Here is a 56951-nt window from a genome sequence, read left to right as displayed (position 1 = left end):
GAACAGGCCGACGTGCTGGTGGTGGCCACGCCGGTGTATCGCGGCTCCTACACAGGTCTGTTCAAGCACTTCTTCGACCTCATCCACCAGGACGCATTGATCGACACGCCCGTGTTGCTGGCGGCAACCGGCGGCAGCGAACGGCATGCGCTGGTAATCGATCACCAGTTGAGACCCCTGTTCAGCTTTTTCCAGGCGCGCACCTTACCGCTGGGTGTCTACGCGACCGACAAGGATTTTGTGGACCAGCGATTGCGGGATGAGGCGCTGCTGGACCGAGCCCGGCTGGCAGTGCGGCGGGCACTGCCGCTGATCACAGAGGCACGTCACGCCAGTCCGGTTCTGGCCGACGAACTGCTGCTCGCCTGACACAAGCCCCACTCCACTTGAACATTTGAATCGCCCCATCGCCATGCACGAAGAATTTGCCTTTCACATCAACAGCACCCGCTTTGATGAAAACTACCAACCCTCAAGCAGCACGCGCCTGACCACGAACTTTGCCAACCTCGCCAGGGGTACCAGCCGGCAACAGAACCTGCGCGACACGCTCAGGATGATTGACAACCGGTGCAACGAACTGGCGCATTGGGACAATCCGGCAGGAGACCGCTACACCGTCGAGTTGGAGATCATCTCCGTCGAAATGTGCTTGGACGCGCAGGCAAGTGCCAGCGGCTTCCCCTTGATCGAGATGCTCAAACCCTGCATTTGGGACGGGAAAGAGAACAAGCGAATCGATGGCATTGCGGGGAACAACTTCTCCTCGTACGTGCGCGATTACGACTTCAGCGTGTTGCTCCCGGAGTACAACGCGGATCGCGCGGAGTTCGGGCTGCCGGTCAACTTTGGCGATCTGCATGGCAAGCTTTTCAAACAGTTTGCCAACTCCAGCGAGTACAAGGCCCGCTTTGGCAAGCCGCCTGTAATCTGCATCAGCGTGTCCACCAGCAAGACCTACCTGCGGACCGACAACCAGCACCCCGTACTGGGTGTCGAATACGAACAAAGCGAACTGTCTTCCACAGACCACTATTTCGCAAAGATGGGGATGCAGGTTCGCTTCTTCATGCCCCCCAATGGCATTGCACCACTGGCTTTCTATTTCCAGGGCGACCTCTTGGCCGACTACACCAACCTGGAGCTCATCGCCAGCATCAGCACCATGGAAACCTTTCAAAAGATTTATCGCCCCGAGATTTACAACGCCAACTGCGCAGCGGGGAAGCTCTACCAACCGAGCTTGAAGAACCAGGACTATTCATCGACGCAAATCGTCTACGACCGGGAGGAGCGCAGCCAGTTGGCTGTGCAGCAAGGCAAGTACACCGAAGAGCACTTCATCAAACCCTACAAAAACGTGCTCGAACAATGGACCCGCCATTGCGCGCTATGACCCGTACCCTCTTTCTTGAAAGGACCCCCTGATGTTTGAATCCTCCATCGCCGGCAGCCTGCCCAAACCCGCCTGGCTTGCTGAAACCCACAAGCTTTGGCCCCAGTGGAAGGCAGAGGGCGACGCGCTTCGCCAGGCCAAGGCTGACGCGACCCTGCTCTGGATCAAGGCGCAGGAGGACGCCGGCCTGGACATCGTGTGCGACGGCGAGCAGTCCCGGCAGCACTTTGTGCATGGGTTCCTGGAACAAGTCGAGGGCATCGACTTCGAGAACAAGGTGAAGATGGGCATTCGCGACAACCGGTATGACGCGATGGTCCCGCAGGTCGTGTCGAGCCTGCGCCTGAAAGGCCGGGTACATGCCTTTGAAGCCCAGCTAGCGCGTGCGCACACGAAGAAGAAGCTGAAGTTCACGCTACCCGGCCCGATGACCATCGTCGACACCGTTGCAGACCGTTTCTACGGCGACAAGGTCCAGATGGCCTTCGCGTTTGCTGAGCTGCTGAATCAGGAGGCGCTGGCACTTCAAGCCGACGGCGTGGACATCATCCAGTTTGACGAACCCGCCTTCAATGTCTACATGAATGACGCCGCAGACTGGGGGGTGAAGGCGCTCGAGCGCGCGGCGCAGAGGCTGACGTGTACGACGGCCGTGCACATCTGCTACGGCTATGGCATCAAGGCCAATACCGACTGGAAGAGCACCCTGGGCGATGAGTGGCGCCAATATGAGTCTGTGTTACCCGCACTTGCCCGCAGTAGCATCGATCAGGTGAGCCTGGAGTGCATCCACTCCCATGTTCCGCCAGAGCTGATGAAACTGCTGGTCGGCAAGGACGTTTTGGTCGGTGTGATCGATGTGGCCAGCGATGTGGTCGAGACACCCGAGGAGGTCGCAGACACCATCGGTCGGGCGCTAGAGTTCGTGCCAAAAGAGCGATTATTCCCGTGCACGAATTGCGGCATGGCTCCGATGGCACGGCACGTGGCTTGGCGTAAATTGGAAGCACTTGCAGCGGGCACGAGACTCGCAAAGGAGCGACTCACCACGAAGTGAGTCGACCAACCGTTTTCAGGTATCTCTGATAACTGTCAATTGTTGGATTTCTCATCGCTGCTCAGAAGCCAATGTCTGTCGTCTCCATGAGCAGTCATTGATTGAGATAGCCCCCTGAAACTCCGGACCCGTCCTATCGCTTATCTTTGAAGATAGGAGTAGGACTGTGAGTACGACTAGGCATACGGACACTGTTGAAGTCATCTTGAAAGACCAGCGCCGCAGGCGCTGGTCCCCCGCGGAGAAAGCAGCGCTGGTGCGGCGCACCTACGAACCGGGCATGAGCGTGTCGCTGGTGGCACGCCAGGAAGGTGTTGCAGCCAGCTTGCTGTTCCAGTGGAGAAAGCTCGATCGCCAAGGCGCCCTGACGGCCGTCAGTGCCGGCGAGGCCGTGGTGCCGGCATCGGAGCTGGCCGCAGCCCGGGCCGAGATCGCCAAGCTGCAGCGGGTGCTGGGCAAGAAGACCCTGGAGAACGAGATCCTCAAGGAAGCCGTGGAGTACGCCGCTGAAAAAAAGTGGATTGCGCGCTCGCCCTTGTTGCCCGGGGACGACCAATGAAGACGGTCTGCCGGGTGCTGGGCGTGGCGCGCTCGCATGTGTACGAGCTGCATGACCGCAGCGAGGACTGGCGCGATGGCCGCAAGGGGCGCGCGCCAGCGGGTGATGCACAGTTGCTGGCCGAGATCAGGCAGCAGATCAGCGATCTGCCGAGCTACGGCTATCGACGTGCCTGCGCCCTGGTCAACCGCCAGCGCAGTACACAGGGCAGCACACGGGTCAATCCCAAGCGCGCCTACCGCGTGATGGAGCAGGCCGGACTGCTCTTGCCCAAGGCACCTCGACGGCGCCAGTCCAGCAGAACGCACGAGGGCAAGGTAGCGGTTGGACACAGCGATCTGCGCTGGTGTTCCGATGGGCTGGAGATCAAGTGCGACTCGGGGCAGACGGTGACGACCACGTTCGCCAAGGATTGCTGTGACCGCGAAGTGATCGCCTGGCGTGCCTGGGAGGGCAAGGGGCTGCCGGGGGAACCGGTGCGCGAGATGCTGATCGAGGCAGTAGAGAAGCGCTTTGGATCGGTGGAGGCGGTGCCCGTGGATCACCGACTGGAATTCCTCAGCGACAACGGCAGTGCGTACATCGCCGCAGACACACGTGCGGTGGCGCGTTCACTGGGACTCAAGCCGATCAACACCCCGGTGTGCAGCCCGCAGAGCAACGGCATGGCCGAGAGCTTCGTCAACACGTTCAAGCGCGACTACGTGGCCCGCATGGACCTGAGCGACGCGGCCACGGTGCTGGCGCAGTTGCCGGACGCCTTCGAACACTTCAACGAGGTACATCCGCATTCGTCGTTGAAAATGCGTTCACCCCGAGAGTTCCGGCGGCATCAGGCCGCCCAGGCACGCCGCTCACCCGTCAAGGACGCGGCGTTACGTTGCGAATAGGACGGGTCCGGGAATACGGGGGCAAGATCAAGTTAAACGACCGCTATCAGCCTCAAACTGCCGCTCGGGTTCTCACATCAGTTGGTCGCTCTTGGCCGAGTGCAGTCTCCCATCTCATAGGTCAAGACCAACTAACGTAAAAATTATTGCCACCAACCAGAGCGAACATGACTAAATGCCTGTGCCTTTGGGTTGAAGAATCGAGACCACCTTCCCCGTGGCCATGCCCTTGAGCAAGGCCACTTCATGGACAAGCACTTGATTGATCGACGCAAGCTTTGACAAGTCCGCACGCGTCTCAGCGAGTTCCTGCCTTAGAGCGCGGTTTACCTCGCGCTCATGAACCAGTGCGTCATGCTTGGCGTCGCGCTGGGCGCGCGTCGCCTTGCCCACCAGGCCTCGAATTTTCTCGGCGAGGTCAGGGTATGTGTTGTGAATCAGTCCAGGGGTGACTTCAGCCAACTTGGCAACCGCAGAGATGGACAGCTTGCCTTGGTCAGCCTGCAATTGCACAATGGCCCGTTGAATTTCATCAACAGTTTTCTTTCGACTACGAGCCTTGGGATCATTCATTTGAAGCTCCGCTCAAATTTGACGCACACGACGCTTGTGGGAGCACCCCGAGATCCACCATAACCTGGCGCGCCCATTGAACGTCACGCTCAGCGCGTTGCTTGACCGCTGGTCCCGCATCGTCAATGGCCAGCAATTCGTTTTGTTGGTCATAGATACCTCTCCAGACGTCCGCAAACGACTGATCAATCACACCGTTCTTACATCCCACACATCGGGTTGTTTCATACAATCCCGCGCCTCCACATCCTTTTTCCTGGGCCAAGCACCACCCGTGGCCGGTAGCACGGATGTGAACTTGAGGCGCCGTCTCCGCCAACAATGCCGTGCGACTTTTCAAGGCAATCGCGCGCACCTTTTTGATTTCGTGCCCGGCTCCGCCGCTCAAAGGCTGATCCCCAAGCCAAGACTCAATCAAGTCCACCTTGAAGTTGGTCATCTCCTCCAGAACTTCATCGAACAGCGATGCATCCTGCATTGGGTTGGACGCATACAACTGGGTCATGCTCATGCTGGAATGTTTGAACTGCCATTTGAGGAATACAAGCGAGGAGCGCCCCATGCGCGACTCCACAATATTGCGCGCGTAAGTTTTACGGCATTGGTGCGGTGCCAACTGCCAGTCCGTTCCGGCAGCCATGGCCAATCGTCGGAATGAGACCTTTGATCCACCATTGGATAGCGCATCAACGTGGTATCCAGCCGATTCACTCTGACCAGACATGCTGGTGCATAGAAAAAGCTTTCTGACGTCTCGCTTTGCCTTTGCCAATCGCAGCATCCGATTCGTCAAATCCTGAGGTGTTGGATTGCACTCCAGTTCCGCAACTTCAAGAGCCATCTTTTCTTGAAGCGGCTTTGCATAGCGGTTCATCAGATCCAAGACTTTGACTGTGAGTTCGGGGATCAAGAATTCGACCTTGCCTTTTCCTGTCTTATGCTCGGTGGTAGCGACCCAGTGGAATTGAACGCCGTCTCGCACTTCGCTTCGCCATGACCCAGACTCGACCCCAATCGCCTCCTCATTGCGCATGCCACTGGTTATCGACAGGACGTAAAGTGCAGCATCCCGAATGCGGATCAACGCAGGATTTCTAAACTGAGGTTGCCCCTGAATTTCGGAGTGCTTAGCCCGGGTTTCATGCGGCGTTCTTGCGCTGAGCCGCCAGCCAGCGTTGCTCGTATTGCATGGGGCTGAGATAGCCCAGCGCCGAATGCAGACGAGAGTGATTGTAGAAGGCCATCCAGTTCAGAATGGCTGTCCTGGCCTGCTCTCGGGTGGCAAACCTTTGCCCCAGCACGCAAGCCACCTTCAGATGGCCCCAGAAGCTCTCCGTGGGCGCGTTGTCCCAGCAGTTGCCCTTGCGGCTCATGGATGAACTGATACCCCAGGCCTTCATCGTGGTCTGGAACTCATGGCTGCAGTACTGGCTGCCGCGGTCGCTGTGGAAGATCAGCCCCTTGGCTGGCCTGCGGCGCCAGCAGGCCATCAGCAGCGCGTCTTTGACCAGGCTGGTCTGCATGTGCGGCTGCATGCTCCAGCCCACCACCTGGCGGCTGTGCAGGTCAAGCACCGCAGCCAGGTACAGCCACCCCTCATCGGTGGGGATGTAAGTGATGTCGCCGCTCCACAGCAGATTGGGCGCCTCGGGGTTGAAGCGCCGCTGCACGAGATCCGGCGCCACCGGCAGGTGGTGCTTGCTGTCGGTGGTAACGACGAACTTCTTCTTGGTGCGCGCCTTGATCCCGTGGCGCTGCATCAGCACGCGCACACGCTCTTTGCCCACGCGGATGCCCCTGGCCAACAGCTCCTTGTGCATGCGGGGCCAACCGTACTCGCCTTTGATCTCCGCGTGAATGGCACGTATGTGCGCCAGCAAGGCTTCGTCGCTCTGAAACCGGCTGGGGCAATGATCAGGTTCACCCTGACCTCGCTTCCAGTTGAAGTACCCGCTGGTGCTGATCTCCAGCACCTCGCACATCAGGCTCACAGGCCATGCCTTGCCGCTCATTTGCCGGACCCAAGCGTACTTTGCAGCACATCCTGCGCAAAGTACGCTGCGGCTTTTTTTGCGATGTCGCGCTCCATCTTCAGGCGAGCCACCTCGGCCCTCAAACGCGCAAGCTCCATCTGTTCGGCTGTGACCACCGGGGCCTTCTGGCTCGGCACAACACCGCCCAATTGCCCCTTGGCATCCAGGCGAACCCAGTTGGACACATTTGATGACGGGATGCCCAGCACCTTGGCCACCACCGCCCCAGACTGCCCGGCCTTGACCTGCCTGACAGCCTCCAGTTTGTACTCCAGGGTGTACTTGCCACGTACCTGCTTGTCGACCATTTCTTCGCTCCTTTCCAGCATTGTGGTCATGAGCTAAGAACTCCACTTTTCGGGGGCAACCTCAGGCCAAGTAAATCTGTGGTGTTACGCTGACTTCCAGAGATTCCATTTGCGCATCAATATGCGTACTCATGATGTAGAAATGGACGGAGGGGCAATGTCACTTTGGACGCTTAGCAGCTCTTCATGGCAACGCAGCAGCTTCTCCCCAAGCTCCCGCTGAACTTCCCCGTCTGACAACCCCGTCGTCCCCTCGCAGGCGATGAGGTTCTCCCGGCAAGCCTCAGGCCAGCCCTCCAGGTCATCATCCAGCGCAAGCCACTGCCGAGGCTTTCTGCGCATGGCATCTTCGAGCACCTGCTCGCCCCGTGGCATGCCCCGGAACATCGCCAGATTCCAGGGGTCTGCGCCGTGCACCCGCTTGTGATACGTCCCGCGAATGAAGCGTGAGCGCAAGGAAAGAGGGAGTCGTTTGAGGGTTGAGCTGTAACCCGGCCGGATGCACCAGGTGCTGCTGAGCACCAGCGCTACGCTGGGGTAAGGATCCAAGGCAGCTTCCAGGATTGGCACCCACTCGAACAAGCTGCGCCCTGGAGCTTCGTACGGGCTCATATAGATCCCTTTGTGGGGATGCCACAGCACCTGCTCGTGGTGCACCACTCCGTCAAGATCCAGGTACAGCACCACGTCCGCGCTGCGCGGAGTGGACATGGGCAAGAAGGGAGAGGAACCGGTACGCACAGCGTTCACCGCCCCTGAGGAGCTTCCATGCTCTGCAAGTAAGCCAGAACAGTGTTCAATCCACCTTCGCTTTGCATGAGCAATGCAGGCGTTCCCACAAAGCCTGTGTTGTGTGAGCAAACCCACTGCTTGCAGGCTTGTTCATCCCCGCCCACATTGGCAGTCAACGCCTGGTAGATATTGATCAGGGTGAGAGCACGCTGCCCGCTGGGGGTGTCGCCTTGAAGCTCTGCCAACCCCTGCTCCATCGCTGGGACCGTGCTTTGGTCCAGGCCCAAGGTTTGGGCCAGTCCTGTATGGGAGAGCCGGAGAAGTGCTCCGGTGCGCAGTGCACTGTGGGCCAAGACTTGGTTACCGGTCATGCGCATCGACTCTCATCTTTTCCCCCATGCGGGCCAGTGTATCAAGGGGTTTCTACATCCAGGTGGTGTTCAAATCACCGGCCTTTTTGATGCACCAGATTCTGTGACTATTTCTGTCCGTCGCCCCGCCCTTGTTCTTGCGTTGGCGCTCTTTGTTTCCCTGCCCGCCCTGGCCCGTGGTTACTTCAATGACCCGGCGCCGCTGATCGTTCCCCACCCTACGAGCTTTGCCGAGTGCCGGCAGTTTTTTGCGGAGGGAAGACCTCCTGTGGTGGCACCTCGCCCTGCTCTGCGTGAGCTTTGCTATGAAGCGTTTGCCGTGCTGCACAGTGGGGAGACCAAGACGCCGGTCTATGTGGCGCAGCGGCTCAACCGCAAGAGCATTGAAGATGCGGATGAACGACGAGCGGACAAGTTCTTCGCAGATGCACGCCTTCCAGCAGCGGAGCGTGCAGAGTTGGAGGATTACAAGCGTTCGGGGTATTCACGCGGACACATGGCCCCTGCAGGAGACATGCCCACCCCCACTGCCATGGCGCAGAGTTTTTCTTTGGCGAACATGGTTCCCCAGAACGCGCAGCAAAACGGAGGTTCCTGGGCCAAGATTGAGCAGGACACGCGCAAGTACGTGCTGCGTTCCAAGGGGGATGTGTATGTGATCACCGGGCCGGTGTTTGAGTCCAACGCACCAACGATTGGGGAAGGCCGGGTGTGGGTACCGCGTTATCTCTTCAAGCTGGTGTACGACGCAACCACGGGCCGCAGCTGGGCGCATTGGCAAGAGAACCGGGAGGGGGAGCGGGTCTCGGCTCCCATCAGCTACCGGGAGTTGGTGCGACGCACGGGAGTGGAGTTTTTGCCGGGGCTGGGCAGGTAGCAGTACCGAGCCTCTGCCACGGGCGTTGTCAGGGGCGGCGGCGGTCAGTTTTTTTCATCCGCTGCAAATCTCTTTCGAGTTTTTGGTGCCAACGACTGGCCATTGGACCAATGAACGCCACAAAGAGGACAAGTCCGGCCGAAATCAGCGAGAGCGTGAGGTAGGTGTGGCCGTTCATGATTCATTCCTGCGTCGCACCAGTCTAGCTGTTTGGGCGGTGAAGGTCACGCCATCCTACGCTAGTGCATGTGGATTACCCCGGGGTCGCTGATCGCACTATGTGCCTTGGGGAATATGAAGGAGGAGACAATCCTCCTGCCAGCCTTTTAGAGGCCATCCCCTGGGGAGTCTGCATGCCCATCCTGTTCCTGGACTTTGACGGAGTTTTGCATCCAGAGCACTGCCATGAGTCCAAGCATTTCTGTTGTCTGCCCGTGCTGGAAGACGCACTGCGACAGGCACCGGAGTGGCAGGTGGTGATTAGCAGCACCTGGCGGCTGCAAAAGTCGCTAGCAGGCCGTTGAAAAATCCTTCGCCGCCGCCCGTGTGGGCCGCTACGATCTGAAGCCATCCAAGAACGACCCAGACAAGAAAGATGAGAGGCAACCAAGACTTCCAGGGGGCGATGTTCAGCTACATCAGCCTTGAAGAGCGCGTGCCAGCGGCACACCCGCTGCGCAAGTTGCGCGCCGTGGTCGATGCGCTGCTGGCGACGATGCACAGCGAGTTCGAAGCGGTGTATGCCCGCCGCGGGCGCCCCTCGGTGCCGCCCGAGATGCTGCTCAAGGCCTTGCTGCTGCAGATCCTGTTCTCCATCCGCAGCGAGCGCCAACTGGTCGAGGCGGTCAACTACAACCTGCTGTACCGCTGGTTCGTGGGCCTGAACATCGAAGACAAGGTCTGGGACCACTCCACCTTCAGCGCCAACCGCGAACGCTTGTTCAACGAAGACCTCGCCCGTGCCTTCTTCGAGCGCGTCAAGCTCAGCGCCCAGTGGGGGCGGCTTGCCAGCGACGAGCACTTCAGCGTGGACGGCACGCTCATTGAAGCCTGGGCCTCGCACAAGAGCTTCAAGCGCAAAGACGATGACAGCGACACGCCGCCCGGACGCAATCCCGAGGTGGACTTCAAAGGACAGGAGCGCTGCAACGACACCCACCAAAGGACCACGGACGCTGATGCACGGTTGTTCAAGAAGAGCGCGGGTGACAAGTCCCGCCTGTGCCACATGGGGCACATCCTCATGGAAAACCGCAACGGGCTGATCGTGGATGTTGAGATCACCCACGCCAGTGGCACCGCCGAGCGCGAAGCGGCGCTGGCCATGCTGGGGCGCCGGGGCAACAGGAACAAGCGGGCCACGGTCGGGGCCGACAAGGGCTACGACAGCAAGGCCTTCATCAAGGGCTGCCGCCGGCTTTTGGTCACGCCACACGTGGCGGCCAAGGACAAGCACTCGGCGGTCGACGCCAGAGTCACGCGGCACGAGAGCTACAAGACCAGCCTGAAGGTGCGCAAGCGCATCGAGGAGGCCTTTGGCTGGATCAAGACCGTGGGTGGTCTGGCCAAGACCAAGCTGATCGGTCAGGCCAAGCTCGCGGGCCAGGCGCTGCTGTGCTTTGCCACCTACAACCTGGTGCGCATGGGCAGTCTGGGTGGCTGGTGGGACGCGCATCATGCGTGAGCCATGGGATACGTGCGCCCGAAACGGGCAAAACGGCCTGCAAACAGGCCGAAATGGCCCTCGAATTTGATTCGTGGGCGCGTCTGGGCGACTTGCTTCTTCGAAATCCACGACCTTGATGCGTTCGAAGAGCACTTTTTCAACGGCCTGCTAGACCAACTGCGCAGCCGGTTTTCTGCAGACATCGCTGAGCGAGTGGTGGGTGAAACGCCCCGATTCAACACCTTGGTCGATCTGCCTTCCAGCCTTGTCGCCTACGAGCGGGAGGCCGAGTGCCAGGCATGGCTGAGAAGTAACGACGTGCCGTACCTGCCGTGGCTGGCATTGGATGACCGTTCTTGGCTGTTTCGGCCGTTTTGCAAATCGCTGTTCTTGTCGGATCGGAAGACGGGGCTGACCGCTGCAGCAGGTGAGCAGCTCAAGGTGAGAATGCACCAACTGCGCTGAAGCGCGGAGCGGCTCCTCACTTTAGGGGGCGTTCCGCGGTAGCGCTATAAACACTGCCTTCTCCTCTATCTACTGAAAACACATGAACCGCGCAGAACTCGTTGAAATCCTGGCATCCAAGAACGACCTGACCAAAGCCGCAGCTGCAGCGGTGCTGGAGTCTTTCATTGAAACGGTCCAAACCGCCGTCAAGAAGGGAGATGCCGTCCAACTCGTGGGCTTTGGTACCTTCAAGTCTGCCAAGCGTGCAGCTCGCACTGGCAAGAATCCGTCAACTGGAGCAGCCCTGAAGATTCCGGCATCCACCGTGCCCAAGTTTGTGCCCGGTGCCAAATTCAAGGCGGTGGTGGATCCCAAGGCAGCCAAACGCAAGGCGGAGAAAGCTGGCAAATAAGCTACGGGTTTCAAGCCCCTCGACATTGTTCGCAGCCGCCTGTGGCTATTGGCCTTAGGCGGCTTTGTTTTGCGCGCTTGGTGGGTAAAGCTCAAATTTCTGAGGCGCCCCGGTCCCGCAAAAACCAGCGCTGGATCTGGACGCAAGAGGAGCTAGCCATTACCCGAGTGCCATGAAATTCATCACTTGACTTCCTGACTGTTCAGCATCCGTGACTCTCCCAATCGACAGGCGCCGATTTCGGGGGGGGCAGTTTATGCAACCGGCTTATGGTGAAGTCGGCTCTGCAGCGATTGCTGCCGTTCACCTGATACATCCCAAAGACAGTACTCAGCCAAGGGCGGACGCCTGCGAAAGACCACAGCAAGGAAGTCTGCCAAAACGTCTCACACTCGAGGAGTGTCACCGCCGGAATCCTCGAACAACTCGGGTGTTCAAGACGACTTGCGTACGTATGATTCCCACTAGCCGTTGGCTGTCCGGGCCTGGCTGTACCCGTTTTGACAAACCCAGGGAGGAAGATGCACAACGTGCAGTTCGAGATTTCCAAACCCACCGACGATGGGGCCTTCGAAGACATGTGTGCCCGTATCTACGGGACTGTCTTCAATGACCCATTGCCGCAGACGAATGGGCGCCGGGGTCAAAAACAAGGCGGCATCGATGTGTTCGTCGATGCACCAGAAGGTCGGTTAGGAGTTCAATGCAAGAGGTACGCAGACGGAGCCCTAAAGCTCAAGCACATAGAGCATGAGGTCTCAGAAGCCGACAAGGCGAACGCCCCAATCGTCCGCCTCATCGTCGCTACCACTGCCACGAGTGATGCGGTGCTCCTGCGGGAAGTGCAGGACCTGTCCGATACCAGGGCGGCCAAGGGGCAGTATCCGGTCAAGGTTGAGTTCTGGCAGGACCTCTGCCGGCACATTCGCGGCAGTTCGAAGCTCCAGAACGACTACGCTCCAAATGCACCTGGCGCCATCTTTCACCGCTTGGATGAACAGAGCTCAGGGATTGAGGCGAACCTGCTCAGCATCAACTCCAAGCTGGAAGTTCTGACGGGCCTGCCCAGCGGCCGTGCCGACTCGGTCAACAAGTTCCTTACTTCGCAACTTGACGCCGTCAATGACGTGCTTCGAGCAGCAAGGTTCAAGGATGCCTTTGAAGACTTGCAGCGTATCGGCGCCGACATGTCACTTTTCGATGCTCACCAGCAGGCACGCTGGTACGTGCAGAGGGGTATCTGCACGTGGCATCTGGAGAGCGGTGCTGCTGCCGCCCCCGACTTCCTTCGTGCCTCCGAGCTGTATCCCGACGACGAGAAAATCGCAGCGGCGAAGGTCAGGGGCCTCCTCTTCACTAACAAGGTCGACGAGGCACTGGCCGCAGGGGATGAGGCACTCGCAAGGTATCCCGTATCAGTCCACGTCTGGATTGCCCATGCCAATGCCAGGATGGTCAAGGGGCACACCCTGGCGCTCGTTGATGCACCGGCCGCGATGCGTGACGACTGCGATGTGCTGCAGCTCCTTGCGTGGGCGCGGAAGAAGGCAGGAGACCTAGCTGGCGCCGTCGAGCTGAGCGCCAAAGCATTGGCTAAGCCGAACGCTGCGTTCTTTGTCAGGAACACGGCGCTGGTGCTGGCACTCGAGGCCGCTGCCTGCGACCCCGTAAAGGTCGCACATGGTCTGGTGGGCGAAGCGGCAATCGCCGCGCTCAGGCAGGCAGTCGAGGCGCTCACCCCGCGAAAAGACCACGTTTGGGCGGTGCAATCGCCGGGCTCAGTCGAAGACACGTTGGTGCACCTTGGCTACAGCTACCTTGTGCTGGGTGCGCCTAGTGAGGCTCTGGCCCTTGTCGAGGAGGCCCGACACGCCGGCGTGCTGACACCTCGGCTGAAACGCGTCGCACTAGAAGCCTATCGTCGACTGGACCGCTCAGACGAGTTGAGCAAATTTGGTCGTGAGTGGCTGGGAGACCTCGGGGAAGAGGCGTTGATTCTGGTCGCGGAGTATGCCTCTGATGTGGGCGATGTTCAGTTGGTCGAGGCCGTACAGGCGTTGGTGAATCAAAAGGGCTGCCAGCAGGCAGAGGTGCCGCACTTGCTGCGCGCTATGCGGTGGGTCGCTCTTTGGCGCTCGGGCACTGGCAAGCTGCAAGCGCTGACGGAGGTCAAAGCCGCGGATGTTGCGAACTCAAACAGCCTCGCCGTCATATGTGGCGGCGCCCGGATACTGCATGCGAGTAAAGATGAAGTGGCAGCCGATGCCGCGATTGAGAAGGCCTTCGCCCTGGTTTCAAAGGACACTGCTTCGGCAGAGCGACTCTTGCTCGCGGACCTGCTCTTCGCCACGGACAAGCTGGAGCTTGCCGCCAGTCAGTACGAGCTACTCGCCCCACGCGGCAAGCACTCCGAGCTCCACAACCGGTTGCTTCGCTGCTATGTGCGCACGGGTGCACTCCGCAAGGCGAAGGAACTAGTCTTGTCGTTTCCAGACACCTGGACAGGCGACGAACGAACTTTGAGTCTCGCAATTGACCTAGGACAACAGGCATCGGACTGGGAGTTTCTGGTTCCCCTTGCTGAGTTGCATTGCGAGCGGCTGCCACAGGAGGCCGGTGGCTGGCTGCTACGTCTCGCGCTCGACCTCAAGATGCGCAAGATGGCCCGATTCCACCATGCGCTTGAGTCGGTTCCGGCCAACTTATCAGGGCCACCAAGACTCCTTGCTCAGGTTGCGTCTCTTGAACTCCGCTTCGGCCGCAAAGAGACCGGCATGCTACGGCTGTATGGCATGTTTCGTCGCAACCTCGACGATGTAGATGCAGCCTCTGCCTACTTCATCGCCATCGTTGCCGGACCTGAAGAACTTCCATTCATGGAAGAGGAACTGATGGAAGTTCAGCCTGGGGCAGCCGTGATGCTCAAGAACGAATTGGGCGAGAGGGTGACACTGTCGCTGGACCCGGCGGGTTTGCCGGACCTCCCAGCCCGCGAAGGCATGGTCGCTCCGTCAGATGACATAGCCCGCAGCCTACTGGGCGTGGCCGTGGGCCAGAAAGTCTCTCTACCCGGACCCTTCGGAACCGAACTGCGCTTCGTTGTCGAAGGGGTGACAAGTACCTTCCGGCGGCTGCTTCACATCGCTCAAGCACGGGTCAACTCGCCTTTTGCTTCGGACCTGCCGGTGATGTCCGTGCCTGTCCCGAAGACAGACAAAGGCGTCGACTTCAGCCACGTTCACGCCATGCTGAAGCGGCAGTCCGAGCACTCACGACGAGCGCTTCAAGGCTACGCGGAAAGCCCCATCACGCTGGGAATTCTGGGCAAGCTGCTCGGGCGAAGCGTCGTCGACATAGTCTCTGGGTGGCCGTCTGACGCGCCTCCCTTGTTCGTGTGCGCTGGCACCAAGGAGCAAAGGGAGGCTGCTGTCGAACTGCTCCAACGGCATGACGCCGAGTATGTTGTTGACGCTGCGACAGTTGCCGAGCTGGCATCATTCGACTGTCTTGCCGCCCTGGCGGCGCTACCTCGTGTCTACATCTCTACGAAGGCCGTTGAGACTCTCGAAGCTCGACTCGAAGAGGCGAAGCTCGAACGCTCCGGCGGGCAGATGTTTGATGACAACGGCACAATGCGGTTTGTCGAGTATACGAACCAGGACAGGGAGCGGCAGACCGCATTCATTCAAAGCATGGTTGACGCGGTCCGACAGCACTGTGTGATGGCTCCTGCTTATGGCCCGGAAGAGTTTCCGGCAGACCTGGAGCGAGCGCAAGACGTTCTTGAAGACGAGGAACTTGCTGCACTGCTACTGACTGCGGAGAAGAACGCGACCCTGTTCACCGTTGACGGGCGACTCGCCCAGTTCGGCCTTGCATCGGCGAAGCTCAAGTCGGTGTGGCCGCAGGAGGTTCTCCGGTACGCCGGAGAACGAGGGAAGCTGACGCCCCAACAATGCACCTACGCTGTCGTTCGGATGTTTCTGCGGAATCGCAGCTTCGTCTCGCTAGGCCCGCACGACTTGGTATTCATGTGCTTGCAAGGAGGCTACGCGCTAACCGAGGGGCTTCAGCGGTTCAAGGACTACTTGTCCTCCAGTTCCACTGAGCTTGTGTCAGCGGTTTCTGTTGCGTTCGAGTTCCTCGAACTGCAAGCGCAGTACCCTACTCAGTTCAAGGCGTTTGCGGAGCTCATGGGTCACATCGTCGAAGCGATCCTTCGTCACCCGCACTGCAATCGTGAGGAAGTCTTGAAGGCTGCGCTTGATTTTGCAAGCGACATGGCACTCGAGAGTAACGGTACCTTCATCCCGTACTCTCTTGCCGAGGATTACAGGCAGGCGCGCATGCGTGTCTACGCCAAGGTCCTCCGGGAGGCGGTTGATGTCGCCGAACGGCTCGTCAGTTCACCACCGCGTCGACGGGCAATCAAGCTGCGTGCTTTGAAGTGTATGCAGTCTCCGTATCTCATGTTCGATGGTGAAGCAAGGGATCCTGTCGAGCCACCTATCCAGCGCGCGGACGCGGCGCGAGGAGAAGACTTCCAAGCCGGAGGTGGAACAACTACGTTAGGCAGCAGTCAGGCAGTGATGTTGCCCCTCGCCAACCAAGGGGATGACCGCGCTGAAGATTCGACAACTAAACAGGAGCAGCCGCGAAGCCAGCGGCCTGACGGTCCGCTTCCAGAATGAGTTATCTGGAAGTTGGTTGTCGTTTCAGGGATGGGAGTTGCCGCTCACGCCCACCTGGTCGAACGACTGCAACCAGCCTCAAGCTGACCACCCTGTACAAGTCCAAATGCTGATTTCCACCCTAGAACAGTGCAGGTTTGCGGAGAAATCTGTTCATTGCGCTCCAACGGCTTGATTGGGGTGGATTGGGGTCTGGTTCTGCGGATTTCCCAATCAAAATCGTTGATGCGTCGGCTGTTGAGCCCAATCCATTGGGGAATTTGCCGATTCATTGGGGGGTAGTTCGTCTGGTGCGAGAGCACTGATGTCGCTGAGAGGAGCAGCACCTCGCCCTGGACGACGTCTCCTAACGGCGATGACTGACCGCCCACTTGCCCGTGATTCGGTGATGCGGACTCACTAGAGTTGAATCTATGCCCGTAGTCGCACAGCCGTTTGCGCTGTCCATGCCATTCCCTGCAGTTGGCCCTCAGCCGCTGTTTCTCTGATTCGGCAATGCAATTGCGCTTCGGGCGCTTCCTTCTCCTAACCGTAGATTGATTAATGCCAACCGCACTTGAAGCGGGGACCGCTTACTATAGTGTCGCTTCTCGCGGCACTCGTTCATGAAGCAACTACGTTCTTTACCTCCCGAGGCTCGCCTCGCGGTTTCGGATCCGGAAATTCCGACGGTTCTGGAGTCCTCAACGCTCAAGGAACTGGCGGCTGCGGAAGTTATTGGTGCTGATGTTGATCGCCTGATGCGTTTGCGCATGGCTGTGGCCACGAGCAATCAGGAAGATCGGGCTATATACCTGTGTCCTGAGTGCTTCGTCCCTCTGTCCATTGTGTGCAGAAAAGACTGTCGCTCATTCTGGTTCAAGCACACTCTGGAAGATGGCCGGTGTAGTGCTGTGACACGTGGTGAATTGACTCGCGAAGAAATCAACGCCAGAAAATACAACGGCGCCAAAGAAAGCGTGCTTCACCGACAGATGAAGCAGTGGTTGGTCGAATCGCTGCACGCATCGGGCATGTTCACGGAGATCGCTCAAGAGAGACGCTGGAATGGTCCCGTTTCAGGTGCTTGGCGTCGCCCTGACGTGAGTGCCAAGTTGGGTAGTGTGGTCGTCGCTTTCGAGGTGCAACTGTCCACCACTTTTCTGGGCGTGATTGCAGAACGGCGCAGTTTCTATCTCCGTGAAGGCGGTCTGCTGTTCTGGGTATTCGCGAACTTCAATGAGGACGGACGCCGCCTCACGATGGACGACGTGTTTTACAACAACAATCAGAACGCCTTCATCGTCTCCAAGGCCACGTGCGAAGAATCTCGTGCCACGGGGAGGTTCGTCCTGGACTGTGCATGGGTAGAGCCAGGCTATTGGAACGCTGCCCCTCAGTTTCGTCGGGAGCGAGTGGCTTTTGACGAACTCACACTGGATTTGGAAAAGCAGCAGGCATACTTTTTCAACTACGCGGGCTCTGTGGCGCAGAGAGATGCCGACGAGACCAAGGAAAGAGCCAGTTGGCCCAGCCGATTCGAGAACTGGTGGCTTGACGTGGCAAACCGCCAGTCATCACTTGCGGACCAGGAGGACGAACTGCGCGGCTTCCCGAGCTGCGCTCCACGAGATTGGAACGATTGGGGCATGCTCTCGTTGTCCCCACTCCGCTTTTATGGCTCAGAACTGCGCCTGCCGATTGCTATGTTGGACTGCTTCTATTCGGCCAAGCACGGCAGGCCCATAGGCATCAAGCGCAAGCATTTGATTGAGATCGCTCACTATCTTGCTGAGTCCTACCCCCGGTATCTGCTGTGGTTCCGCAAGGCGCTTCAGGTCTATGAGCGCGGCGACCTGCTCGTAAAACAGGACAAGTCTGGGAGTTGGTTGAAAAGAGTGAAGGCCTACAAAAAAGATATGCGCATGAACCCAGAGAGGTATGGGTCCGACCAACGACATCAGATGCTTTTTGAGTTCTTGTTCCCCGAGTTGAAACCGTTGCCGGAGTGGCCGTCGGATGTGTTGCCGCAATGTTGAACCGGTACTCGACTTGCTGGCGATGTGCTGATCCCCGTATGACAAGCCAAGGGGCCTTTCGAAAGTAGCTGGAGGAAGTCTCTGCTGGGTTGCTTTTTTAGGCGCCGAGAAGGCGAGTGCGGGAGCCTTTCAGTCGTATAAATTATTGTGTAGTCGCAAAAATTATTGTAATTCACAGCCTCCGCCCACCAGCGCCACGGCGCTGGCTGTGTGGTGGGGCTGGCGCGTGGGGCGGCGGCCCCAGTCTTCCGGGCGGAAGCTGCCGGCCAGGCTGGCCACGGCGGCGCTCTCCAGCGCCTCGTCCACTTGCATGGCGGGCAGCAGCCCGGCAAAGCGCTGCGCCAGCATGGACTTGCCCGAGCCCGGCGGGCCCACCATCAACAGGCCATGGCCGCCAGCAGCAGCAATCTCCAGCGCGCGGCGCGCAGCCGTCTGGCCCTTCACGTCGGCCAGGTCCGGCCCGCCGGTAGGGCTGCGCGGTGGCTGTGCCTGCAGCACCGCCCAGCCTTCGCTGGGGGCGGGGGGCTCAGCGCCGGGTGGCAGAAAGGCCTGCACCACATCCAGCAGGTGGCGCGCACGCACCACCCGCGCGCCGGGCACCAGGGCGGCTTCTTCGGCGCTGCCGGGGGGCAACACCAGGCAGGCGGTGCTGCCTTGTGTGTGCAGCGCCAGGCTGGTGGCCAGGGCGCCGCGCACGGGGCGCAGTTCGCCGGACAAAGACAGCTCGCCCGCAAATTCATGCCCCGCCAGCCGGCTGGCATCGATCTGCCCACTGGCGGCGAGGATGCCCAGCGCAATCGGCAGGTCGAACCGCCCGGAATCCTTGGGCAGATCGGCCGGTGCCAGGTTCACGGTGATGCGTTTGTTGTTAGGAAAGTCCAGCCCCGCGTTCTGCAGGGCCGAGCGCACGCGTTCGCGCGCTTCTTTCACCTCCACTTCGGCCAGGCCCACCAGCGTGAAGCTGGGCAGGCCGTTGGCCAGATGCACTTCCACGGTGACAGAAGGCGCCAACATCCCCAGAAGGGCGCGGCTTTGCACCAAAGCAAGACTCATGAAGCGGTTTCTCCCCAGATGGGTGCGTTTGTGGGTGTTTTGGCGAGGGCTTGTGGGTTTTTGCATCATATGAGTGCGCTTCGCCCGGCGCGATCCCCGCCACTGTACTAGGGATTGTTGTAACCCAACGCAACCGCGCCCGGACCGCATGCGCAGGGCCTGTGGAGGCAATGGCACGGTCCGTGCTTAAAGCCCTTGTCCCTAACTTGTCCAACCGGAGGAAACATGAATCGCACTTCCATCAAGACCCTGGGCTTTGCCCTCGCTGCTGCGCTGCCCCTGTTGGCCAGCGCGCAACTCACGGGCAACGTCAGCCTGACCACCAACTACAAGTTCCGTGGCCAGGACCAGGACGCCAGCAAGGTCAAGGCCGTCAAGCCCGCGCTGCAAGGGGGTTTTGACTATACCTTTGGCGACAGCGGCTTTTACGTCGGCAACTGGAATTCCAGCGTGGACTGGCTCTCCGGCAATTCGCTGGAGATGGATTTCTACGGTGGCTACAAATTCAAGGCCGGTGAGGTGGACCTGGACGTGGGCGCGCTGACCTACGCCTACCCCGGCAACTCGCTGGGCAACACCACCGAGCTGTACGGCGCGGCCACTTACGGCCCCTTCACCGCCAAGTACTCGCACACCCTGTCCAATGACTACATGGGTTTTGCTGGCGCCAAGGCAGGTTCTGGTCTGAAGGGCCGCAACACGGGCTACGTGAATCTGGCATTCGCACAGGAAGTGGCCCCCAGCGTCACCCTGAAGGCATCGGTCGGCTTCACCCGCTTTGCCAGCGACATCAAGGACTCGGGCGTGCCCAACTACATGGATTACAGCGTGGGCGGTGCGTACGACTTCGGCAGCGGCCTGTCGCTGGGCGCTGCCGTGGTGGGCGCGAACAAGAAGGACTTCTTCGGTCCCGTCAACAAGTCGCGTGTGATCGTCACCCTGACCAAAACCCTGTAATTCGCTGCGGGCGCCTGGGGCGCCCGCGCTGGAGGAACTGAACATGAAAATGGTGACTGCCATCATCAAACCCTTCAAGCTCGATGAAGTGCGCGAAGCGCTCTCGGACATCGGCGTGCAAGGGATCACCGTCACGGAAGTCAAGGGCTTTGGCCGCCAGAAGGGCCACACCGAGCTGTACCGCGGCGCCGAGTACGTGGTGGACTTTCTTCCCAAGGTCAAGGTCGAGGCCGCCGTGGCCGACGACCTGGTGGACCGCGTGATCGAAGCCATCGAAGGCGCAGCCCGCACCGGCAAGATCGGCGACGGCAAGATTTTTGTGTCCCACCTCGAACAGGTGGTGCGCATCCGCACCGGCGAAACCGGTAAGGAAGCCCTCTGAGGCCCCGCCATACCCATCGGAAAGAAATGCCATGAAAAAACTACTTGCTTCTTTCGTCCTGGGGCTGAGCCTGCTGACTGCAGGCACCTTGTCCCTGGCCCAGGCGCCTGCTGCAGAGCCTGCCGCAGTCACTGCCCCCGCCGCTGAAGCGGCCCCCGCAGCCCCTGCTGCAGCCCCAGCCGCCGCGGCGCCAGCAGCAGCTGCCGAGGCTCCCGCCCCCGTGCCCAACAAGGGCGACACCGCCTGGATGATGGTCGCCACCATTCTGGTGATCCTGATGGTGCTGCCTGGCCTGGCCCTGTTCTATGGCGGCCTGGTGCGCAGCAAGAACATGCTGTCCGTGCTCATGCAGGTCATGGTCACGTTCTCGCTGATCACGGTGCTGTGGTTCATCTATGGCTACAGCCTGGCGTTCACCGAAGGCAATGCCTTCATCGGCGGGTTTGACCGGCTGTTCATGAAGGGCATCTGGGACAACGCGGCGGGCACCTTTGCCAACGCGGCCACGTTCAGCAAGGGCGTGGTGATTCCTGAAATCTCCTTCGCAGCCTTCCAGGCCACGTTTGCCGGCATCACCTGCGCACTGATCGTGGGCGCTTTTGCCGAACGCATCAAGTTCTCTGCCGTGTTGCTGTTCATGGTGCTGTGGTTCACCTTCAGCTACCTGCCCGTGGCCCACATGGTGTGGTTCTGGATGGGCCCCGATGCCTACACCGGCAAGGAAGTGGCCGACGCCATGACCGGCAAGGCTGGCCAGATCTGGCAATGGGGTGCGCTGGACTTTGCTGGCGGCACCGTGGTGCACATCAACGCAGCCGTCGCTGGCCTGGTCGGCGCCTTCATGGTGGGCAAGCGCATCGGCTACGGCAAGGAAGCCATGGCCCCGCACAGCCTCACGCTGACCATGGTGGGTGCATCCCTGCTGTGGGTGGGCTGGTTCGGCTTCAACGCAGGCTCGGCCCTGGAAGCCAATGGCTTCGCCGCCCTGGCCTTTATCAACACGCTGGTGGCTACGGCTGCTGCCGTGCTGGCCTGGTGCCTGGGTGAAGCGCTGATGCGCGGCAAGGCTTCGATGCTGGGCGCTGCCTCGGGCGCCGTGGCTGGCCTGGTGGCGGTGACGCCTGCGGCGGGCAACGTGGGTATCGGCGGTGCGCTGATCATCGGCCTGGTGGGTGGTTTTGCCTGCCTGTGGGGTGTGCATGGCCTCAAGAAGATGCTGGGCGCGGACGACTCGCTCGACGTGTTCGGCGTGCACGGCGTAGGCGGTATCGTGGGTGCGCTGCTGACTGGCGTGTTCAACTCCCCCGCCCTGGGCGGCCCCGGCTACGTGGCTGACTGGGTGACAGCTTCGATGGTGACAGCGGCCGATTACTCCATCGCCGCCCAGGTCTGGACGCAAGCCAAGGCCGTGTTGCTGACGGTGGTGTGGTCGGGCGTGGTGTCGGTCATCGCGTTCAAGTTGGTCGATCTGATGGTGGGCCTGCGCGTCTCGGAAGAAGACGAGCGCGAAGGTCTGGACATCACATCGCACGGCGAAACGGCGTACAGCCGTTAAGGGGGACCACCGGCTGCCGTGTCTGGTGGTGCGGCAGCCGCCCCGTTTTATTAGAGCCTGCTTACTATCTCTCAGGGGACCCCTGGGAGATAGTAAGCAGACTCTAAAGCGAGTCTCCTCAAGCATTGGGCCACCCCGGTTTGCCGCCGTGGTGGCCCTTTTTTGTGCCCGCTGCAAAGAAGCTGCACAGCCTTTGTTCAAAAAATTCATGCGCTGCGGGGGCTGGCTGCAAAGTCACACCCGCTACGATGCAGGGCATGGACCAAGCCCTTGCCCAGATCACCGAGCGCGTGCGCGCCGCCGTTGCAGACCAGACCCCCTTGCGCATCCGAGGCGGGGGCACCAAGGATTTTCATGGCCGTGGCCTGCACGGTGATGTGCTGGACACGCGCCTGCTGTCGGGCATCACCAGCTACGAGCCCAGCGAGCTGGTCATCACCGCCCGCGCGGGCACACCCCTGGCCGAGCTGGAGGCCGCACTGGCCGCCAAGGGCCAGTGCCTGCCCTTTGAGCCGCCGCACTTTTCCCCCGGCGCCACGGTGGGCGGCATGGTGGCGGCAGGCCTGTCGGGCCCCGCGCGCGCCAGCGTGGGCGCGGTGCGCGACTATGTGCTGGGCGTGAGCCTCATCAACGGCAAGGCAGAGCCGCTCACCTTTGGTGGGCAGGTGATGAAGAACGTGGCCGGGTACGACGTCTCGCGCCTCATGGCGGGTTCCTGGGGTACGCTGGGGCTGCTGACGGAAGTGAGCCTCAAGGTGCTCCCCGTGGCCCCGGCCGAAGCCACGCTGCGCTTTGAATGCAACCAGGCCGACGCCCTGCGCAAGCTGCACGCCTGGGGCGGCCAGCCCCTGCCGCTGAACGCCAGCTGCTGGCTGCAAGACGGTGGCGTGGGCACCCTGTATGTGCGCCTGCGCGGCGCCGTGGCTGCCGTGCAGGCTGCGTGCAAAACCATGGGAGGCACCCTTCTGGACAACGCCACCACCGCCCCAGACTGGTCTGCCTGCCGTGACCACACCTTGCCCTGGTTTGTCCAGCGCACACAGCAGCCCGACCTGGCCCTGTGGCGCCTGTCGCTGCCCGCCACCGCGCCGGTGCTGCCGCTGCCTGCAGCCGCCCAGCCGCTGGTGGAATGGCATGGTGCCCTGCGCTGGGTTCAGGCCCCCGCCAGTGCGGGCGATGCCCTGCGCGCCGCTGCCGAGGCGGTGGGCGGTAGTGCTTCTGTTTTTGTAGCTGCCAGCGCTTATCCAGAAAGCGCTAGCGGCCAATTTGATCCAAAGTCTGCCGCGCTGGCGCAAATCCACGCCCGCGTGAAGCAGGCGTTCGACCCCGCGGGCATCTTCAACCCGGGCCGCCTGGCCGCCGCCTGGTAAAGCGCGGCCCATGCGCCACCTGATCCATCTCACGGGCCACCACCGCACGGTCACCACCAACCGGGTGCTGGGCCTGTTGCTGGCCTTCAATGCAGGTGCCGTGAATGCGGGCGGCTTTCTGGTGGCGCAGATGTACACCTCGCACATGACGGGCTTCCTCTCGTCACTGGCCGACAACCTGGTGCTGGGCAACATGAAGCTGGTGCTGGGTGCGGTGGGCACGCTGTGGGCCTTCATGTCGGGGGCGGGCAGCACGGCCATTCTGGTGAACTGGGCGCGCCACCACCAGTTGCACGGCACCTACGCGCTGCCGTTGCTGCTCGAAGCCATCCTCATGCTGCTGTTTGGCCTGGTGGGGGCCATCACGCTGGGCTGGCGCACGCCGTTTGCTGTGCCCCTCACGGTGCTGCTGCTGGCCTACCTCATGGGCCTGCAAAACGCAGTGGTCACCAAGATGTCGTCGGCCCAGATCCGCACCACGCACATGACCGGCGTGGTGACTGACCTGGGCATCGAAATGGGCAAGATGCTCTACTGGAACCGCAGCGGCACCGCCCCTGAGCGCTATGTGAAGGCGAACCGCGACCGGCTGCGCCTGTTTGCCGGGCTGGCGGCCATGTTTTTGGTGGGCGGACTGGTAGGCGCTGCTGGCTTCAAGTACGTGGGCTTTATTTTTGTGTTGCCGCTGGCGCTGGTGCTGCTTACCTTGTCGCTGCCCCCTTTGTGGGCTGACCGGAACAAGCTGCGGCAGTTGCTGCTGCAGCGCCGCACCGGCCACCAGCCGGGCGACGCCAGCCCGTCCGGGCCCGATGCAGGCCCCTAGACCGCTGGCGCAACACCCCCCGATCTTTACCGTTATCTCCAGGCACGCTCCATGCAGACCCAACTCGCCCCCGAATACGCAGCCCGCCCCGACGGCCAGGAAGCCGAAGCCATCCTGCGCAAGTGCGTGCACTGCGGCTTTTGCACCGCCACCTGCCCCACCTACCAGCTGCTGGGCGACGAGCTGGACGGGCCGCGCGGCCGCATCTACCTTATCAAGCAAGTGCTGGAAGGCGCCGAGCCCACGCGCGCCACGCAGATGCACCTGGACCGGTGCCTGACTTGCCGCAATTGCGAAAGCACCTGTCCCAGCGGCGTGCAGTACGGCCACCTGGTGGACATTGGCCGCAAGATCGTGGACGAAAAAGTGCCCCGCCCTGCAGGCGAGAAGGCACTGCGCTGGGCACTGAAGGAAGGCCTGCCCTCGCCGCTGTTTGCCCCTGTCATGAAGGCCGGGCAAATGGTGCGCGGCCTGCTGCCCGAAGCACTCAAGGCCAAGGTGCCCGCCCCCCGTGACGCCGGGGCCTGGCCCACGCGTGAACATGCGCGCAAGGTCATCATGCTGGCCGGCTGCGTGCAGCCCGCGATGATGCCCAACATCAACACCGCCACTGCCCGTGTGCTCGACGCCGTGGGTGTGCAGTCGGTCATCGTGCCCAAGGCCGGGTGCTGCGGTGCGGTGAAGTTCCACCTCAACGACCAGGAAGGTGGCAAGGCCGAGATGCGCGCCAACATCGATGCCTGGTGGCCGCTGGTGGAGCAGGGCGGGGTGGAAGCCATTGTGATGAACGCCTCGGGCTGCGGTGTGACGGTGAAGGAATACGGCCACCTGCTCAAGGACGATGCGCAATACGCCGCCAAGGCCGAGCGCATCAGCGCCCTCACACGCGACTTGTCAGAACTGCTGCCTGCCATGCTGCCCGAGCTGGCAGCCAAGCTGCAGGGCCGTGTGAGCCAGCCTGACACCCTGTACGCCTACCACCCCCCCTGCACCCTGCAGCATGGGCAAAAGCTGCGCGGTGGGGTGGAGTCGCACCTGAACCAGCTGGGCTTCAAGCTGCGCGCCGCGCGCAACGAAGCGCACCTGTGCTGCGGCTCTGCGGGCACGTATTCGGTGCTGAACCCCGAACTGTCTCACCAGCTGCGCGACCGCAAGTTGGGCGTGCTGAACGAAGCCTTCGGCGAGCAGCCGCCGGACATGATCCTTTCGGCCAACATCGGCTGCATCACCCACCTGCAAAGCGGCACGGGCACGCCGGTACGGCACTGGGTGGAGGTGCTGGACGAAGCCCTGAGGCAGCGTTAGTCTGCTGTCAGGCGTCGCGTGATTGCGCGCCCTGGGCTACCCGGCGTGCCGTGGGCTCACTCCGCTCGATTGGCGGCCCGGATGCGGGTTGGCGTCAGCGTGGTGCATTTACACACCAAAAATGCGATCCTCGATTGCAAAAAATGACGGAAATGGTAAAGTTGAAACACTCGCTTACATAATTTCATACCCTACAACCCCTTGGAGCACAGGTTGTAGTTGACGCAGGAGATTTCATGAACGACCACCGCCATACTTGGACGTTGGGCCAGCGCTTGCTGTTGATCAACGGCGTGATGTTTGTGCTGCTTGCCGCTGTGGCGGTGGCCATCTGGTTCATGATGAGCCGCATCAGCGACGATGCGGATTCGGTGCGCACCGTCAACGTACCCCAGCTGCAGCGCATCTCGGAGATGGAACTGAACGTCACCCGCGTATCGCTGCAGTTGCGCCACGCCATTCTGGCGCGCAACGCCCAGGAACTGGAAGCCACGCTGGCCGATATTGCAGACAAGCGCAAAACCATTGCTGGAGCCATGGAAGGTCTGGGCCAGGGGATGTTCGATGACGAAGGTCGCCAGGCGTTCGTGCCCTTGCAAGGCTTGGTGAACGAGTTCTGGAAGGTGGGAGAGGAAAACCTGCGCCTCATCCAGGACGGCAAGAAGGATGAAGCGTTCGCCTTCCTGGTGGATCGCACCATCCCTGCGCGCAACAAAATTCTCACCGTGCTGGATAGTGAAAAAAAGCGCCAGAGCCAGCGCCTGTCCCTGACCATCAACGAGGTGAAAAGCCTGGCCGCTGCCGACCGCAACATCGCCGTGGCGGTGATGGTGCTGGTGATGGCCTGCCTTTCGGGCCTGGGGTTGTACCTGCGCGCGGTGGTGCGCGACCTGGGGGCAGACCCGCCCGACCTCAAGCGCGTGGCGCTGGCCGTGGCCAACGGTGATCTGGGTGTGGAGGTGCTGACCCGCGAGGGGGACAAAGCCAGCATCATGGCGGGCCTGCGCAACATGCGCGAGCGCCTCGCCGAAGTGGTGGGCACCGTTCGCCAGAGTGCAGAAAGCGTGTCTGCCGCGAGCCGTGAAATCTCTGCGGGCAACCACGATTTGTCCGCCCGCACCGAGCAGCAGGCCGCAGCGCTGCAGCAAACGGCCGCGTCGATGGACGAAATGGGCGCCGCCGTGCGCCAGAACGCCGAAAGCGCCCGCCGCGCCGACCAGCTGGCCCAGGAAGCCACCCGGGTGGCAGAGCAGGGTGGGGCGGTGGTGAGCAACGTGGTGCACACCATGAAGGGCATCCACGACAGCAGCAACCGCATCAGCAACATCATCGGGGTGATTGACTCCATCGCCTTCCAGACCAACATCCTGGCGCTGAATGCTGCGGTGGAAGCTGCACGCGCGGGCGAGCAAGGCCGGGGCTTTGCGGTGGTGGCTTCCGAGGTGCGCACCTTGTCGCAGCGCACGGCCACCGCAGCCAAGGAGATCAAGGAGTTGATCACCGCCAGCGCCCTGCAGGTTCACCAGGGAAGCACGCAGGTCAACGAAGCGGGCGCCACGATGACCGAGGTAGTCGAGGCTATCCGCCGCGTGACGGCCCTGATGGGTGAAATCAGTGCATCCAGCGAAGAGCAAAGCCGTGGCGTGCAGCAGATTGCCGAGGCGGTCACCGTCATCGATCAGGGCACACAGCAAAACGCTGCTTTGGTGGAAGAAATGGCCGCCGCTGCCAGCAGCCTGGAAAACCAGGCCGCAGCCTTGGTGCAAGCCATGGCCGTCTTCCGCATGGCGGGCGAAGCCTTGAGTCAGCCCAAGGCCATGCCTGCCCCAGCCTTTGCTCCTGCGCCTGCACGGGCTCCAGCCGTTCAGCGTGCGCCGGCAACTGCGGTGCGCCATGCTCCTGCTGCCTCACCAAAGTCCGCTGTGGCAGCGCCGGCCAAGGCCACGGCTTCTGACGACAATTGGGAATCGTTCTGACGCTTTGCTGAGGTGACCCGCCCGCTTCAAAGCGGGCGGCATGGTGCTGCAGCTGGCTCTGCGCACGTCGAAAGCGCTTGATGTGGTGACGCACCCTGCGGTGCAAGTGTGTCTGTAGCTTGCAGAACTGTCTGGTGTCCCCCGTTTGTCATCTCGCCCGCCTGATCCAGCGGCGGACCGGGGCAAGACTGGGCAACGATCTCAAACGGAAATGTTCCCTGCCTGATGGGAACAGTGGGTGTGCCGTAGAGGCCGCTTTGGCAACCTGGCTTACTGCTGCGCCGCCGCCCAGGCGCGGAACTCTGCCTCGGGCAGTGGGCGGCTGAAGCGGTAGCCCTGGAACAGGTCGCAGCCAGAGCGCAGCAACCGTTCTTGCTGGGCCAGGGTCTCCACCCCCTCGGCCAGCACGCGCAGGTCCAGCTGGTGGGCCATGGCCACGATGGCGTCGATCAGCACCGCAGGGCGTTTGCCTTGGCCGCTGTGCTCGGGGGCGTCGATGTCCATGGTGAACGAGCGGTCGATCTTCAGCACGTCAATCGGCAGGCGCTTGAGGTAGGCCAGGCTGGAATACCCCGTGCCGAAATCGTCCAGCGCAAAGCGCACCCCGTGGCGGCGCAGCTGGGCCATTTTTTCCAGTGTGGCTTCCAGGTCGTCCACCAGCACGCTTTCCGTCAATTCCAGCTCCAGCGCAAAGGCATCGATGCCCACGCGGGCGATCAGCGATTCAATGCGGCCGATGAAGTCCGCCTCACGGAACTGACGGGCACTCACATTCACGGCCATCGTCAGCTTCGTGGCCCACGGAGCGCAGGCGGGATCGTTTTGCCAGCGGTGCAGAGTGGTGGCTGCTTCTTCCAGAACCCAGTTGCCCAGGGGCACGATCAGGCCGCTGGCTTCGGCTTCTGGGATGAACTGCACGGGCGACACCAGGCCGCGACGCGGGTCCTGCCAGCGTACCAGTGCCTCTACACCGGCCAGGCGGCCGTGGCTGTCCACCTGCGGCTGGTAGTGCAACAGCAGCGGCGCGGGCTTGGCTTCCAACGCTCGGCGCAGGTCGCTGCGCAGCGCCAGGCGTTCACTGGCGGCTTCCTGCAAGGCATGGGCGAAAAAGTACACGCGGCTGTCGCCCGCATCCTTGGCACGGTGCATGGCGGTTTCTGCTTCACGCAGCAGCTCGGGTGCGTCGCGGCTGTCGTTGGGAATCATCACCACACCTGCCCCGGCAGACAGGTGCAGCACCTGTCCTTGCACCTCCAGCGGCTCGGCGATGGCTGCCAGCAAGCGTTCGATGGTGCGTGCAGCTTCGGCCGATGCCTGGTTCAGATCGCCTTGCAGGTCGCACAGCAGCAGGGCGAAGGTGTCACCATCCACCCGGGCCAGCCTTTGGCCCTGGCTCTGCAGCGCGCTCAGCCGCCGTGCCATGGTGCGCAGCACGGTGTCGCCAGCGGCCATGCCGAGCGAGTCGTTGATGGACTGGAAGGCGTTGATGTTGATGGTGGCCAGGGCTGCGCGGCGCGGTTGCAGATCGGCCGCTGCCAGCTCCTGCACGACTTGTTCGAGCAACGAGCGCCGGTTGCTCAGCCCGGTCAACGCGTCGAAATGGGCCAGTTGGCGGATTTCGGCCTCGGCCGCGAGGCGGGTGCGGATGTCGCGCACCGCCACCACTCGCACCTGGCGGTTGCCCAGCTGGCGGCGGCGTACGCTGCATTCGCAGGGGATGGTTTGCCCTTGTGCATCCTGCAGGTCCACTTCCCACACGCCTTCCATGCCCTGCGTGGTGCGCTGAATGGTGCGTTCCAGAAAGGGGGGGGAGACCCAGGAGAGCATGGCCGTGCCCACCAGCCCTCCGGGCGCAACGCCCATGAGGCGGTCAGCGGCCGCGTTCGCATCGGTGATGCGTCCGTTTTCGTGCAGGATGATGGCTTCAAAGGAGGCGTCTGACAGTTGCCGGAAGCGGGCCTCGCTTTCGGCCAGCGCCGTGTTGCGTGCCTGCAGTTCGCTCGCCATCTTTTCAAGGGCCTGGCCCAGGTCGTGGAAATCGCCACTGCCCTGCAGGCGTGGCAGGTGGGTGAAATCGCCTGCGCCAATACGTTCCATGCCTGCACGCAGCGCGGCCACGGGCCGCAGAATGCCCCAGCGCGCCAAGGCCAGCAGGCCCAGCGAACCAAGCAGCACGGCCATCGCCAGCACCACTGCCTGTGTACGGAGCTGGTTCCAGGTCTCTGCGGCCACGGGGCGCAGGTCATAGTCAATCCACAGCATGCCCTGGCGCGTGGCGCGCACTTCGCCAGACTGCAGGCCCATGGTGACCGGGGCCACTGCCGTCAGTCGCAGCTGCGCACGGTCCAGCGTCAAGAGCTCACGCTGCGCGCGGCGAACCTGCCGCACGGCGTCTTCGGTGTAGCCGGGTATGTGCTCGGTCGCGGTGCGGCCCTTCCAGGCAAAGCGGGTGGCCGCAATGACTTTGCCGTCCGGGCCCACCAGGGCGGCCTGGGCAATGGCAGGGTTCAGTCCCAGCTGCGAAACAATGCCCACCGTGCCGCTGCCATCGCTGCGGCGCAGAACGGTCTCCAATGCCCGCTGGGTTTCCAGCAGTTCCGCGTGCGCCGTGTGGTCGGCAAATCGCTGCAGGTCCTGGGCGTAATGCCGCTGTTGGTCTGCAATCAGAATCAAGGCCATCACCGCACTGGCAATGATGAGCGACAGGGGCAGCCACAGGCGCAGATTGAACACCCGCACGGTGTGCGTGGCGACTGCGGGCTCCGGGTGGGGCGCTGTCATGGGGTTGTGCCGCGTACGAAGCGGTCGTCGATCAGGTGGGTGGTGTCTACCCGCCTTTGCAGCAAGCCCTGTTCCAGCATGCCCAGCGCCATGCGCTGCGCCGAGGCGGCCAGCCGCGAGTCTGTTCCGCTCATCAGCGTGCGGTTGGCGGCGGCGTCTGGTAGCTCGATACCGCTGAAGGCTGCATCCATCTCTGTCGGGGTGAGGCCCAGGCGGGGCGCCATGCGCCGCAGCGCGTCTTCGCGCTGAGTGCGCAGGTGTGCCAGGGCACGTTCCTGGGCGGCCAGCAGTTGGGAGATGCGCTGGGTGCAACAGGCCAGCGCGTCGGTGCGCGCCACCAGCACGTCCACGATTTCACCGGGGATGGCGCTGCTGTCAAACAGCACCGGCGCTCCCTCGCCACGCAAGACCTGCAGCACCGGGTCGAAGGTCACGAGCGCGTCCACCCGGCTCTCGCGCCAGGCCGTCAGGTGTTCGTCCAGGGGCAGGGGCACTACGGTGATGTCGGTGGTGCGCAGCCCAGCCTTGGCCAAGGCTGCATTCAGCATGTAGGCACCCACGGCCGTTTGTTCTACCCCCACCTTGCGGCCGCGCAGGTCCGCCAGCCCGGCCACCCCGTAGCGGGCCACCAGCGCGTCGGCGCCCTGGGAAATGTCCAAGACCCAGATCACCTTGATGGGAATGCCTTCCTGGACGAGCGTCAGGGCTTCGTCCAGCGTCAGCCCCGCCATGTCGAGCCGGCCGGTGCGCAGCCCATCCATGCTCTGGGTGGTGGAGCCCAGCTCCACCAGGCGCAGGGGAAGGCCTTCGTGCAGGCCCAGGTCGCGCGCCAAGTACAGGGGCTCGTACCCCGTCCACGTGTTGGTGCCCACCGTCAGCGGGGCCTCATAGCGGGCGCCGCACGCGCTCAACAGCGCGGCGCAAGAGGCCAGGGCAAGTGCAATGCAAGTCCCCCGCCACCCGGAACGTTTGCCGGGGGAGTCAGCGGTGTGGGGCACAGCGGAATGCATTGCCCAATGGTAAGCGAGTGTGTCCAACCCAGGGCATATGTTTTGGCCAAAGGAGGGGGAACTCCTAGGTGGCAAGTCGCGCAGGTGCCCGCCTGCCATGCGCGACAGAAATCGCCTCGGGACCCTCTACAGGGAAATCTGGGATGATGCGGGGTTGTTTTCTCCGTCCGCTGCTGCAGCCTGCCTGCGGCCTGATTGCCACGACCATGTCTGCCGATTCTTCGTCCCCCTCTCCCGCTCCCGCATCTGTTGATGCCGCCGCTACCGGGGCCGGCCGTGCCCGCCGTGGCGGCAAGCGCCAGCGCCCCCGCAACCCTGCACCCGCGGCCACTACGCCGGATGCTGCCCCTGGCGTGGCCAAAGCCCCCCGCACTCCCCACCCCGTACTGGAACAACTGGCGGGCCTGTACCCCCACTTGTTTGGCGCGGTGTTCCGCCCGCTCAAGCGCGGTATCTTCCAGGACCTGCTGGCCGCCCACCCCGACGCGTTTGAGCGCGAAGCCCTCAAGGTGGCGCTGGGCATCCACACCCGTTCCACCCGCTACCTACAGGCCGTGGCCGCTGGCGAAAAGCGCCATGACCTGCAAGGCCAGCCTGTGGAAGCCATGGCCCCCGAACATGTACACCACGCCTTGCTGGAGGTGTACCGCCGCCGCAAGAACCAGAAGGGCCGCCCCACCGAAGACCTGCTGCCCAAGCTGCGCAACCGCATCATTGCGGCGTTCGAATCCTCGGGCCTGACCCGCGAGGCCTACACCGAGCTGGTGGTGGGCCGCGACGACGCTGCCAATGCCATCCTCGAAGAAGCCTTTGCCGAATGGGCCGCCCGCAACGCCAAGGCTGAAGCCCTGCTGCGCGCCTTTGAAGCCAGCGGCAGCACGCTGGAGCAGTTTGCCGATATGTACGGCATGGATCCGCGCAGCACCGGCCAGCAACTCGAACGCGCGCGCAAATTGGCCGCTGCCGCCCAGGGCAACCCATCCGCCAGCGCCCCGGCGGTGTAACCACGCCACAGCACTGCCATGCTGCTGACATCACGGTGTCAGCAGCCACGCGGCACCATGCCAACCCTGTGAATAAATACAGGGAGTTGGAGTGTCCTCTTTCATCGCACCCCAGGCGACCACCGTGGCGGCTTTTCGCGTTGCCGGGATCGCCGTGCGCACCACCAATGCGGCCGAGGCCGACCCGGCCAGCGCCCGCATCGGCCCGCTGTGGGACCGTTTCTTCAGCGAAAGCTGGCAACACAAGCTGCCCCCGCCCGGCGCCGATGGTCGGGTGTTTGGCGTCTACAGCGGCTATGCCTCAGACCAGCATGGCGCCTTCGACGTGACCGCCGGTGTCGCGGCGCCGGCAAACCATCAGGCTTTGCAGGGCGCCACCACGGTGGACATTGAAGCCGGCACCTACCTGGTGTTTGAAGCCGAGGGCCAGATGCCCCAGCTGGTCATCGACGCCTGGGGCGCCGTGTGGCGCTACTTTGCCAACCACCCGCAGGTGCAGCGGCGCTTTGGCACCGACTTCGAGGCCTACTCGGGCCCGTACCATGTGGCGCTTCACATTGGTGTGCGGGGTGATTTGCTATGAAATATGTAGCTAATGGCGCTTGTTGCATAGGCGCTAGAGCCTGTTTTTGCTCAAAACATGCGCCGCGCTGACCGCCTGTTCCAGATCGTGCAGCTCATCCGCGGGCGGCGCCTGTCCACCGCCGCCTTCCTGGCCGAGCGGCTCGAGGTCTCGCAACGCACCATCTACCGCGACGTGGCCGACCTGCAGCACCAGGGCGTGCCCATCGAAGGCGAAGCGGGCGTGGGTTACCGCCTGGGGGCGGGGTTTGAGCTGCCCCCGCTCATGTTCAGCCAGGGTGAGGCCAACGCCCTGGTGGCCGCTGCCCGCCTGGCGCAGGCCTGGCTGGACCCGGGCCTGGCGCGCGAGGTGGAAGGCGCCTTGGGCAAGATCCTTTCGGTGCTACCCCCCGCAGCCCGGCTGGCAGCCGAAGCCCAGGCGCTGTACGCACCCCTGGTGGGGCTCGACGCCCGCGCCCAGGCCACCCTGCAGGCGCTGCGCGAGGCGGTGCAAAGCTGTCATGTGGTGGAAATTGATTACGCCGATGTGCAGGGCCGCCCCAGCCTGCGCCGGCTGCGGCCGCTGGGCTGCTTTTACTGGGGCAAGGTGTGGACCCTGTCAGCCTGGTGCGAGCTGCGCAACGACTTCCGGGGCTTTCGCATCGACCGCATCGCGGCCTTCACGGTGCTGCCCGAGCGCTTTCGGCAAGAGCCCGGCAAAACGCTGGCCGACCTGCTGCGCCAGGTGGAGGCAGAGAGGGACGGGGTGGCCGCTGGAGTGCGTGGCTGCACCGGGGGCAGAGAGAAGTTCTTGAAGGGGCGCGCAAGGAGTGAGGGCCCAATCCGGGAAGGGGCCGAAGCGGAGTTGGCTTTTCAGGAGCAAGCGTTTGATAACCAAGTTTTTCAGAACTTGATACACAAGGCATTCCGAAGAATTTGATTCCGAAACAACACAATATCAATTGAATGTTAAAAACTAGAGGCTGTTGTTACACAAAGACAACAAATCTAGTTTTTCGGTGCTCAATGCCAATCATCAATTGGCCGTACAAAAAGTAAAACCGTTATGATCGCGCGGCGTAGTCTCCCTTCTAGTCGAGAGAGAAAACCGCATTGCGCTGAGCTGAAGATCTTCAGCCTATATATCGATTTCTAATAGCGATCTCGTTTTTGATTCATTCACATGAAAAATAAAGCCAAACTTTTTTTATCATCTATTTCTCTGGCCGTGCTTGCCGCATGCGGTGGAGGTAGTGGCGACGAAAATCAACCTGCACCGGTTAATCCAACACCGGTTAATCCAACACCGGTTAATCCAACACCGGTTAATCCAACACCGGTTAATCCAACACCAGTTAATCCAACACCAGTTAATCCAACACCAGTTAATCCAACACCAGTTAATCCAACGCCCGCTGAGCCTGTGGCGCTAACAGCAAACTGTAGTGGGGCAATACCATCCAATAGTATGGTTGCCATATCTGCTAATGGAGATGTTGCCAATGCAAGTTTCACGGTTACTGGCAGAGATCTGAGGGTTAGCTTTTCTGGGTCCCGTGTTGCTTACGAGCGCCAATTCACGGATGGAACCCTATCCGTCAAATCAAATAATGGCAGCTGCCTTTTCAACGAAACAACCTCTAGCGGACGCTCTGTAGCTTTGGCTAGTCATCGGCTTGGGTACGCATTCCACCCTGTGAGCAAGATCCCTGTACTCCTCTTGGGAGACATTCAGACGGACGTTGCAGACGCGGCTGGCACGTATTCGATGGTCAGGTATCAAGTGGATCAACCACGAAATGGTGGGGCGCCAGCTCTACGCACCAGTTATGCCACTTTTGTTATTCAAAATAATGGCAGCTGGAGTTTTTATAAAAATGGAGGAACAAGCTCCGCCTTGACAGCCACAGGTACTCTTGAAAAAGACACAGCATCCAATCGAATTCTGTTCGTAACTGGAAGTGGAAGTTCTCGTGTGGTAAGAGGCACTGTTTTTGTGTCAGGGCAGGGAGATTCTAAGATTCTGGCGTTTGCTGAGAATGATCCTGGCGATGCAGAGGGCTCTGTCAGTGGCTTGTTTATCGCGGCGTCTCAAGTAGCAACTTCATCCTTCGGAAATCTTAACAACGGTGCATACTCTACCTATAGTACCGATGGAGTGTCTGATACGCTGACCCTGAACAGCACAACGATTACACCTCTAGGAAAATCTCCTATCAGCATATCGCCTGACCAACCAATTGCAGGGCTTTACACAGCGAGGAGTAATAATTACTTTATGGCGCGATCAGGATTATTTGCAGTAGTTTCCAATGAAACAGGCATTGATTCCGGGGGCTATATCGAAATTGGCGTGATCCCCAAAAATTAATGCAAACTGTTTCGTCATCGCTCTGAGATGACGAAGCTTAGACCCAGAGAAAGCCGCCTCAACTGGGGCGGCTTTTTGCCATTCAGCAATAGCAGCTTGTGGCCGAAAGCAGCAGTTGGGCCGGAATCGTCTCGTGAGTGGCGCGGCGACACAGAGTGTGCCTTCTTAACCTGCTAGCGCAGCCTCAATATCCGCCGCCAGCTTCTTCGGCGCGTCCTGTGGTGCGTAGCGGCGGATCACCCGGCCGTCTTTGCCGACCAGGAACTTGGTGAAGTTCCACTTGATGGCTTTGCTGCCCAGCAGGCCGGGGGCTTCGGCGGTGAGCCATTGGTACAGGGGCGAGGCGTTGGCGCCGTTCACGTCGATCTTGGCCATCATCGGAAAACTCACGCCGTAGTTGAGCTGGCAGAAGCTGGCAATCTCGTCGTTGCTGCCGGGGTCCTGGCTGCCAAACTGGTTGCAGGGGAACCCCAGCACCACCAGTCCGCGCTCTGCATAGGTTTGGTGCAACTGCTCCAGCCCCGCAAACTGGGGTGTGAAGCCGCAGGCGCTGGCGGTGTTCACGATCAGCAGTACCTTGCCCCGAAACTGCTCCAGCGCCACGCGCTGGCCTTGGATGTCCTGGGCGTCGAATGCGTAAATGTCTTGGGGCATGGGCAAGTCTCGGTGGGATGAACAGTGGGGTGACTGCGCCCATCGTATCGGCGCCGCTTTTTCTGCGGGTGCGTCAGGCTTTTCGGGGCCAGCGCAGCGTGGCCAGCAGGGCGGCCGACACGATCAGGCTGCCGCCCAGCACGGTGCGCGCGTCCAGAGCGGTGTCCGTCAGCAGCACCGACGACACGCTGGCAAACACCACTTCCGACAGCATGATCAGCGCCGTGGTGCCTGCGGCCAGCCGTGCGGCGCCGAATTGCAGCGCGTAGTTGGTCAGCAAAAAAGCGGCCGCCAGCAGCAGCGCCAGCACCACCCAGCTGGTGGCTGGGGCGGGCAGGGCGGGCACAAAGCCCACCAGCAACCCCGTGCAGGCGCTGGCCGTGGCCATGAGGGCGCCGCCGCCAAACATGGCCAGCATGCGGGATTCGCTGGGCAGCTGGTGCAGGCGGCGCAGGGTGACGTTGGTCAGCGCAAAGCAAAAGCCCCCGGCCAGGGCCAGCAGGTCGGCCCCTGACAAGTGGCCCATCATGCGTTCAATGGACGCATCCGCAGGCACCAGCACCAGGGCCACGCCCGCAAATGCCATCACCAGCCGCACCACGGCCATGCGCGTAGGGCGCTCGCCCAGCACGCGCCAGGCCAGCAGCACCGACCAGGCGGGCATCAGATAAAACAGCAGCACCACCCGCACCACGTCGCCCACCGTCACCGCCCAGTTGAAGGCCACATTGGTCAGGCCCGACGACAGGGCCAGCAGCCACAGGGCTGGGTGCTGCAAGGTGCGCGCGAGCAAGCCAGGGCGCGCCAGCAGCAGGCCACCCACGGCCAGCGCGTACATCAGTGCCGTAGCCCACAGGGGGTGCAACCCGGCGCCGTGCAGTTGCCGAAACGGCCACCAGGAAACACCCCAGACGAAGGCGTTGAACACAAGCGCGAGGACGGGTAAAAAGTTATGCATCAAATTGGTCGCCAGCGCTTATGGGGCAAGCGCCAGCAGCTATCAAAATTGAAGTGATTGGCGAGCAAGCCTGCGCCTGCGGCGGGCTCATGCCCTTGAAGGCCAACCCGTATCAGTGGTGGTGGTCCTGCCGCGCAATGTGCAGCAGGTGTTCCACCTCTTCGCTGTGGCGATGGCAGTTGCTGATGTGCCAGCGGCGGATCAGCCACATGGTGCCCGCCACCACCAGGCCAAACGCGGTGATGGCGCCGAACACCGACAGCCCCAGCTTGAGCGACAGGCTGTAGAACGCGCCCAGGCCCAGGATGCAGGCCTGTTCGTTGAAGTTTTGCACGGCAATCGAACGCCCCGCGCCCATCAGGTTGTGGCCCCGGTGCTGCAGCAGCGCATTCATGGGCACCACCAGGTAGCCGCCCAGGCCGCCGAGCAAGATCAGAAACGGAATCGCCAGCCAGATGTTGTTGATGAACACCATCAGAATGAGCAGCAGCCCCATGGCAATGCCCAGCGGGATGACCTTGGTGGCCGCATCGAGCCGCATGCGCATGGATGCCACTACCGCACCCACGGCCGTGCCAATGGCCACCACGCCCGTGAGGGCCGAGGCCTGCGTGGTGTTGTAGCCCAGCGCCACAGCGGCCCAGGCCAGCACGATGAACTTGAGGTTGCCGCCTGCGCCCCAGAACAGGGTGGTGGTGGACAGCGAAATCTGCCCCAGCTTGTCGCGCCACAGGCGGTTGTTGCAGGCCCAGAAGTCGGGCAGCAGCGCCAGTGTGTTGGCCAGCACGTTGCGCGAGGGGTTGGTGCGTAGGGGGCGCATTTCCACGCCGGTGTGCGGAATGCGGGTGTTGAACCAGGCGGCCACCATGTACACGAGGATCAGCGCAGCAATGGCCGATTCGGCAGCGGTGTCTACGCCGGTGTCGATCAGGGGGATGTCAATGCTCAGCAGCAGCACCGACAGGTGCTGCCCCACCAGTTGCCCGCCCAGCAGCACGCCCAGGATGATGGAGGCAATCGTCAGCCCCTCGATCCAGCCGTTGGCCTTGACCAGTTGCGATGCGGGCAGCAGCTCGGTCAGGATGCCGTACTTGGCGGGCGAGTAGGCCGCCGCCCCCAGCCCCACCACCGCGTAGGCCATGAGCGGGTGCGAGCCAAACAGCATCATCAGGCAGCCCACCACCTTGATGGCGTTGCTGATGAACATGACTTTGCCCTTGGGCAGCGCGTCGGCAAAGGCGCCCACAAACGGGGCCAGCACCACGTAAAACAGCGCAAACATGGGCACCAGGGCGGCGCGTTGCCACTCGGGCGCGCCTTCGGTGCGCAATAACTCCACGGCGGCCACGAAGAGTGCGTTGTCGGCCAGCGAGCTGAAAAACTGCGCCGACATGATCGTGTAGAAACCGCGCTTCATCGGAGGGCTTGTGGCTGCATCAGCGGCGCTGATGCCCTGGTAAAAGTAGAAAACCGTGGCAAGTGACCGGCGGTTATAAGAGACCGGCGGTTATATCACGCGGATAAACGGCGGCAGTGACAGAATCCGGGGCTGTTCACCCGGTTAAACCCCCATGCCACGCCCTATCCAAGCCCACATCCACACCGCTGCCCTGCAACACAACCTCCAGCGCGTGCAAAGCGCCGTGCCCGATGCCAAAGTCTGGGCCGTGGTCAAGGCCAACGCCTACGGGCACGGCATTGAGCGGGTGTTTGAAGGCCTGCGCGCGGCCGATGGCTTTGCCCTGCTGGACCTGGCGGAGGCCGAGCGCGTGCGCGCCCTGGGCTGGCGTGGCCCCATCTTGCTGCTCGAAGGCGTGTTCGAGCCGCGTGACCTGGAGCTGTGCTCGCGCCTGGGCCTGTGGCACGCGGTGCACTGCGACGAGCAGATCGACTGGCTGGCCGCCCACAAGACGCAGGTGCCGCACCGCGTGTTCCTCAAGATGAATTCGGGCATGAACCGCCTGGGCTTCACGCCTGCCCGCTACCGCGCAGCCTGGGCGCGGCTGAACGCGCTGCCGCAGGTGGATGAAATCTCGTACATGACGCACTTCAGCGACGCCGACGGCCCGCGCGGCATTGCCCACCAGATGGCTGCCTTCAACACTGCCACGCAAGACCTGCCCGGCGAGCGCAGCCTGAGCAACAGCGCCGCCACGCTGCGCCACGCGGCCGATGCCGGGGTGCGCGCCGACTGGGTGCGAGCCGGCATCGTGGTGTACGGCAGCGCGCCCGACTACCCCGAGAACACCGCCGCCCACTGGGGCCTGCAGCCCACCATGACGCTATCGACCCGGCTGCTGGCGACCCAGCAACTGCAGGCGGGCGACACCGTGGGCTACGGCTCGCGCTTCACGGCCGAAGGGCCGCTCACCATCGGGGTGGCCGCCTGCGGCTATGCCGACGGCTACCCGCGCCACTGCGACACTGGCACGCCGGTGCTGGTGAACGGCGTGCGCACCCGCCTGGTGGGCCGCGTGAGCATGGACATGATTACCGTGGACCTCACCCCCTTGCAGCAGGCCGGTGTACCCGTGGGCATGAGCAGCGAAGTCACGCTGTGGGGCCGCGCCAGCAATGGCGAAGTGCTGGGCATTGACGAAGTGGCCCGCGCTGCGGGCACCGTGGGCTACGAGCTGATGTGCGCCCTGGCCCAGCGGGTGCCCGTGGTGGTGGACTGATACGGCTTTGCCTTCAAACGTACCACGCTGTTGGTTCGCGCAGCCGTGCAAACCGCCGCACTTATAGTGCGGCCCCATGACCGCCCGCCGCTCCCCACGCCGCCGCTGGACCTCTGTGCGCCTGACTGCGCGCGATATGGCCCACGACCTTGAGCGACGCCACAGCCTGCGCTGGCATGGCCTGTGCATTGGCACCCTCACGCTGCTGGGCATGTTGCTGGCCTCCTGGTTGCAAAAGCAGGCGGGCGTGCACCTGCTGTCGGTGCGCTACGCCATCACGCTGGCTGTGGGCTATGGCATTTATCTGCTGGTGCTGCGCTGGTGGGCTGCGCGCCTGCTTGACGAGCAGGACCACGGCAGCGCCGATGCAGGCGATGCCCTGGATGTGGCGGTGGACGTGGCCGACCTGGCCCGCTCCGTGCCCCGCAGTGGCGGTACCCGCGCGCCCGAAATGCCCCGCATGAGCGATGTGGCCGACAGCGCGGAATCCAGCAAAGGCCTTGGCGACCTGGCCAGCGGCGCGCTGGACGGCCTGGGCAGCGCCGATGAAGGCGCCGTGGTGATCATTCCGGTGGTGGCCATCTTTCTGATCGGCGCTGCCATTCTGGCCGGTGCGGGCGCGCTGGCCATGCTGTTCTTCAGCTGGGACGTGCTGCTGGCCGTGGCAGTGGAGCTGGCCTTTTCCGTGGCCGCCGTGCGCGTGGCCACCCGGGTGGAGCGCGAAGGCTGGCTCACCGCCGCCGTGCGCCTGACCTGGAAGCCCCTCTTGGGCGCGCTGCTGTGCGCCGTGCTGCTGGGCGCCACCATCGACCACTTCCTGCCGCAGGTGGATTCGCTGCCCGAAGCGGTGCGGATGCTGCAGGGTGGCTGAGGCGGATTCCGCCCCTATGCAGATAAAAATGGCCGATAGCGCCCGCCCATCAAGCGCAGGCAGCTATTGAAAATGTAGCGTTTTGGATCGTCCGCCAATCCCGTAGTGGAGGCAATGTTCATGGACATTGCCTAGGATGCTCGGCACTGGAGGCCTGCCTTGCTGTTCAAGTTTTTCGAAAAAAGCGTTCCCTGTTACCCATCCAACGAGCCCGCGCTGCCGCCCCGGGGGTTTTTGGCCTTCGTCTGGGCCTGCGCGCGCGGCGTGCGCGGCTATGTGGTGGCGATGGCCGGGCTGTCGGCGCTGATTGCCGTGTATGAAGCCCTGCTGTTCGCCGTGCTGGGCCGTGTGGTGGACTGGATTGCCGCCGCCACACCCGCCACCCTGTGGGCTGAGCGCGGCAATACGCTCACCTGGGTGGCTGCGGTCATGGTGGCCAGCATTGCGCTGGTGGCGTTGCGCACCAGCGTCAAGCACCAGGCGCTGGCCATCAACCTGCCGCTGCGCCTGCGCTGGAACTTTCACCGCCTGATGTTGGGCCAGAGCATGGCCTTTTATGCCGACGAGTTCGCCGGCCGCATCACCACCAAGATCATGCAGACCGCGCTGGCCGTGCGCGACATGATCTTCACCACCACCGACGTGGTGGTGGGGATGGGCGTGTACCTCATCACCATCTTGCTGCTGGCCTGGGGCTTTGATGCGCGGCTGTTGCTGCCGTTTGCGGGCTGGCTGGTGTGCTACGGCCTGGTGTGCTGGTACTTTGTGCCCCGGCTGGGCAAGGTCAGCCGCGACCAGGCGGACGCCCGCGCCCTCATGACCGGGCGCATCACCGACGCATACACCAACATCGCCACCGTCAAGCTGTTCTCGCACACCCACCGCGAGGCCGAATTTGCCCGCGCTGCCATGGATGCCTTCAAGCTCACCGGCTACGCGCAGATGCGCCTGGTGAGCCGGTTTGAAATCGTCAACCACGTGTTGGTAGTGGGCATGATTCTGGGCGCCTGCGGTACCGCGCTGTGGCTGTGGACGCAAGGCCAGGTGGGCGCGGGCGCGGTGGCCGCCGTGACGGCCATGGCCCTGCGCGTGGCCGGCCACGCCCACTGGGTGATGTGGGAAGTGACCACCCTGTTTGAAAGCGTGGGCACCATCCAGGACGGCATCAACACCCTGACCCGCCCCCGCCAGGTGGTGGATGCCCCTGGCGCGCAGCCTCTGCGTGTGACGCAGGGCGAGGTCCGCTTCGAGCAAGTGCGCTTTGCTTACCAAGATGGGGGCCGCCCGGTGATTGACGGGCTCAGCCTCACCATTCGCCCCGGCGAGCGCATTGGCCTCATCGGCCGCTCGGGCGCAGGCAAGTCCACCCTGGTCAATCTGCTGCTGCGCTTTCATGACATTCAGGGTGGGCGCGTGCTGATCGACGGGCAGGACATTTCAAAAGTGACGCAAGACAGCCTGCGCCACGCCATCGGCATGGTCACGCAAGACACCTCGCTGCTGCACCGTTCCATGCGAGACAACATCCTCTACGGCCGCCCCGATGCCAGCGAGGAAGAGCTGCACGCCGCCGCCGAGCGCGCCGAGGCCGCAGCCTTCATCGACACCCTGACCGACCCGCAAGGTCGCCGGGGTTATGAAGCCCATGTGGGCGAGCGTGGCGTGAAGCTCTCGGGCGGCCAGCGCCAGCGCGTGGCCATTGCCCGCGTCATGCTCAAAGACGCGCCCATCCTGCTGCTGGACGAAGCCACCAGCGCGCTCGATTCGGAAGTCGAAGCCGCCATCCAGCAAAGCCTGGACGGCCTCATGCAGGGCAAGACCGTGATCGCCATCGCCCACCGCCTCTCCACCATCGCCGCGATGGACCGCCTCATCGTGATGGACGGCGGCCGCATCGTGGAAGAAGGCACCCACGCCCAACTGCTGGCCCAGGGCGGCATTTATGCGCGCCTGTGGGCGCACCAGAGCGGGGGCTTTCTGGGCGAGGCGCAGCGCATGGAGTAGCCAGCCGCCGCCCCGCTGCTCGTCAGCGGGTGGCGAGTGCGCGGTGCGCTTGGGACTGCACGGCGGCAGTCATGCGGGCCAGGGCCTGCACGTTCAGCCGCCAGTATTGCCAGTACAGCGGCACATCCACCGGCTTGCCCGCCATCAGCTCGACCAGCGTGCCGGCGTGCAGGTGGCCTGCCACCATCAGGTCCGGGGCCATGCCCCAGCCCAGGCCGGCCTCAGTGGCTTTGACAAAAGCGTGTGCCTCGGGCAGCCAGTGCACGGGCGGCGTGAGGGTGCGGCGGGTGATGCGGCGCACATAGCGGCCCTGCAGCGCATCCTTGCGGTTGAAGACCAGCATGGGCGCGCGTGCCAGTGTGGTGGCTGTCACGCCCGTGGCAAAGAAGCGTTGCATGAAGGCCGGGCTGGCCAGCGCGCGGTAGCGCAGGGTGCCCAGCGGCAGCACCTGGCAGCCCTGCACCGGCTGGGGGTCGGCCGTCACGGCGGCCATCACGCGGCCTTCGCGCAGCAGGTTGGCCGAATGGTCCTGGTCTTCCACATGGATGTCGAAGGTGATGGAAGGGTCTTCCCCCGCCTGCGCCATGGCGGCCGGGAACCAGGTGGCCAGCGAGTCGGCATTGACGCCGATGGCCAGGCGCGTGGTGCTGCGCGGGCCCCCGCCAATGGCGGCCAGGGCATCGGCCTCGCTCAGCGCAATTTCGCGGGCGTGGCGGTACAGGGCCTGCCCGGCTTCGGTGGCAGTGCAGGGCGTGGCGCGGCGCACCAGTACCTGGCCCACACGCTCTTCCAGCAGCTTGATGCGCTGCGACACCGCAGAGCGGGTGATGTGCAGCAAGGCGGCTGCGCGCTCGAAGCTGCCTTCGTCGATGACGGCAGAAAACGCATTGAGCTGGGCCGAATCGAGCTGCATGGCTGGTTAGCAATTTTGACGGATCGTTAAAAAGTATAGCTGGCATGACTGTGGTGCAGTCGCCAGAATGCAGGCCATGACCACCACTGCTTTCGTTCACGGCTTCAGTTCCACCGCCATGCTCATCATGGCCATTGGCGCGCAAAACGCGTTCGTGCTGCGCCAGGGCTTGCGCCGTGAACATGTGTTGCCCGTGGTGGCGCTGTGTGCTTTGTCAGACGCCGTGCTACTGCAGGCCGGGGTGTGGGGCATGGGCGGTGTGCTGCTGGCGCGGCCCGAGTGGGGGCAGTGGATGCGCTGGGCGGGTGCCTTGTTTTTGCTGGCCTATGCCCTGCAAGCCGGTGCGCGGGCACTGCGGCCGGGCCAGCTGCTGGTGACGGCGGGCGGGCCGGGCAACAGCCTGCGCAGCACGGTGCTCACGCTGCTGGCCCTGACCTGGCTCAACCCCCATGTGTACCTGGACACCGTGGTGCTGCTGGGCACCATGGCAAGCCCCTACCCCACTTGGGGGCGGGCGGCCTTTGCCACTGGCGGGGCCTTGGCCAGCGCGCTGTGGTTCACTGCCATCGGTTTTGGCGCACGCTGGCTGGCGCCACTGTTCGCCTCCCCCCAGGCGTGGCGGGTGCTGGATGGGGTCACTGCGGTTTGCATGATGGCCTTGGCATTTGCGATGGGTCTAAGCTAAGAACGATAAGTTCGTTACAACGCCCTGTGATTTGGTTCATAGTGGGGGGATTGATTGATCTGGAGTGATCCCCCATGCGTTTCAAAACCCTTTTGCTCGCTGCCGCCCTGGCCACGGCCCTGCCGCTGACCGTGCAGGCCAAAACCTTCCGCTGGTCCCGTTCTGTGGACATTTCTTCGTGGGACATCCACGCCCAGAACGTGGGCGTGAACAACACCATGCACGGCGCGGTGTACGACACGCTGGTCGAATACAACAGCAAGACCTTCAAGCCCGAGCCGTCGCTCGCTACCGAGTGGAAGCTCATCAAGCCCACACAGCTGCGCCTGACGCTGCGCAAGGGCGTGAAGTTCAGCGACGGCAGCGAGTTCACGGCCGACGATGCCAAGTTCTCGCTGGAGCGCGCCAAGTCCAAAAGCTCCAACTTCGCCGTCTACACCCAGGGCATTGACCGCGTGGAAAAGGTCGATGCTTACACCATCGACATCCATTCGGACCTGCCCAACCCCGTGTTGGTGAACCAGCTCACCGAGCTGCGCATGATGAGCAAGGCTTGGGCCGAAAAGAACAAGTCGGTCGAGCCCAAGGACATCAAGACCAAGGACGAGAACTTTGCCCACCGCAATGCGCTGGGCACTGGCCCCTACCAGCTCAAGCAGTGGACGCCCGACCAGCGCGTGGTGCTGGAGCCCAACCCGCATTGGTGGGGCAAGGGCAAGTACCCCACCAACCTGACCGAGATCGTCTACACCCCCATCAAGGCCGATGCCACGCGCACGGCGGCGCTGCTGTCGGGGGAGGTGGACTTTGTGATCGACCCCAGCCTGCAAGACCTGGCGCGCATCAAGCAGACGCCCCACCTGCAGGTGCAGGAGGGGCCGGAGTACCGCACCATCTTTCTGGGTCTGGATCAGTTCCGCGACGAGCTGCCCGGCTCGGACGTGAAGGGCAAGAACCCGCTGAAGGACCTGCGTGTGCGCAAGGCGCTGTACCAGGCCATCGACATCCAGTCCATCCAGCGCGTGGTGCTGCGCGGGCTGGCCCAGCCCACGGGCACGCTGATTGCCAACCAGGTGAACGGCTGGACCAAGAAAGCCGACGTGCGCTACCCCTATGACCCCAAGGCCGCGCAAAAGCTGCTGGCCGATGCGGGCTACCCCAACGGGTTTGAGGTGGACTTTGCGTGCAGCGCGGGCCGCTACATCAACGACGAACAGCTGTGCCAGGCGATCACCTCGCACTGGGCCAAGGTGGGCGTGAAGGCCAAGCTGCGTTCGCTGCCTTTTGCCACGTACTTTCCGATGATCCAGCGCAACGAAGCCAGCATCTATCTGCTGGGCTGGGGCGTGCCCACGTTTGATGCGTTCTACAGCCTGCAGTCGCTGGTGCGCTCGCCCGGCGCGGGCGGGGACGGTAACTTCAACCTGGGCCGCTTCTCTGACCCGCAGATGGATGCGCTGATCGAGCGCATCAAGAAGGAAACCGATGCCACCACGCGCAACCAGCTGATCGAGCAGGCGCTGATCAAGGAGCATGAGCTGGTGTCGCACATCCCGCTGTACAACCAGGTGATTCCGTGGGCGGGCTCGAAGAAGGTGGAGATCATCCACCGCGCGGACAACCGCATCGACTGGCGCTATCTGAAGGTGAATTGAGAGTGACAACCCCCTGAGGCACTTCGTGCCTTCCCCCTTCTCTCGAGTTGCTGCGCAATTCGGGAAGGGGGACGCCGCCAGCGCACGCACGCGCAGCGCTGCCTACGCAGCACGGCGGCCCTTGCGCGGCGGCCCTCGCCTCGGCCCCGCCAGTTTCAAACACCGCGCATCCAGACGGCGTTGATGTGGTGATCCAGCAAAAACTCAGGCCAGTGCGCGCTGCACGGCGGGGCGCTGCAACATGCGCTGGGTGTGCGCGTGCACCTTGGGGAAGAGGGCAATGTCCACCCCGTCGCTCTGCAGCCAGCTGGCCACGGTGAACAGGTAGCCATCGGCCACCGAATACTGGTCGCCCAGCACCCACGGGCCTTCGCTGAGGTAGTGGGTTTCGATGAGCTGAAAGCAGTCGGTCATGTTCTGCGGCACCTTGCGCTGCATGGCGGCCTGGGCCTCGGGCTCGTCGGCCCAGCGGCTGGCGCGGGGGCGGTGGGCGTGGGCTACGTGCACGGTGGAGGCGAGGTAGCTGTGAAACTCCTGCATGCGCGCAAAGCCGTAGGGGTCGGCAGGGGCCAGCCCGGCTTGCGGGAAGGCTTGCGCCACGTAGGCCAGCAGGGCGGGCGTTTCGGTCAACGTGCCTTGGGGCGTGACCAGCGCGGGCACCCGCCCCTTGGGGTTGATGGCCAGGTACTCTGGCGTGCGCTGCTGGCCTGCCGCAAAGTCCACGCGCACCAGCTGGTGCGGGGCAGCAGCCTCTTCCAAGGCGATGCGCACGGCCAGCGCACAGGTGCCAGGGGTGTAGTACAAGGTGAGTATGGCAGGGCAATCGCATCTAAAAGTGCGCCTTAAACCCGGCGACACTGCAGCGCTTGAGTCACTTGCCAAACGCTGTTGAGATGAGCCTGCTGCAACACCTGCAAAACATCCCCGATCCCCGCGTGCAGCGCACACGCCGCCACGAACTGCAATCGATCCTGGTAGTGGCTCTGTGCGCCACCATCGCAGGCGCAGACAACTGCGTAGAGATGGCCGAGTTCGGCCAGCAGCACCAAGACTGGTTTGAGCGCTTGGTGCCGCTGCCCTCGGGCATTGCCTCGCACGATACCTTTGCACGGGTGTTTCGCCTGCTCGATGCCAAAGAGTTGGAGCGGGCCTGCCAACAATGGCTCGCCCAGGTAGCAGGCAGGGTACACGGCACGGTGGCCATTGACGGTAAAAGCGTGCGCGGCAGCAGCAAAGCAGATGCTCGCAGGCCACTGCACATGGTCAGCGCCTGGGCGGCAGACATGGGACTGCTGCTGGGCCAGTGCAAGGTCGATGGCAAGAGCAACGAGATCACTGCCATTCCCGAGTTGCTGCGCTTGCTGCACCTCAAAGGCTGCATCGTCACCATCGATGCCATCGGCTGCCAAAAGAGCATCGCCGGGCAACTGCACGAGCATGGCGCGGACTATGTGCTGAGTCTAAAGGGCAACCAGCGACACATGCACCAAGTGGTGCAAAAGCACTTTGAAGTGCAGGGTAGCCAGGAGCGGTTCGAGGAGAACACCTATACCGAGAGCTGCAGCGGGCACGGGCGCCAGGAACTACGCAGCTACCGGCTCAGCCCTGTGCCTGGGGCGTTACAGCGAGCAGCAGCCCACTGGCCGGGGCTGACCAGCGTGGTGCAGGTCGTGCGCAGGCGCCAGCAAGCGGGAAGCGAGGCCAGCGAAGAAGTCAGCTATTACCTGAGCAGCTTGCCAGCGCACACGCCCGCGAAGGTGCTGGCGCACAGCATCCGAGCGCACTGGAGCGTGGAGAACCAGTTGCACTGGAGTTTGGACGTAGCGATGCGCGAGGATGCGGCGCAGTCATACAAGGATCAAAGTCCGCACAACCAAACGGTGCTCAGACGCATGGCGCTGCAGGTGCTCAAGAATGACACCTCGGTGAAGATCGGCTTGCAGGCCAAGCGCAAGCGGGCGGGGTGGAGTCTGGGTTATTTGGAACTCCTCTTGGGCATCTCCGTTTAGATGCGATTGCCCTGGTGAGTATGGTGGTTTGCTATTAATTTAATAGCTGCTTGCGCTTTATGGATAAGCGCTAGAAGCTATTTTTTTAAAAGAATCAATACAGCCCGCGGGTGCGTGCCATCAGCCGCACCAGCCCCAGCAGGGCATCGGTGTGGGGCGTGGGGGTGCTGGTGATCTGCCCCAGCTCGCGCACTGCGCCCACCAGGGCGTCAATCTCCAGGGGTTTGTTCGCTTCCACGTCCTGCAGCATCGAGGTCTTGAACGCGCCCAGCTTGCGCGTAACGGCGTGGCGGTCTTCGGGTTGCTGGTCGATGGGCAGGCCGAGCTTCTCGCCGATGGCCTTGGCTTCCAGCATCACCGCGCTCACAAAGCCGCGCACCAGGTCGTCGTCCAGGATGCGGTCGGTGGTGGCGCCGGTCAGGGCGCTGATGGGGTTCATGGTCAGGTTGCCCCAGAGCTTGAACCAGATGTCTTTCTGAATGCAGTCCGACACCTCGGCCTGGATGCCGCCGCGCTGCAGACTGTCTGCCAGGGCCAGCAGGCGTGCGCTGTGGCTGCCATCGGGCTCGCCCAGGATGAGCCGGTCGCCAAAGTGATGGCGCACAAAGCCCGGCGCATCCAGCGAGCAACTGGCATGCACCACGCCGCCCAGCACGCTGCGTGCGGGAATGGCCTGGGCAATCACGCCCCCCGTGTCCACCGATTCAAGCGCGCGACCCTGCGCCGCGCCGCCAACACCGTCAAGGAACCACCACGGCACGCCATTCATGGCGGTGAGCACGACGGTGTGCGGGCCCAGCAGCGGCGCAATGGCGCGTGCCACGTCCGGCAGGCCGGGGGCCTTCACGGCGATGACCACCAGGTCTTGCACGCCCATGGCGGCCGGATCGCTGTGGGCGGTGACGGGCACCTGCGCCAGCGTGCCGTCGGTGCGCCGCATGCGCAGGCCCTGCGTCTGCAGGGCGCGCAATGTCTCGCCGCGCGCCACCAGGCTGACCGGGTGGCCCGCCTGCGCCAGGGCCACGCCCAGCCAGCCGCCAATCGCACCTGCGCCGTAGATACATGCTTTCATCGTCATAGAGTCGTTATGGACCGAGGAGTGGGTGAACAGGGGGTGAGCGTGCAGCGCTGTCAGTAGCCCAGTGGCCGCACCGCTGGGGTGGCGGTTTCCGTGCGAAAGCGCGCCAGCAAATCCTGCGCAGCGCTGACCAGCAGCATGGTGTCCACGCCCACGGCCACAAACAGCGCGCCGGCCGCCAGCCACTGGCGTGCCTGCGATTCGGTGGTGGCCAGAATGCCCGGCGCCTTGCCCGCGCGCAGGATGCGCGCAATGCCGTCGTGGATGGCCGCCTGCACCTCGGGGTGCCCTGGGTTGCCCGGGTGGCCCATCGATGCCGACAGGTCCGCCGGGCCGATGAACACGCCGTCCACGCCGGGCGTGGCGGCAATGGCGTCCAGGTTGTTCATGGCTTCTACCGTCTCGGCCTGCACCAGCAGGCAGATCTGCTGGTTGGCCTCGTGCACGTACTGCGGGTACGCCTGCCAGCGCGACGAGCGGGCCAGCGCGCTGCCCATGCCGCGCACGCCCTCGGGCGCATAGCGCGTGGCGCGCACCAGCTGCTGGGCTTGCTCGGCGGTGTCCACCATGGGCACCAGCAGGGTCTGCACGCCCAGGTCCAGGAACTGCTTGATGAGGGCGGTGTCCCCCACTGGCACCCGTGCGACGGGGTGGGGTGGTTGCGCCCCCGGCGGCAGGGCGCTGGTGGCGCTGGCCGCACTGGCTATTGCCTGCAACTGGTGCAGGATGGAGCGCAGGTCGTTGGGCGCGTGTTCGCCATCGACCAGCAGCCAGTCATAGCCGGTGCCTGCCAGGATCTCTGCGCTGTAGGCGTCGGCCAGGCCGAGCCACAGGCCAATCTGTGCCTGCCGCTGGGCCATGGCCTGTTTGAAACGGTTGGTAGGTGTCTGCAATTTGCGCTCCATGGGTCTTTGCCTAGACCGCCATCGTACGGGCTGTGGCGCGCGCTTGCTGGCGTGGCCGCTATAGTCGGCTGCCCTTGCATCGGGGGCTCCCCTTTCCTATCGCCATGGCCAAAGACAAAACCACGTTTACCTGTACCGAATGCGGCGGCACCAGCCCGCGCTGGCTGGGCAAATGCCCGTCCTGCGGCGCCTGGAACACCCTGATCGAGCAGGTGGCCGAGGCCGGGCCGGGCAAGAACCGCCTGAGCGCACCGCAGGGCTATGCCGGCCTGGCCCATGCCCAGCCGGTGATGCCCCTGGCCGCCATCGAGGCGCAGGATGTGGCGCGCACCCCCAGCGGCATTGAGGAGCTGGACCGCGTGCTGGGCGGCGGCATCGTGGAAGGCGGCGTGGTGCTGATTGGCGGCGACCCTGGGATTGGCAAATCCACCCTGCTGCTGCAGGCCATGGACGCCCTGCAACGCGCGGGCCTGCCCGCGCTGTACGTCACGGGCGAAGAAAGCGGCGCGCAAGTGGCGCTGCGCTCGCGCCGACTGGGCATTGACGGCAGCCAGGTGCAGTTGCTGGCCGAAATTCAGCTCGAAAAAATCCTGGCGACGGTGGACGCCACGCAACCCGCCGTGGTCGTCATCGACTCCATCCAGACCACCTACTCCGACCAGCTCACCAGCGCGCCGGGCTCGGTCGCCCAGGTGCGCGAATGCGCAGCGCACCTCACGCGCATGGCCAAGGGCACGGGCATTGCCGTGATTCTGGTGGGCCATGTGACCAAGGAGGGTGCGCTGGCGGGCCCGCGCGTGCTGGAACACATGGTGGACACGGTGCTGTACTTTGAAGGCGACACGCACAGCCAGTTCCGCCTGGTGCGCGCTATCAAGAACCGCTTCGGCGCCGTGAACGAAATCGGCGTGTTCGCCATGACTGAAAAGGGCCTCAAGGGCGTGAGTAACCCCAGCGCCATTTTTCTGAGCCAGCACAGCGAGCCGGTGCCCGGCAGCTGCGTGATGGTGACGCTGGAGGGTACGCGCCCCATGCTGGTGGAGATCCAGGCGTTGGTGGACAGCGGCGGGCCCAGCCCCCGGCGCCTGTCGGTGGGCCTGGACAAGGACCGCCTGGCCATGCTGCTGGCCGTGCTGCACCGCCACGCCGGTGTGGCCTGCATGGACCAGGACGTGTTTGTGAACGCTGTGGGCGGCGTGCGCATCAGCGAGCCTGCGGCCGATTTGGCGGTGATGTTGTCCATCACCAGCAGCCTGCGAGGCAAGGCGCTGCCGCGCGGCTTTCTGGCATTTGGCGAGGTGGGGCTGGCTGGTGAGGTGCGCCCCGCGCCGCGCGGCCAGGAGCGCTTGAAGGAGGCTGCCAAGCTGGGCTTTTCCGTGGCCGTGGTGCCCAAGGCCAACGCGCCCAAAAAGCCCATCGAGGGACTGACCATTCACGCGGTGGAGCGGGTGGAAGAAGCCATGAACGTGGTGCGCGGCATGGGCTGACAGGTCTGACAGGCCGCGCCGCCTGCGGGTGCGCCGCTGTACGCACTCTCCGCAGTGCGCGCAGCCGCCGCCCATACGACAATGGCGCCCATGAATTTGCGCAATATTTTTGTCCCCGCCGGGGTCATCGGGCTGGTGCTGGTGGGCTATGCCTCCGCAGGCTGGCCGGGCGTGGCGGCCGTGGTGGGCGGTCTGGTCATGTGGGCCTTGCTGCACTTCACGCGGCTCATGAACGTGATGAAAAAGGCTGCCAACCGCCCCATGGGGTATGTGGGCAGCGCCGTCATGCTCAATGCCCGGCTCAAACCCGGCGTGAACCTGATGCACGTGATGGCCATGACGCAATCGCTGGGCGAGCGCCTGTCGGCGGAAAACGCCCAGCCCGAGGTGTACCGCTGGACGGACGGAACCCAATCGCACGTGACCTGCGAATTTGCGAACGGCCGCTTGCAGAAGTGGACGCTGGAACGCCCGCAGGCCGAGGCTGAGGCCGAGTAAGCCGCCCAGCCATGTGGCGCAGCGGCCCCGCGCCAGCCTGGCAGCCTCGTAAAATCCGGGGCTTGCCAACCCACAGCAACCCCAAAGGACAATCATGAGCCCCGTAGTTCCCTCGATGGCCGATCGCGACGGCAAAATCTGGATGGACGGCCAGATGGTCGATTGGCGCGATGCCAAGATCCATGTGCTGACCCACACGCTGCACTACGGCTGCGGCGCTTTTGAAGGCGTGCGTGCCTACAACACCGACAACGGCCCGGCGATCTTCCGTTTGCAGGAGCACACTGAGCGCCTGTTCAACAGCGCCAAGATCCTGCGCATGAAGATCCCGTTCAGCCAGGAAGAGGTCAACGAGGCGCAAAAGGCCGTGATCCGCGAGAACAAGCTCGAATCCGGCTACATCCGACCGCTGACCTGGGTGGGCGACAAGAAGCTGGGCGTCAGCCCCAAGGGGAACACCATCCACCTGATGGTGGCCGCCTGGGCCTGGGGTGCTTACCTGGGCGAAGAGGGCATGAAGCGCGGCATCCGCGTCAAGACCAGCAGCTACACGCGCCACCATGTCAACATCACCATGACGCAGGCCAAGGCGGTGAGCAACTACACCAACTCCATCCTGGCCAACATGGAAGCCACCGACGAGGGCTACGACGAAGCGCTGCTGCTCGACAGCTCCGGCTTCGTGTCTGAAGGCGCGGGCGAGAACATCTTTGTGGTCAAGAACGGCGTGATCTACACGCCCGACCTGTCGGCCGGGGCTCTGAACGGCATCACCCGCAACACCATCTTCCACATCGCCAAGGACCTGGGCCTGGAGATCGTGCAAAAGCGCATCACGCGCGACGAGGTGTACATCGCCGACGAAGCCTTCTTCACTGGCACCGCCGCCGAAGTCACCCCCATCCGCGAGCTCGATCGCATCGAGCTGGGCAAGGGCGACTACGTGGGCAGCCGTGGCCCCATCACCGAAAAAATCCAGGCTGCGTTCTTTGACATCGTCAACGGCCGCAATCCCCAATACGCCCACTGGCTCACCAAGGTTTGATCATGTCCCAAGCAGTTGTAGAAGTTCTGGCCAAGGACCTGAACGCCCAAGGGGCCGTGTTCTGCCCCAATCCCAAGGCCGACATGAAGCTGTGGAACAGCCACCCCAAGGTGTACATCGACGTGGCCCACCATGGCGAAGGCAAGTGCCCGTACTGCGGCACGGTCTACAAGCTCAAGGCCGGCGAAGTGTTTGCCGGTGGCCACTAAGCTTTTTCAATGACCGCTGCTACGCACCCCGTGACAGATTTTCAGGACAGCGCTCTCAGGGAGCGCTGTCCTGCTTTGGCGCACATCACGGCGGTGATCGTGACCTTCAACAGTGCCCACTGTGCCGAGGCCCTGGGGGCCCAGCTGCGCGGCTGGCCGCATGTCACCATCGTCGACAACGGCAGCGCCGACGGCACGCCCGAGCGCATGCGCACCGTGCTGCCGCAGGCGCAGATCATCGCCCTGCCGCAGAACATGGGTTTTGGCGTGGCCAACAACCGCGGGTTCCAGGCGGCGACCACGCCCTACTGCCTGATGATCAATCCCGACTGCGCCGTGCGGTCGGACGATGCCCAGGCCCTGTTCGACACGGCGCAGCAATGGCCGGATGCCGCCATCGTCGTGCCCCAGTTGGTGGGCAGTGATGGCCGATTGCAGGTCAACTACGGCTGGGTGCGTGACTGGTGGTCGTCCAAGGGGCCGGCGGCCGAAGGCGTGACCTGTGTCGGCAATGCCTGTGGAGCGGCCATGCTGCTGCGCATGGACCAGGCCCCGGCCGAAGGCTGGTTCGACGAGCGCTTCTTCCTCTACTACGAGGATGAGGACATGTGCCTGCGCCTGTTGCAGGCCGGCAAACCGGTGATCGTGCAGCCCGCCGTGCGTGTGGCGCACTCGAACCGCGGCTCGGTGCGTGGCCCGCGTCCGCTGCGCGTGGAGTATGGGCGTGGCTACCACCATGCGCGCTCCAAAGTGCTGTTTACGGCCAAGCACCAGGGGCCCCAGGCGGCGGCGGCGCACCGCCTGCAATCGCTGACTGGCGCGCTGGCGCTGCTGGCGCTGCGCATTGTGGCCCCGTCGCCCAAGCATGTCTCGCGCCTGTGGGGGCGTATTCGCGGCCTGTGGGGCGCGCCCACCCATTACTGACAAAAATTTCACATGGCAACTTTGACCATTGGCATCCTCACCATGAACGAGGAGCGTCGCATTGCGGCGTGCATCGACAGCGCGGCATTTGCCGACCAGATCATCGTGGTCGACAGCGGCAGCAGCGACGGGACGGTGGAGATCGCCACGGCAAAGGGTGTGGAGGTCTACAGCTATCCCGATTGGCAGGGCTTTGCCGTGCAGCGCAACCGCATCCTGCAGCATGCCACCGGGGACTGGATTTTCTTTCTCGATGCCGACGAGGTGGTCACGCCGGCCTTGGCGCAGGAAATGCGTGCCATCGTCGATGCGAATGTGGAGTGCGTGTGGGAGGTGGCCTGGGAGCAGATTGCCTATGGCCAGTCGCTGGGCCGCATGCGCAGTTCGGGCGGGATCCCGCGGCTGTTCCCGCGGGCGCAGATCCTGCAATTCGAAGGCGTGGTGCACGAAGGCGCGAAGCTGAAAGACCCGGCGCTGCCGGTGCGCCTGCTGAAACAGCGCCTGCCGCATTACTCGCGCGAGACGATTTACGGCAGTCTGCAGAAACTGGCCCAGTATGTGCAGTTGGGCGCCTACAAACGCATGCAGGCCGGCAAACGCGGGGGCGTGCTGCGTGGTATGGGGTCAGCGATCGCCAACTTCATTCGCCTGTATTTCTTCCACCGAGGATTTTTGTGCGGGCGTGCGGGGTTTTTGCACAGTTTCTTTGTCGCCCTGGAGTGCTTTTTCCGATATGTTGCGCTCGAGATTGATCGAGATTTTCTGGAGCAAGCCAAAAAACGTGGCTAAGTGAATCCAAGTATGTCGATCAATAATTTGAGTTTTTTGCAAAACAGTGCAGTTTTTTTATTTTTTGCATTGTGCCTGTCTTTGCCGGGCGGATATTCGGTCGGCGCTTTGGTCGCTGTACTGGCGGCCTTGTGTGCTATTCCCACATGGCGTAAGAAAAAAATAGATGCCGATACCAAGTGGTTTCTATTTTTTTTCTTGGCCGTGGGGCTGCTATGGAGCCACTCTTTTGATGGATGGTGGACCTGGAGCAGCAACAACGATGCTGGGCTGCGGTATGGTTTGGGAGCGTTGTGTGTGGTCGCCAGCAGCGCAATTTTTGTCAACACCAAGTTTCTTCGATGGGGGCTGATCGTTGGTGCCCTAGGGGCCGCGGTGTTGGCGATTTTTCAGCACCAAACCGTCGGTCGTGCTGAGGGATTTACGAATGCAATTCGTTTTGGGGATATTGCCCTTTCCATCGCATTTGCTTGTGCTTGTTTCGCGACGTTGAGAAATCAGCCGAATTGGGAACGGTCGTTATTGGTCGTGGGGGCGATGGCCGCATGTCTAGCTTCGTTGCTCTCCCTGTCGCGTGGGGGGTGGTTGGTGCTGGCAGTTTTTCCCATGTTATGGATTTTGTTTGTAGAAAAAATGCAGACAAGAATCAAGTTGGGGTGCGGCTTGATGGTGGGTGTGGCGCTTATGTGCTGGCTGGCATTTCAAGTGCCCACTATAGAGGAACGGGTGCAAACTGCCTCGAAAGAAGTGCAGCATTATTTGGACAACAGTGGGGGACAAGCGCAAACGTCCGTGGGTGCGCGCCTCGAGCATTGGCGACTGTCTTGGCGTTTAGGGCTGGACAAACCACTGACAGGTTGGGGTGACAAAGGCGTCAAAGAAGGCAAGCGTGCCTATGTGGAGCGCGGGGACACCCATCCGGATATGCTGGAAATGGCACATTCGCACAATGAGTTTTTAGAAATGTGGTCACGCCGTGGCGCGCTGGGCGTGCTGATGCTGTTGGGGATTTATGCGGTGCCTGCGTTTATTTTCTATCCCACACCGCGACGGTTGACCAAGGTGGCGTTGCCGGATAAACAGCACTATCTGGCTTTGCGGATTGTCGGTTTGTCCGTGCCCGTATGCTATGTGGTCTATGGATTGACGGAGACTTTTTTTGATCTCAGCATAGGCCATATGTTTTATATATTCTCCATGGTGTTTTTCTTCTCTGCTATGAAATCTCTGGAGATGAAAGTCAAAAATGCCTAAGCCGCAAGAGTTTTCAGATATTACGCTGTGCCTCACCATGGGGGGGCGTCCAGATTTGCTGGAGCAGTCTTTGAAAAGCATTCAGGAGAAATGGCAGTTTGCGCAGGTGGTGGCCATCAATGATTTTGCAGATCCACGCTGTGACTATGTTTTTAAGTCCATCTATCCGAATGGTGTCCTGCTGTCTGACGGCATCAAACGCGGGCACCATGGCGCGATTGATAAACTGTATGCTGGCATCCAGACGTCCTATATTTTTCACACCGAAGATGACTGGATTTTTCCTGATGAAATTTCATTTGAGAAAATCAAGGGATTCTTGGATGCCAATAAAAAAGTGACGTCTTATTGCTTGAGAAATCCCGCCGAATTTTTGCAAGAGACAGAACGAAATAAAATAAACGCAGAGTCTGCACAAGACGTTGATTACTACAATCTAAGTCATGTGCATCCAGAATGGTATGGCTACAGCTTTAATCCCCATTTGATCAAGATAGAAAAAATAAGAAATATTGGCTATTTTGTTCGATTCAAAAAAGAACGCCATGTTTCTGAGCATATGAAGAAGCATGGGCACTTTGTGGCGTATGCCACGCAAAGCCTGTGTACGCACATTGGCGAAGGCGTGAGCATGGCCAACCCCAACGCCAATAAAAAGAAATCCAAGATCCGTGTTTGGCTGCGCCAGCAGATCAATCGGATCAAGGCCTTTGTGTCAAAGGCTTAGGTGTCGCATCCCGGACGATCATATGGTCGAATGTGAAACAGGTGCGGGTGGGTGTGATGCCACTCTTTTATGGCCTGCATCGGCGTACTGCTCTTGAGCGCTGACTGCGGCAACTGGTGGTTGTACAGGGCTACATAGCGCAGCAAGGTCTGCTCCATGTCTTCGCGGCTTTTGAACCGGTGGGTCTTCAGAACGTCCGCAATGCGGCCGTTAAACCGCTCCACCATGCCGTTGGTTCTGGGCGTCCTGGGCTTGGTCAATCGGTGCTCTATGCCCAACTCTCGGCACAGTTGATCGAATTCATGGTTGCCGCTGGGTTCGCGTTCCTTGCTGGCAAACAGACGGTCCGTGAACTCTTTGCCATTGTCGGTCAACAGCTTGTTGATCCTGATCGGACAAGCCTTGTGCAACGCCTTGAGGAAAGCCTGTG

The 56951-nt window shown here is 62.4% G+C and carries 50 protein-coding genes and 3 pseudogenes (2 of these 53 cut by a window edge); 36 read left to right on the top strand and 17 right to left on the bottom strand.

The annotated features are described in order from the left end of the window. The 4 genes from msuE to PQV96_RS19870 all read left to right on the top strand — a co-directional run. A protein-coding gene (gene msuE / locus PQV96_RS19885; protein ID WP_034692759.1) for an FMN reductase crosses the window boundary here: on the top strand, positions 1-369 show its 3' portion. 225 nt of this gene lie to the left of the window's left edge; 369 of the gene's 594 nt are visible here — the last part of the coding sequence; the start codon falls outside the window, past its left edge; it ends in the stop codon at positions 367-369. 43 nt (positions 370-412) lie between these two features. Next, on the top strand, positions 413-1396 hold the full coding sequence (locus tag PQV96_RS19880; protein WP_273623978.1) for a DUF1852 domain-containing protein: 984 nt from the start codon (positions 413-415) through the stop codon (positions 1394-1396). Between the two features lie 31 nt (positions 1397-1427). Then, complete coding sequence (locus tag PQV96_RS19875) at positions 1428-2453, top strand: methionine synthase (protein WP_273623977.1); 1026 nt, start codon at positions 1428-1430, stop codon at positions 2451-2453. Positions 2454-2619: 166 nt separating this feature from the next. After that, positions 2620-3902, top strand: a protein-coding gene (locus PQV96_RS19870) for an IS3 family transposase (RefSeq protein ID WP_420482167.1) whose coding sequence is annotated in 2 segments (ribosomal slippage) — positions 2620-2971 and positions 2971-3902 — 1284 coding nt in all. Because the reading frame shifts where the segments join, the coding sequence is not laid out codon by codon here. Between the two features lie 171 nt (positions 3903-4073). Here the strand turns inward: PQV96_RS19870 and PQV96_RS19865 are convergent. The 5 genes from PQV96_RS19865 to PQV96_RS19845 form a co-directional block, all read right to left on the bottom strand. Continuing rightward, the gene (locus tag PQV96_RS19865; RefSeq protein WP_066784037.1) at positions 4074-4475 is read right to left on the bottom strand and encodes a TetR family transcriptional regulator; all 402 of its coding nucleotides are present in this window, start codon (positions 4473-4475) and stop codon (positions 4074-4076) included. Beyond that, positions 4468-5559: a site-specific integrase gene (locus PQV96_RS19860; protein WP_111868091.1), complete on the bottom strand. Its 1092-nt coding sequence runs from the start codon at positions 5557-5559 to the stop codon at positions 4468-4470. The genes PQV96_RS19865 and PQV96_RS19860 overlap by 8 nt, the downstream gene beginning before the upstream one ends. Before the next feature lie 55 nt (positions 5560-5614). Further along, positions 5615-6816, bottom strand: a protein-coding gene (locus PQV96_RS19855) for an IS3 family transposase (RefSeq protein ID WP_142082499.1) whose coding sequence is annotated in 2 segments (ribosomal slippage) — positions 5615-6549 and positions 6549-6816 — 1203 coding nt in all. Because the reading frame shifts where the segments join, the coding sequence is not laid out codon by codon here. A 129-nt stretch (positions 6817-6945) separates the two neighbouring features. After that, on the bottom strand, positions 6946-7527 hold the full coding sequence (locus tag PQV96_RS19850; RefSeq protein ID WP_273623976.1) for an HAD domain-containing protein: 582 nt from the start codon (positions 7525-7527) through the stop codon (positions 6946-6948). Positions 7528-7562: 35 nt separating this feature from the next. After that, entirely contained in the window at positions 7563-7919 is a 357-nt protein-coding gene (locus tag PQV96_RS19845) for an antitoxin Xre/MbcA/ParS toxin-binding domain-containing protein (RefSeq protein ID WP_273623975.1), read from the bottom strand. Here PQV96_RS19845 and PQV96_RS19840 point away from each other — a divergent pair. Continuing rightward, entirely contained in the window at positions 7918-8796 is an 879-nt protein-coding gene (locus PQV96_RS19840) for a DNA/RNA non-specific endonuclease (protein ID WP_273623974.1), read from the top strand. The genes PQV96_RS19845 and PQV96_RS19840 overlap by 2 nt on opposite strands. 28 nt (positions 8797-8824) lie before the next feature. Here the strand turns inward: PQV96_RS19840 and PQV96_RS19835 are convergent, their stop codons facing one another. After that, complete coding sequence (locus tag PQV96_RS19835) at positions 8825-8974, bottom strand: hypothetical protein (RefSeq protein WP_273623973.1); 150 nt, start codon at positions 8972-8974, stop codon at positions 8825-8827. A gap of 175 nt (positions 8975-9149) precedes the next feature. On the opposite strand from PQV96_RS19835, the gene PQV96_RS19830 reads away from it, so the two are divergent. From PQV96_RS19830 to PQV96_RS19805, 6 genes are all read left to right on the top strand, one after another. Beyond that, positions 9150-9320 (top strand): HAD domain-containing protein, encoded by a 171-nt coding sequence (locus tag PQV96_RS19830; protein ID WP_273623972.1) that lies wholly within the window; start codon positions 9150-9152, stop codon positions 9318-9320. A gap of 71 nt (positions 9321-9391) precedes the next feature. Beyond that, complete coding sequence (locus tag PQV96_RS19825) at positions 9392-10480, top strand: IS5 family transposase (protein ID WP_273623971.1); 1089 nt, start codon at positions 9392-9394, stop codon at positions 10478-10480. Between the two features lie 3 nt (positions 10481-10483). Beyond that, positions 10484-10927: an HAD domain-containing protein gene (locus PQV96_RS19820; protein ID WP_273623970.1), complete on the top strand. Its 444-nt coding sequence runs from the start codon at positions 10484-10486 to the stop codon at positions 10925-10927. Between the two features lie 82 nt (positions 10928-11009). Then, positions 11010-11321 carry an HU family DNA-binding protein gene (locus PQV96_RS19815; protein WP_273623969.1) on the top strand — a complete coding sequence of 104 codons (312 nt, stop codon included), beginning with the start codon at positions 11010-11012 and terminating at the stop codon, positions 11319-11321. A gap of 521 nt (positions 11322-11842) precedes the next feature. Continuing rightward, positions 11843-16012, top strand: coding sequence for a PIN domain-containing protein (locus tag PQV96_RS19810; protein ID WP_273623968.1), 4170 nt, complete (start codon positions 11843-11845; stop codon positions 16010-16012). Positions 16013-16617: 605 nt separating this feature from the next. Beyond that, positions 16618-18030 carry a DUF6035 family protein gene (locus PQV96_RS19805; RefSeq protein ID WP_273623967.1) on the top strand — a complete coding sequence of 471 codons (1413 nt, stop codon included), beginning with the start codon at positions 16618-16620 and terminating at the stop codon, positions 18028-18030. A gap of 177 nt (positions 18031-18207) precedes the next feature. Here the strand turns inward: PQV96_RS19805 and PQV96_RS19800 are convergent. Then, positions 18208-19083 (bottom strand): annotated as a pseudogene (locus PQV96_RS19800) (YifB family Mg chelatase-like AAA ATPase); the annotation flags it as partial. A 225-nt stretch (positions 19084-19308) separates the two neighbouring features. Between PQV96_RS19800 and PQV96_RS19795 the strand changes: the two are divergent. The 7 genes from PQV96_RS19795 to PQV96_RS19765 all read left to right on the top strand — a co-directional run bounded on the left by PQV96_RS19795 (position 19309) and on the right by PQV96_RS19765 (position 27451). After that, entirely contained in the window at positions 19309-20040 is a 732-nt protein-coding gene (locus PQV96_RS19795; protein WP_207374942.1) for a TorF family putative porin, read from the top strand. A 43-nt stretch (positions 20041-20083) separates the two neighbouring features. After that, positions 20084-20422 (top strand): P-II family nitrogen regulator, encoded by a 339-nt coding sequence (gene glnK, locus PQV96_RS19790; protein WP_044397167.1) that lies wholly within the window; start codon positions 20084-20086, stop codon positions 20420-20422. A 31-nt stretch (positions 20423-20453) separates the two neighbouring features. Continuing rightward, positions 20454-21977, top strand: coding sequence for an ammonium transporter (amt, locus tag PQV96_RS19785; protein WP_198847240.1), 1524 nt, complete (start codon positions 20454-20456; stop codon positions 21975-21977). A 248-nt stretch (positions 21978-22225) separates the two neighbouring features. Then, entirely contained in the window at positions 22226-23347 is a 1122-nt protein-coding gene (glcE, locus tag PQV96_RS19780; RefSeq protein ID WP_273623966.1) for a glycolate oxidase subunit GlcE, read from the top strand. A gap of 10 nt (positions 23348-23357) precedes the next feature. After that, a complete protein-coding gene (locus tag PQV96_RS19775) occupies positions 23358-24170 on the top strand; it encodes a YoaK family protein (protein WP_273623965.1) in 813 nt (270 codons plus the stop codon). Positions 24171-24221: 51 nt separating this feature from the next. Next, positions 24222-25475 (top strand): glycolate oxidase subunit GlcF, encoded by a 1254-nt coding sequence (glcF, locus tag PQV96_RS19770; RefSeq protein ID WP_273623964.1) that lies wholly within the window; start codon positions 24222-24224, stop codon positions 25473-25475. Between the two features lie 236 nt (positions 25476-25711). Next, on the top strand, positions 25712-27451 hold the full coding sequence (locus PQV96_RS19765) for a methyl-accepting chemotaxis protein (protein WP_273623963.1): 1740 nt from the start codon (positions 25712-25714) through the stop codon (positions 27449-27451). Positions 27452-27721: 270 nt separating this feature from the next. Here the strand turns inward: PQV96_RS19765 and PQV96_RS19760 are convergent, their stop codons facing one another. Further along, on the bottom strand, positions 27722-30232 hold the full coding sequence (locus tag PQV96_RS19760) for an EAL domain-containing protein (protein WP_273623962.1): 2511 nt from the start codon (positions 30230-30232) through the stop codon (positions 27722-27724). Further along, on the bottom strand, positions 30229-31230 hold the full coding sequence (locus PQV96_RS19755) for an ABC transporter substrate-binding protein (protein ID WP_273623961.1): 1002 nt from the start codon (positions 31228-31230) through the stop codon (positions 30229-30231). The genes PQV96_RS19760 and PQV96_RS19755 overlap by 4 nt, the downstream gene beginning before the upstream one ends. A gap of 155 nt (positions 31231-31385) precedes the next feature. Here PQV96_RS19755 and PQV96_RS19750 point away from each other — a divergent pair, with 155 nt between their 5' ends. From PQV96_RS19750 to PQV96_RS19735, 4 genes and pseudogenes are all read left to right on the top strand, one after another. Next, entirely contained in the window at positions 31386-32246 is an 861-nt protein-coding gene (locus PQV96_RS19750; protein WP_420482166.1) for a ProQ/FINO family protein, read from the top strand. Between the two features lie 91 nt (positions 32247-32337). Further along, positions 32338-32829, top strand: a complete 492-nt coding sequence (locus PQV96_RS19745) for a GyrI-like domain-containing protein (protein WP_273623959.1) — start codon at positions 32338-32340, stop codon at positions 32827-32829. 57 nt (positions 32830-32886) lie between these two features. Then, positions 32887-33564, top strand: a pseudogene (locus tag PQV96_RS19740) (helix-turn-helix transcriptional regulator); the annotation flags it as partial. Between the two features lie 426 nt (positions 33565-33990). Continuing rightward, a complete protein-coding gene (locus tag PQV96_RS19735; RefSeq protein ID WP_273623957.1) occupies positions 33991-35178 on the top strand; it encodes a RodZ family helix-turn-helix domain-containing protein in 1188 nt (395 codons plus the stop codon). A 165-nt stretch (positions 35179-35343) separates the two neighbouring features. Here the strand turns inward: PQV96_RS19735 and PQV96_RS19730 are convergent, their stop codons facing one another. From PQV96_RS19730 to lplT, 3 genes are all read right to left on the bottom strand, one after another. Continuing rightward, positions 35344-35832, bottom strand: coding sequence for a glutathione peroxidase (locus PQV96_RS19730; protein ID WP_273623956.1), 489 nt, complete (start codon positions 35830-35832; stop codon positions 35344-35346). Positions 35833-35905: 73 nt separating this feature from the next. Beyond that, complete coding sequence (locus tag PQV96_RS19725) at positions 35906-36790, bottom strand: DMT family transporter (RefSeq protein ID WP_273623955.1); 885 nt, start codon at positions 36788-36790, stop codon at positions 35906-35908. Between the two features lie 112 nt (positions 36791-36902). Next, positions 36903-38207 carry a lysophospholipid transporter LplT gene (gene lplT / locus PQV96_RS19720; RefSeq protein ID WP_273623954.1) on the bottom strand — a complete coding sequence of 435 codons (1305 nt, stop codon included), beginning with the start codon at positions 38205-38207 and terminating at the stop codon, positions 36903-36905. A gap of 154 nt (positions 38208-38361) precedes the next feature. On the opposite strand from lplT, the gene alr reads away from it, so the two are divergent. The 3 genes from alr to PQV96_RS19705 all read left to right on the top strand — a co-directional run bounded on the left by alr (position 38362) and on the right by PQV96_RS19705 (position 42343). Further along, complete coding sequence (alr, locus tag PQV96_RS19715) at positions 38362-39468, top strand: alanine racemase (RefSeq protein ID WP_273623953.1); 1107 nt, start codon at positions 38362-38364, stop codon at positions 39466-39468. A gap of 76 nt (positions 39469-39544) precedes the next feature. After that, entirely contained in the window at positions 39545-40339 is a 795-nt protein-coding gene (locus PQV96_RS19710; RefSeq protein ID WP_273623952.1) for a hypothetical protein, read from the top strand. Between the two features lie 162 nt (positions 40340-40501). Further along, a complete protein-coding gene (locus tag PQV96_RS19705) occupies positions 40502-42343 on the top strand; it encodes an ABC transporter ATP-binding protein (protein WP_273625289.1) in 1842 nt (613 codons plus the stop codon). A gap of 22 nt (positions 42344-42365) precedes the next feature. On the opposite strand, the gene PQV96_RS19700 is transcribed toward PQV96_RS19705, so the two are convergent. Next, the gene (locus tag PQV96_RS19700) at positions 42366-43256 is read right to left on the bottom strand and encodes a LysR family transcriptional regulator ArgP (protein ID WP_273623951.1); all 891 of its coding nucleotides are present in this window, start codon (positions 43254-43256) and stop codon (positions 42366-42368) included. 76 nt (positions 43257-43332) lie between these two features. Here PQV96_RS19700 and PQV96_RS19695 point away from each other — a divergent pair, with 76 nt between their 5' ends. Both PQV96_RS19695 and PQV96_RS19690 read left to right on the top strand, forming a co-directional pair. Further along, positions 43333-43941, top strand: a complete 609-nt coding sequence (locus PQV96_RS19695) for a LysE/ArgO family amino acid transporter (protein ID WP_066695529.1) — start codon at positions 43333-43335, stop codon at positions 43939-43941. 74 nt (positions 43942-44015) lie between these two features. Next, positions 44016-45596: an ABC transporter substrate-binding protein gene (locus PQV96_RS19690; RefSeq protein ID WP_273623950.1), complete on the top strand. Its 1581-nt coding sequence runs from the start codon at positions 44016-44018 to the stop codon at positions 45594-45596. A gap of 204 nt (positions 45597-45800) precedes the next feature. On the opposite strand, the gene PQV96_RS19685 is transcribed toward PQV96_RS19690, so the two are convergent. Next, on the bottom strand, positions 45801-46409 hold the full coding sequence (locus PQV96_RS19685) for a glutathione S-transferase family protein (protein ID WP_273625288.1): 609 nt from the start codon (positions 46407-46409) through the stop codon (positions 45801-45803). Positions 46410-46489: 80 nt separating this feature from the next. Here PQV96_RS19685 and PQV96_RS19680 point away from each other — a divergent pair, with 80 nt between their 5' ends. Beyond that, positions 46490-47605 carry an ISAs1 family transposase gene (locus tag PQV96_RS19680; RefSeq protein WP_207375247.1) on the top strand — a complete coding sequence of 372 codons (1116 nt, stop codon included), beginning with the start codon at positions 46490-46492 and terminating at the stop codon, positions 47603-47605. Positions 47606-47699: 94 nt separating this feature from the next. Here PQV96_RS19680 and PQV96_RS19675 read toward each other — a convergent pair whose 3' ends face one another. Both PQV96_RS19675 and hpaI read right to left on the bottom strand, forming a co-directional pair. Beyond that, positions 47700-48677, bottom strand: coding sequence for a 2-dehydropantoate 2-reductase (locus PQV96_RS19675; protein ID WP_273623949.1), 978 nt, complete (start codon positions 48675-48677; stop codon positions 47700-47702). A 59-nt stretch (positions 48678-48736) separates the two neighbouring features. Then, positions 48737-49576 carry a 4-hydroxy-2-oxoheptanedioate aldolase gene (hpaI, locus tag PQV96_RS19670; RefSeq protein ID WP_273625287.1) on the bottom strand — a complete coding sequence of 280 codons (840 nt, stop codon included), beginning with the start codon at positions 49574-49576 and terminating at the stop codon, positions 48737-48739. 116 nt (positions 49577-49692) lie between these two features. Between hpaI and radA the strand changes: the two genes are divergently transcribed. The 8 genes from radA to PQV96_RS19630 all read left to right on the top strand — a co-directional run bounded on the left by radA (position 49693) and on the right by PQV96_RS19630 (position 56521). After that, entirely contained in the window at positions 49693-51075 is a 1383-nt protein-coding gene (gene radA, locus PQV96_RS19665; protein WP_273623948.1) for a DNA repair protein RadA, read from the top strand. Positions 51076-51165: 90 nt separating this feature from the next. Continuing rightward, positions 51166-51573, top strand: a complete 408-nt coding sequence (locus PQV96_RS19660; RefSeq protein ID WP_066782467.1) for a glycerate kinase — start codon at positions 51166-51168, stop codon at positions 51571-51573. A gap of 94 nt (positions 51574-51667) precedes the next feature. After that, positions 51668-52618, top strand: a complete 951-nt coding sequence (locus tag PQV96_RS19655) for a branched-chain amino acid transaminase (protein ID WP_273623947.1) — start codon at positions 51668-51670, stop codon at positions 52616-52618. Positions 52619-52620: 2 nt separating this feature from the next. After that, on the top strand, positions 52621-52827 hold the full coding sequence (locus PQV96_RS19650) for a zinc-finger domain-containing protein (RefSeq protein WP_273623946.1): 207 nt from the start codon (positions 52621-52623) through the stop codon (positions 52825-52827). A gap of 9 nt (positions 52828-52836) precedes the next feature. Then, positions 52837-53751: a glycosyltransferase family 2 protein gene (locus PQV96_RS19645; protein WP_273623945.1), complete on the top strand. Its 915-nt coding sequence runs from the start codon at positions 52837-52839 to the stop codon at positions 53749-53751. A 12-nt stretch (positions 53752-53763) separates the two neighbouring features. After that, on the top strand, positions 53764-54540 hold the full coding sequence (locus tag PQV96_RS19640; RefSeq protein ID WP_273623944.1) for a glycosyltransferase family 2 protein: 777 nt from the start codon (positions 53764-53766) through the stop codon (positions 54538-54540). A 12-nt stretch (positions 54541-54552) separates the two neighbouring features. Further along, on the top strand, positions 54553-55794 hold the full coding sequence (locus PQV96_RS19635; RefSeq protein WP_273623943.1) for an O-antigen ligase family protein: 1242 nt from the start codon (positions 54553-54555) through the stop codon (positions 55792-55794). Continuing rightward, positions 55787-56521 (top strand): hypothetical protein, encoded by a 735-nt coding sequence (locus PQV96_RS19630; RefSeq protein WP_273623942.1) that lies wholly within the window; start codon positions 55787-55789, stop codon positions 56519-56521. Before PQV96_RS19635 ends, PQV96_RS19630 begins: the two co-directional genes overlap by 8 nt. On the opposite strand, the pseudogene PQV96_RS19625 reads toward PQV96_RS19630, so the two are convergent. Further along, positions 56518-56951 (bottom strand): annotated as a pseudogene (locus tag PQV96_RS19625) (integrase core domain-containing protein) (its annotated part continues 58 nt past the right edge of the window); the annotation flags it as partial. The gene PQV96_RS19630 and the pseudogene PQV96_RS19625 sit on opposite strands and share 4 nt — an antisense overlap.

This window comes from Acidovorax temperans (assembly GCF_028596105.1).
GTDB lineage: Bacteria > Pseudomonadota > Gammaproteobacteria > Burkholderiales > Burkholderiaceae_C > Acidovorax > Acidovorax temperans.
This window is presented reverse-complemented; position numbering and strand designations above follow the sequence as displayed.

Bases quoted from the DNA above. Each gene is read 5' to 3' on its own strand.
- PQV96_RS19880 (WP_273623978.1), top strand. From the start codon at position 413: ATGCACGAAGAATTTGCCTTTCACATCAACAGCACCCGCTTTGATGAA.
- PQV96_RS19875 (WP_273623977.1), top strand. From the start codon at position 1,428: ATGTTTGAATCCTCCATCGCCGGCAGCCTGCCCAAACCCGCCTGGCTT.
- PQV96_RS19865 (WP_066784037.1), bottom strand. From the start codon at position 4,475: ATGAATGATCCCAAGGCTCGTAGTCGAAAGAAAACTGTTGATGAAATT.
- PQV96_RS19850 (WP_273623976.1), bottom strand. From the start codon at position 7,527: ATGTCCACTCCGCGCAGCGCGGACGTGGTGCTGTACCTGGATCTTGAC.
- PQV96_RS19840 (WP_273623974.1), top strand. From the start codon at position 7,918: ATGCGCATCGACTCTCATCTTTTCCCCCATGCGGGCCAGTGTATCAAG.
- PQV96_RS19845 (WP_273623975.1), bottom strand. From the start codon at position 7,919: ATGACCGGTAACCAAGTCTTGGCCCACAGTGCACTGCGCACCGGAGCA.
- PQV96_RS19835 (WP_273623973.1), bottom strand. From the start codon at position 8,974: ATGAACGGCCACACCTACCTCACGCTCTCGCTGATTTCGGCCGGACTT.
- PQV96_RS19830 (WP_273623972.1), top strand. From the start codon at position 9,150: ATGCCCATCCTGTTCCTGGACTTTGACGGAGTTTTGCATCCAGAGCAC.
- PQV96_RS19825 (WP_273623971.1), top strand. From the start codon at position 9,392: ATGAGAGGCAACCAAGACTTCCAGGGGGCGATGTTCAGCTACATCAGC.
- PQV96_RS19820 (WP_273623970.1), top strand. From the start codon at position 10,484: ATGGGATACGTGCGCCCGAAACGGGCAAAACGGCCTGCAAACAGGCCG.
- PQV96_RS19815 (WP_273623969.1), top strand. From the start codon at position 11,010: ATGAACCGCGCAGAACTCGTTGAAATCCTGGCATCCAAGAACGACCTG.
- PQV96_RS19810 (WP_273623968.1), top strand. From the start codon at position 11,843: ATGCACAACGTGCAGTTCGAGATTTCCAAACCCACCGACGATGGGGCC.
- PQV96_RS19805 (WP_273623967.1), top strand. From the start codon at position 16,618: ATGAAGCAACTACGTTCTTTACCTCCCGAGGCTCGCCTCGCGGTTTCG.
- PQV96_RS19795 (WP_207374942.1), top strand. From the start codon at position 19,309: ATGAATCGCACTTCCATCAAGACCCTGGGCTTTGCCCTCGCTGCTGCG.
- glnK (WP_044397167.1), top strand. From the start codon at position 20,084: ATGAAAATGGTGACTGCCATCATCAAACCCTTCAAGCTCGATGAAGTG.
- amt (WP_198847240.1), top strand. From the start codon at position 20,454: ATGAAAAAACTACTTGCTTCTTTCGTCCTGGGGCTGAGCCTGCTGACT.
- glcE (WP_273623966.1), top strand. From the start codon at position 22,226: ATGCAGGGCATGGACCAAGCCCTTGCCCAGATCACCGAGCGCGTGCGC.
- PQV96_RS19775 (WP_273623965.1), top strand. From the start codon at position 23,358: ATGCGCCACCTGATCCATCTCACGGGCCACCACCGCACGGTCACCACC.
- glcF (WP_273623964.1), top strand. From the start codon at position 24,222: ATGCAGACCCAACTCGCCCCCGAATACGCAGCCCGCCCCGACGGCCAG.
- PQV96_RS19765 (WP_273623963.1), top strand. From the start codon at position 25,712: ATGAACGACCACCGCCATACTTGGACGTTGGGCCAGCGCTTGCTGTTG.
- PQV96_RS19760 (WP_273623962.1), bottom strand. From the start codon at position 30,232: ATGACAGCGCCCCACCCGGAGCCCGCAGTCGCCACGCACACCGTGCGG.
- PQV96_RS19750 (WP_420482166.1), top strand. From the start codon at position 31,386: ATGATGCGGGGTTGTTTTCTCCGTCCGCTGCTGCAGCCTGCCTGCGGC.
- PQV96_RS19735 (WP_273623957.1), top strand. From the start codon at position 33,991: ATGAAAAATAAAGCCAAACTTTTTTTATCATCTATTTCTCTGGCCGTG.
- PQV96_RS19730 (WP_273623956.1), bottom strand. From the start codon at position 35,832: ATGCCCCAAGACATTTACGCATTCGACGCCCAGGACATCCAAGGCCAG.
- PQV96_RS19725 (WP_273623955.1), bottom strand. From the start codon at position 36,790: ATGCATAACTTTTTACCCGTCCTCGCGCTTGTGTTCAACGCCTTCGTC.
- lplT (WP_273623954.1), bottom strand. From the start codon at position 38,207: ATGAAGCGCGGTTTCTACACGATCATGTCGGCGCAGTTTTTCAGCTCG.
- alr (WP_273623953.1), top strand. From the start codon at position 38,362: ATGCCACGCCCTATCCAAGCCCACATCCACACCGCTGCCCTGCAACAC.
- PQV96_RS19710 (WP_273623952.1), top strand. From the start codon at position 39,545: ATGACCGCCCGCCGCTCCCCACGCCGCCGCTGGACCTCTGTGCGCCTG.
- PQV96_RS19700 (WP_273623951.1), bottom strand. From the start codon at position 43,256: ATGCAGCTCGATTCGGCCCAGCTCAATGCGTTTTCTGCCGTCATCGAC.
- PQV96_RS19695 (WP_066695529.1), top strand. From the start codon at position 43,333: ATGACCACCACTGCTTTCGTTCACGGCTTCAGTTCCACCGCCATGCTC.
- PQV96_RS19690 (WP_273623950.1), top strand. From the start codon at position 44,016: ATGCGTTTCAAAACCCTTTTGCTCGCTGCCGCCCTGGCCACGGCCCTG.
- PQV96_RS19680 (WP_207375247.1), top strand. From the start codon at position 46,490: ATGAGCCTGCTGCAACACCTGCAAAACATCCCCGATCCCCGCGTGCAG.
- PQV96_RS19675 (WP_273623949.1), bottom strand. From the start codon at position 48,677: ATGAAAGCATGTATCTACGGCGCAGGTGCGATTGGCGGCTGGCTGGGC.
- radA (WP_273623948.1), top strand. From the start codon at position 49,693: ATGGCCAAAGACAAAACCACGTTTACCTGTACCGAATGCGGCGGCACC.
- PQV96_RS19660 (WP_066782467.1), top strand. From the start codon at position 51,166: ATGAATTTGCGCAATATTTTTGTCCCCGCCGGGGTCATCGGGCTGGTG.
- PQV96_RS19655 (WP_273623947.1), top strand. From the start codon at position 51,668: ATGAGCCCCGTAGTTCCCTCGATGGCCGATCGCGACGGCAAAATCTGG.
- PQV96_RS19650 (WP_273623946.1), top strand. From the start codon at position 52,621: ATGTCCCAAGCAGTTGTAGAAGTTCTGGCCAAGGACCTGAACGCCCAA.
- PQV96_RS19645 (WP_273623945.1), top strand. From the start codon at position 52,837: ATGACCGCTGCTACGCACCCCGTGACAGATTTTCAGGACAGCGCTCTC.
- PQV96_RS19640 (WP_273623944.1), top strand. From the start codon at position 53,764: ATGGCAACTTTGACCATTGGCATCCTCACCATGAACGAGGAGCGTCGC.
- PQV96_RS19635 (WP_273623943.1), top strand. From the start codon at position 54,553: ATGTCGATCAATAATTTGAGTTTTTTGCAAAACAGTGCAGTTTTTTTA.
- PQV96_RS19630 (WP_273623942.1), top strand. From the start codon at position 55,787: ATGCCTAAGCCGCAAGAGTTTTCAGATATTACGCTGTGCCTCACCATG.